Source organism: Trichocoleus sp. ST-U1 (assembly GCF_039961835.1).
GTDB lineage: Bacteria > Cyanobacteriota > Cyanobacteriia > Cyanobacteriales > FACHB-T130 > FACHB-T130.
The window spans coordinates 1-57,671 of sequence record NZ_JAMPJZ010000013.1 but is presented as its reverse complement, the minus strand read 5'-3'; the positions used below and the strand labels follow the sequence as shown (position 1 = coordinate 57,671).

General features: G+C 47.1%; 46 protein-coding genes, 1 tRNA gene and 1 pseudogene (1 of these 48 running past the window's edge). 24 read left to right on the top strand and 24 right to left on the bottom strand.

Annotated features, from left to right (window positions below; all coding sequences use genetic code 11):
* Positions 1 to 455, bottom strand: the beginning of a protein-coding gene (locus NDA06_RS07580) for an HhoA/HhoB/HtrA family serine endopeptidase (protein ID WP_190413012.1). 814 nt of this gene lie to the left of the window's left edge; only the first 455 of its 1,269 coding nucleotides appear in the window; its start codon is at positions 453 to 455; its stop codon lies off the left edge, out of view.
* A gap of 375 nt (positions 456 to 830) precedes the next feature.
* Here NDA06_RS07580 and NDA06_RS07575 point away from each other — a divergent pair, with 375 nt between their 5' ends.
* From NDA06_RS07575 to NDA06_RS07565, 3 genes are all read left to right on the top strand, one after another.
* On the top strand, positions 831 to 1,292 hold the full coding sequence (locus tag NDA06_RS07575) for a DUF2127 domain-containing protein (RefSeq protein ID WP_347275882.1): 462 nt from the start codon (positions 831 to 833) through the stop codon (positions 1,290 to 1,292).
* Positions 1,293 to 1,511: 219 nt separating this feature from the next.
* Complete coding sequence (locus NDA06_RS07570; RefSeq protein ID WP_190429733.1) at positions 1,512 to 2,249, top strand: hypothetical protein; 738 nt, start codon at positions 1,512 to 1,514, stop codon at positions 2,247 to 2,249.
* Positions 2,250 to 2,609: 360 nt separating this feature from the next.
* Complete coding sequence (locus tag NDA06_RS07565) at positions 2,610 to 4,808, top strand: fused MFS/spermidine synthase (protein WP_242037659.1); 2,199 nt, start codon at positions 2,610 to 2,612, stop codon at positions 4,806 to 4,808.
* Positions 4,809 to 4,844: 36 nt separating this feature from the next.
* Here the strand turns inward: NDA06_RS07565 and NDA06_RS07560 are convergent, their stop codons facing one another.
* Positions 4,845 to 5,105: a hypothetical protein gene (locus NDA06_RS07560; protein WP_190413006.1), complete on the bottom strand. Its 261-nt coding sequence runs from the start codon at positions 5,103 to 5,105 to the stop codon at positions 4,845 to 4,847.
* A gap of 105 nt (positions 5,106 to 5,210) precedes the next feature.
* Here NDA06_RS07560 and NDA06_RS07555 point away from each other — a divergent pair, with 105 nt between their 5' ends.
* Positions 5,211 to 5,360, top strand: coding sequence for a hypothetical protein (locus NDA06_RS07555; RefSeq protein WP_190413005.1), 150 nt, complete (start codon positions 5,211 to 5,213; stop codon positions 5,358 to 5,360).
* A gap of 94 nt (positions 5,361 to 5,454) precedes the next feature.
* Here NDA06_RS07555 and NDA06_RS07550 read toward each other — a convergent pair whose 3' ends face one another.
* The 4 genes from NDA06_RS07550 to acpP form a co-directional block, all read right to left on the bottom strand.
* Positions 5,455 to 5,586: a hypothetical protein gene (locus NDA06_RS07550; protein WP_277877581.1), complete on the bottom strand. Its 132-nt coding sequence runs from the start codon at positions 5,584 to 5,586 to the stop codon at positions 5,455 to 5,457.
* 81 nt (positions 5,587 to 5,667) lie between these two features.
* Positions 5,668 to 7,680 carry a transketolase gene (tkt, locus tag NDA06_RS07545; RefSeq protein WP_190413004.1) on the bottom strand — a complete coding sequence of 671 codons (2,013 nt, stop codon included), beginning with the start codon at positions 7,678 to 7,680 and terminating at the stop codon, positions 5,668 to 5,670.
* Positions 7,681 to 7,967: 287 nt separating this feature from the next.
* On the bottom strand, positions 7,968 to 9,221 hold the full coding sequence (gene fabF, locus NDA06_RS07540) for a beta-ketoacyl-ACP synthase II (RefSeq protein ID WP_190413003.1): 1,254 nt from the start codon (positions 9,219 to 9,221) through the stop codon (positions 7,968 to 7,970).
* Positions 9,222 to 9,426: 205 nt separating this feature from the next.
* Entirely contained in the window at positions 9,427 to 9,678 is a 252-nt protein-coding gene (gene acpP / locus NDA06_RS07535; RefSeq protein WP_190413002.1) for an acyl carrier protein, read from the bottom strand.
* 380 nt (positions 9,679 to 10,058) lie between these two features.
* On the opposite strand from acpP, the gene NDA06_RS07530 reads away from it, so the two are divergent.
* From NDA06_RS07530 to NDA06_RS07510, 5 genes are all read left to right on the top strand, one after another.
* Positions 10,059 to 10,964 carry a CoB--CoM heterodisulfide reductase iron-sulfur subunit B family protein gene (locus tag NDA06_RS07530; RefSeq protein WP_190413001.1) on the top strand — a complete coding sequence of 302 codons (906 nt, stop codon included), beginning with the start codon at positions 10,059 to 10,061 and terminating at the stop codon, positions 10,962 to 10,964.
* 220 nt (positions 10,965 to 11,184) lie between these two features.
* Positions 11,185 to 11,670, top strand: a complete 486-nt coding sequence (locus NDA06_RS07525) for a hypothetical protein (protein ID WP_190413000.1) — start codon at positions 11,185 to 11,187, stop codon at positions 11,668 to 11,670.
* A gap of 547 nt (positions 11,671 to 12,217) precedes the next feature.
* A complete protein-coding gene (locus tag NDA06_RS07520) occupies positions 12,218 to 12,925 on the top strand; it encodes a response regulator transcription factor (protein ID WP_190412999.1) in 708 nt (235 codons plus the stop codon).
* Position 12,926: 1 nt separating this feature from the next.
* Complete coding sequence (locus tag NDA06_RS07515) at positions 12,927 to 14,024, top strand: HAMP domain-containing sensor histidine kinase (RefSeq protein ID WP_190530070.1); 1,098 nt, start codon at positions 12,927 to 12,929, stop codon at positions 14,022 to 14,024.
* 406 nt (positions 14,025 to 14,430) lie between these two features.
* Entirely contained in the window at positions 14,431 to 14,631 is a 201-nt protein-coding gene (locus NDA06_RS07510; RefSeq protein ID WP_190412997.1) for a hypothetical protein, read from the top strand.
* 209 nt (positions 14,632 to 14,840) lie between these two features.
* Here the strand turns inward: NDA06_RS07510 and NDA06_RS07505 are convergent.
* Positions 14,841 to 14,949, bottom strand: a pseudogene (locus tag NDA06_RS07505) (WYL domain-containing protein); the annotation flags it as partial.
* Between the two features lie 177 nt (positions 14,950 to 15,126).
* Positions 15,127 to 15,199 (bottom strand) — tRNA-Phe (locus NDA06_RS07500).
* 222 nt (positions 15,200 to 15,421) lie between these two features.
* Between NDA06_RS07500 and NDA06_RS07495 the strand changes: the two genes are divergently transcribed.
* Positions 15,422 to 15,586, top strand: coding sequence for a metallothionein (locus NDA06_RS07495; RefSeq protein ID WP_190413885.1), 165 nt, complete (start codon positions 15,422 to 15,424; stop codon positions 15,584 to 15,586).
* Between the two features lie 114 nt (positions 15,587 to 15,700).
* On the opposite strand, the gene NDA06_RS07490 is transcribed toward NDA06_RS07495, so the two are convergent.
* Positions 15,701 to 16,579, bottom strand: coding sequence for a metal ABC transporter permease (locus NDA06_RS07490; RefSeq protein ID WP_190413887.1), 879 nt, complete (start codon positions 16,577 to 16,579; stop codon positions 15,701 to 15,703).
* A gap of 61 nt (positions 16,580 to 16,640) precedes the next feature.
* On the opposite strand from NDA06_RS07490, the gene NDA06_RS07485 reads away from it, so the two are divergent.
* On the top strand, positions 16,641 to 17,051 hold the full coding sequence (locus NDA06_RS07485) for a metalloregulator ArsR/SmtB family transcription factor (protein ID WP_190413889.1): 411 nt from the start codon (positions 16,641 to 16,643) through the stop codon (positions 17,049 to 17,051).
* A gap of 31 nt (positions 17,052 to 17,082) precedes the next feature.
* On the opposite strand, the gene NDA06_RS07480 is transcribed toward NDA06_RS07485, so the two are convergent.
* Positions 17,083 to 17,865 carry an ATP-binding cassette domain-containing protein gene (locus tag NDA06_RS07480; protein ID WP_190438714.1) on the bottom strand — a complete coding sequence of 261 codons (783 nt, stop codon included), beginning with the start codon at positions 17,863 to 17,865 and terminating at the stop codon, positions 17,083 to 17,085.
* A gap of 23 nt (positions 17,866 to 17,888) precedes the next feature.
* Positions 17,889 to 18,923, bottom strand: a complete 1,035-nt coding sequence (locus tag NDA06_RS07475; protein WP_190985207.1) for a zinc ABC transporter substrate-binding protein — start codon at positions 18,921 to 18,923, stop codon at positions 17,889 to 17,891.
* A gap of 334 nt (positions 18,924 to 19,257) precedes the next feature.
* Here NDA06_RS07475 and NDA06_RS07470 point away from each other — a divergent pair, with 334 nt between their 5' ends.
* A complete protein-coding gene (locus NDA06_RS07470; protein WP_190438512.1) occupies positions 19,258 to 21,282 on the top strand; it encodes an iron uptake porin in 2,025 nt (674 codons plus the stop codon).
* Between the two features lie 357 nt (positions 21,283 to 21,639).
* On the opposite strand, the gene NDA06_RS07465 is transcribed toward NDA06_RS07470, so the two are convergent.
* Together NDA06_RS07465 and NDA06_RS07460 are read right to left on the bottom strand one after the other, a co-directional pair.
* A complete protein-coding gene (locus NDA06_RS07465; protein ID WP_190985206.1) occupies positions 21,640 to 23,460 on the bottom strand; it encodes an NFACT RNA binding domain-containing protein in 1,821 nt (606 codons plus the stop codon).
* A gap of 152 nt (positions 23,461 to 23,612) precedes the next feature.
* The gene (locus NDA06_RS07460) at positions 23,613 to 24,419 is read right to left on the bottom strand and encodes a PEP-CTERM sorting domain-containing protein (RefSeq protein ID WP_190985205.1); all 807 of its coding nucleotides are present in this window, start codon (positions 24,417 to 24,419) and stop codon (positions 23,613 to 23,615) included.
* A 725-nt stretch (positions 24,420 to 25,144) separates the two neighbouring features.
* Here NDA06_RS07460 and NDA06_RS07455 point away from each other — a divergent pair.
* From NDA06_RS07455 to NDA06_RS07445, 3 genes are all read left to right on the top strand, one after another.
* Entirely contained in the window at positions 25,145 to 25,411 is a 267-nt protein-coding gene (locus NDA06_RS07455; RefSeq protein ID WP_190413898.1) for a DUF370 domain-containing protein, read from the top strand.
* A gap of 31 nt (positions 25,412 to 25,442) precedes the next feature.
* Complete coding sequence (gmk, locus tag NDA06_RS07450; protein ID WP_190985223.1) at positions 25,443 to 26,006, top strand: guanylate kinase; 564 nt, start codon at positions 25,443 to 25,445, stop codon at positions 26,004 to 26,006.
* Between the two features lie 255 nt (positions 26,007 to 26,261).
* Positions 26,262 to 26,957, top strand: a complete 696-nt coding sequence (locus NDA06_RS07445; RefSeq protein ID WP_190985204.1) for an SH3 domain-containing protein — start codon at positions 26,262 to 26,264, stop codon at positions 26,955 to 26,957.
* A 99-nt stretch (positions 26,958 to 27,056) separates the two neighbouring features.
* On the opposite strand, the gene NDA06_RS07440 is transcribed toward NDA06_RS07445, so the two are convergent.
* Positions 27,057 to 27,428 (bottom strand): hypothetical protein, encoded by a 372-nt coding sequence (locus NDA06_RS07440; protein ID WP_190413901.1) that lies wholly within the window; start codon positions 27,426 to 27,428, stop codon positions 27,057 to 27,059.
* 240 nt (positions 27,429 to 27,668) lie between these two features.
* The gene (locus tag NDA06_RS07435; protein WP_190413903.1) at positions 27,669 to 29,378 is read right to left on the bottom strand and encodes an AarF/UbiB family protein; all 1,710 of its coding nucleotides are present in this window, start codon (positions 29,376 to 29,378) and stop codon (positions 27,669 to 27,671) included.
* A gap of 656 nt (positions 29,379 to 30,034) precedes the next feature.
* On the opposite strand from NDA06_RS07435, the gene NDA06_RS07430 reads away from it, so the two are divergent.
* Positions 30,035 to 31,291 (top strand): Na/Pi symporter, encoded by a 1,257-nt coding sequence (locus NDA06_RS07430; RefSeq protein WP_190668275.1) that lies wholly within the window; start codon positions 30,035 to 30,037, stop codon positions 31,289 to 31,291.
* A gap of 115 nt (positions 31,292 to 31,406) precedes the next feature.
* Here NDA06_RS07430 and NDA06_RS07425 read toward each other — a convergent pair whose 3' ends face one another.
* Positions 31,407 to 34,067, bottom strand: coding sequence for a M1 family metallopeptidase (locus NDA06_RS07425; protein WP_190985203.1), 2,661 nt, complete (start codon positions 34,065 to 34,067; stop codon positions 31,407 to 31,409).
* Positions 34,068 to 34,544: 477 nt separating this feature from the next.
* Here NDA06_RS07425 and NDA06_RS07420 point away from each other — a divergent pair, with 477 nt between their 5' ends.
* Complete coding sequence (locus NDA06_RS07420) at positions 34,545 to 35,780, top strand: glycerophosphodiester phosphodiesterase (protein WP_190985222.1); 1,236 nt, start codon at positions 34,545 to 34,547, stop codon at positions 35,778 to 35,780.
* 459 nt (positions 35,781 to 36,239) lie between these two features.
* Complete coding sequence (locus NDA06_RS07415) at positions 36,240 to 39,131, top strand: tetratricopeptide repeat protein (RefSeq protein WP_348251700.1); 2,892 nt, start codon at positions 36,240 to 36,242, stop codon at positions 39,129 to 39,131.
* A gap of 124 nt (positions 39,132 to 39,255) precedes the next feature.
* On the opposite strand, the gene NDA06_RS07410 is transcribed toward NDA06_RS07415, so the two are convergent.
* From NDA06_RS07410 to NDA06_RS07400, 3 genes are all read right to left on the bottom strand, one after another.
* Positions 39,256 to 40,179 (bottom strand): class I SAM-dependent methyltransferase, encoded by a 924-nt coding sequence (locus tag NDA06_RS07410; RefSeq protein WP_190688226.1) that lies wholly within the window; start codon positions 40,177 to 40,179, stop codon positions 39,256 to 39,258.
* A gap of 188 nt (positions 40,180 to 40,367) precedes the next feature.
* The gene (locus tag NDA06_RS07405; protein ID WP_190985201.1) at positions 40,368 to 42,035 is read right to left on the bottom strand and encodes a DUF3352 domain-containing protein; all 1,668 of its coding nucleotides are present in this window, start codon (positions 42,033 to 42,035) and stop codon (positions 40,368 to 40,370) included.
* A 156-nt stretch (positions 42,036 to 42,191) separates the two neighbouring features.
* On the bottom strand, positions 42,192 to 42,374 hold the full coding sequence (locus NDA06_RS07400) for a hypothetical protein (protein WP_190985200.1): 183 nt from the start codon (positions 42,372 to 42,374) through the stop codon (positions 42,192 to 42,194).
* Between the two features lie 189 nt (positions 42,375 to 42,563).
* Between NDA06_RS07400 and ligA the strand changes: the two genes are divergently transcribed.
* Both ligA and NDA06_RS07390 read left to right on the top strand, forming a co-directional pair.
* Positions 42,564 to 44,609: an NAD-dependent DNA ligase LigA gene (gene ligA, locus NDA06_RS07395; RefSeq protein ID WP_190985199.1), complete on the top strand. Its 2,046-nt coding sequence runs from the start codon at positions 42,564 to 42,566 to the stop codon at positions 44,607 to 44,609.
* Between the two features lie 89 nt (positions 44,610 to 44,698).
* Complete coding sequence (locus NDA06_RS07390; RefSeq protein ID WP_190985198.1) at positions 44,699 to 45,622, top strand: DMT family transporter; 924 nt, start codon at positions 44,699 to 44,701, stop codon at positions 45,620 to 45,622.
* Positions 45,623 to 45,690: 68 nt separating this feature from the next.
* Here NDA06_RS07390 and NDA06_RS07385 read toward each other — a convergent pair whose 3' ends face one another.
* The 3 genes from NDA06_RS07385 to NDA06_RS07375 all read right to left on the bottom strand — a co-directional run bounded on the left by NDA06_RS07385 (position 45,691) and on the right by NDA06_RS07375 (position 49,741).
* Positions 45,691 to 47,451 (bottom strand): serine/threonine-protein kinase, encoded by a 1,761-nt coding sequence (locus tag NDA06_RS07385; protein ID WP_190985197.1) that lies wholly within the window; start codon positions 47,449 to 47,451, stop codon positions 45,691 to 45,693.
* Positions 47,452 to 47,541: 90 nt separating this feature from the next.
* On the bottom strand, positions 47,542 to 48,600 hold the full coding sequence (gene dusB, locus NDA06_RS07380) for a tRNA dihydrouridine synthase DusB (RefSeq protein WP_190985196.1): 1,059 nt from the start codon (positions 48,598 to 48,600) through the stop codon (positions 47,542 to 47,544).
* 103 nt (positions 48,601 to 48,703) lie between these two features.
* Positions 48,704 to 49,741, bottom strand: coding sequence for an ADP-ribosylglycohydrolase family protein (locus NDA06_RS07375; protein WP_190985195.1), 1,038 nt, complete (start codon positions 49,739 to 49,741; stop codon positions 48,704 to 48,706).
* A gap of 96 nt (positions 49,742 to 49,837) precedes the next feature.
* Here NDA06_RS07375 and NDA06_RS07370 point away from each other — a divergent pair, with 96 nt between their 5' ends.
* A complete protein-coding gene (locus NDA06_RS07370; RefSeq protein WP_190985194.1) occupies positions 49,838 to 49,975 on the top strand; it encodes a hypothetical protein in 138 nt (45 codons plus the stop codon).
* 257 nt (positions 49,976 to 50,232) lie between these two features.
* Positions 50,233 to 52,158, top strand: coding sequence for a molecular chaperone DnaK (gene dnaK, locus NDA06_RS07365; protein ID WP_190414776.1), 1,926 nt, complete (start codon positions 50,233 to 50,235; stop codon positions 52,156 to 52,158).
* 266 nt (positions 52,159 to 52,424) lie between these two features.
* On the opposite strand, the gene NDA06_RS07360 is transcribed toward dnaK, so the two are convergent.
* Together NDA06_RS07360 and NDA06_RS07355 are read right to left on the bottom strand one after the other, a co-directional pair.
* Entirely contained in the window at positions 52,425 to 53,618 is a 1,194-nt protein-coding gene (locus tag NDA06_RS07360) for an HhoA/HhoB/HtrA family serine endopeptidase (protein WP_190414777.1), read from the bottom strand.
* Between the two features lie 86 nt (positions 53,619 to 53,704).
* A complete protein-coding gene (locus tag NDA06_RS07355) occupies positions 53,705 to 53,896 on the bottom strand; it encodes a hypothetical protein (RefSeq protein WP_190414778.1) in 192 nt (63 codons plus the stop codon).
* On the opposite strand from NDA06_RS07355, the gene NDA06_RS07350 reads away from it, so the two are divergent.
* Positions 53,895 to 55,214: a CHAT domain-containing protein gene (locus NDA06_RS07350; RefSeq protein ID WP_190985193.1), complete on the top strand. Its 1,320-nt coding sequence runs from the start codon at positions 53,895 to 53,897 to the stop codon at positions 55,212 to 55,214. The genes NDA06_RS07355 and NDA06_RS07350 overlap by 2 nt on opposite strands.
* A gap of 67 nt (positions 55,215 to 55,281) precedes the next feature.
* On the top strand, positions 55,282 to 57,504 hold the full coding sequence (locus tag NDA06_RS07345) for a CHAT domain-containing tetratricopeptide repeat protein (RefSeq protein WP_348251699.1): 2,223 nt from the start codon (positions 55,282 to 55,284) through the stop codon (positions 57,502 to 57,504).
* Positions 57,505 to 57,671 lie beyond the last annotated feature (167 nt).

Genomic DNA, 57,671 nt, shown 5'->3' with positions numbered 1-57,671 from the left:
TGACCATCCGTATTGATAATAAAGCCCGATCCCGTACCCCGTTCCACTCGCTCTTGTGGGCCAGTCGGCAACTCAGCGCCAAAGAACCTGCGGAAGAGGGGGTCATTGAAAGCGTCAGGGAGTTGTTGTGTCACCGTGCGGGAAGAATTAATCCGCACCACTGCTGGTCCCACCTTGTCCACAACTTCTGTAACAAAGTTAGTGTCTGTGCTAAGTGGTAGTTGTGCCTGAGCAACCGCAACTCCTGGGGTTAGAGACACTTTAGAAGTAGACTCCTTGGAGGACAGCAGGGTATTTGACCCCAGATAGCCGCCTGAGAAGGTGACACCAGCTCCCAGCAGCACCAGCGATACATAGGTGGCTGCCTTTTGCCAGGGTTTAGGTGCCGAAGCGTCAAATCCTTTCTGGTTGGGTTGCCTGGAATTATAATCGCTATCTTGCTGTTTGCTTTTCATTGTTGACACCTGCGACAAGGAAGTTAAAATTCTGTACGCTTGGCTCTGGTGAAGACAGCTCTGTTATCCGCTGGTTTACCAAGTGCGTCCGCGTGAAAACGCTATGTAAATTTGCCTGTATAGATGCTTTGTTTAACATCTCTACATCTCTTAATTTAGACATCTCATGTGACGTGCTTGTGACGTTGATGTTGCACTCTAATGAAAATTCTTGGGGCTGGAGAGGAGATATCTACTTTTTGGAATACCTCTCAAAGGAGCAGCTTTGCCCCACTCGCCCGCATACGATCAAACGTAAGCGAGTGCCTAATTGTTCGGGCGTCCCAGAAGCGGCTGACTCATTCACCAAAATCACGGGTAATTCATGTGAAAAATATTACTAAGCGCCCACCGGGTTTAGTGGCAATCGTTATTTACAAAATCTTCAGTGCTTTACTGCTTGCGGTGATTGCGATCGCTTTAGGATTAACAGTCAAAGAACATCAGCTTTTGGTTGATTTTTCAGAATCTTGTGCTTTAGAAGGTAAATTAGACATTATTAAATGGACTTTGGACAAGATTTTAAATTTTAACCCTAAAACTTTGCAGTTTACCAGCATAGCTGTTGGACTCTACGCGATTTTAACTGCGATTGAGGGAATCGGTCTTTGGTATCAAAAAGGTTGGGCAAAAATATTAGTTTTGGTACTGGTAGGGATTAGTATTCCACCTGAAATTTTTGAGCTATTCCGCAGAATATCGCTACTAAAGCTAGCAGTTTTTTTGGTAAATTTAGCTGTGTTTTGGTATTTGTTGCGTCATTCACTCTCTACCCGCGATGATGGGCAATCGCAGTAAAAATTGAAACCCGGCTTGAGCAGACAGCGATCGCTAACTTTAAAATCCCAGATTGGATATTTTTGATTAAAAGTTACTTGACTTAATTTAGCTGACCCCTGTTCTGACAGCTTTAGGAAGCGTTTACATGGTAGCCAGCCTTTTTAGACCCTACTCAGAAATTGGACTGTTATGATGGACTGACAATCCAGCAGTTTATATTGGCTATTTTCTGACTCTATGAACCGTTTAAAAGCTGAAGTTGTCCCTAAACCAAAAATCCAAACGTACCTAATCCGCTTGATGTATGACTTATATACCCAGTATTACGATGGCAGCAGTTGGGAAATTTTTCAACAGGATTTGAGTAACAAAGATTATGTAATCCTGCTGTGGAATGAAGAGGAAAAACTTCAAGGTTTTTCCACACTGGCGATTCTTTCGTTTGAATTTGAAGGAAAGCCGAAACGTGCTATTTTCTCCGGCGATACGATTATCCATCATCAATATTGGGGAGAACAAACCCTGCCATTGGCGTGGTGTCGTCTGGCTGGGAAGATTAAAGGCGAAGCAATGGAGCAACCTTTATATTGGTTTCTAATTGTTAAGGGATACCGGACGTATCGCTACTTGTCGGTATTTGCCCAACGTTTTTATCCGACTTGGCGATATCCAACGCCAGTAAATTATCAGGCGTTGATGGATTACCTAGCTCAGACAAAATTTGGAGATGACTACGATCCTGCGAGTGGGTTAATTCGCTTTCCCTCGTCGCTAGGGCATTTGCGAGGAAGCTGGGCAGAGATTAAAGAAGGATTTCAGCATAAACCAGATGTGCGCTACTTTTTAGAACGGAATCCAGAATATTACAAAGGACATGAATTGGTGTGCTTGATGGAGTTGAGCGAGGAGAATATGCGATCGCACGCTCAACGCGGCTTCCTAGAAGGCTTGAGGGATGCGCGGAGTGAGGGATGAAGGGATACGCGATCGCTAGTTGAACCGACGCGCCAAGACGATATCTGCATCAGTTATGAGTTGGTGCAAAATCACAACGAATTGACTGATTTTACCTTTGAGAAAAAGTGGGAAATCGGCCAAAAATGGAAGCTGAATTTGACATAAGTATACATTAAAAAAAATAAGCCAAGATTAAACGAATTAATAGAATAAAAACTGGATTTTTTTAATTAGCTATACAAACTGAATTGCATTGTGGGCTGTTGCAAATATAATTAATGTAAGCCTCAGCTATCTACCAAAGGAGCAGTGCTTTTGATTATTCTTTTTTCTTTCACCCTTTTTGTTAGTGCTTTCCTCCTTTTCTGGGTACAATTGATGGTTGCCAAGATGATTCTGCCTTTATTAGGCGGATCTCCATCAGTATGGAACACTTGCCTATTCTTTTTCCAAGCAATTTTATTACTAGGTTATGGCTATTCCCACATCACAACGAGTTGGTTTGGGGTTCGCCACCAAGCTGTTATTCACACTATTTTTCTGCTATTACCAATAGCCTTTTTACCCGTTACTCCTGCTAAGAATTGGATTCCTCCTCATGATGCCAATCCTATCCCTTGGCTGTTATTTTTGCTGCTTTTTTGTGTCGGATTTCCCTTTTTTGTGGTTGCTACCAGTGCGCCTTTAGTGCAAAAGTGGTTTGCTGAGACAGGACACCCAGCGAGTTCCGATCCTTATTTCCTCTATACTGCGAGTAACCTGGGCAGTATGTTAGGGGTTCTCAGCTACCCCATCTTAATTGAACCAAATTTTTCGCTGACACACCAAAGTTGGCTATGGACAATCGGTTACGGATTATTGGTTTTGCTCACTCTAGGATGTGCAGTATGCCTATGGCGATCGCCTGAAAAATTCAACAGTTTACAAGCGGGTAACGCCGGGTTTATTCAAAATGCTTCTGGGGACGCCAATGTAGGCAACAAATCCGCGCTTACAGAAGAAACTCCCACGATTCGACAGAAAGCACAATGGGTATTACTATCATTTTTACCCTCTAGTTTACTTCTAGGAGTTACCACTTATCTAACGACAGACATTGCAGCAATTCCGCTTTTGTGGGCAATTCCTTTAGCGATTTATCTATTAACATTTATTTTAACTTTTGCCCGTAAACCACTTTTGCCTCATAAAGTTTTAGTGGCAATTTTACCTTTATGGTTGACTATACTAATAATTTTATTTTTAATTCAGGTGATGCAGCCAATATGGGTATTATTTCCCTTACATTTGGCAGGATTTTTTGTGGCGGCTTGTGTTTTTCATGGAAAATTAGCTCGAAGTCGTCCCAGTACGCAGTATCTCACTAATTTTTATCTGTGGATTTCTGTCGGGGGTGTCCTCGGCGGATTATTTAATGCAATCGCGGCTCCGCTTTTATTTCAATCTGTCCTGGAGTATCCTCTGATTATGGTACTTTGTCTCCTCCTTATGCAAACTTCTAAGGAGGCAGACGATCCCCTATCTAACCTACAGCGACGTTTAACTTTTCCCATCAGTTTAGGTCTTTTAATCGGCACTTTGCTGGTTGGTTTTACTGGCAAGAATTTTACGAATAACCTGATAGGCGACCTTATCGGTTTTAGCATCCTAGCTGGCATTTTTTACGCCTTCAATCTACATCCAATCCGGTTTGGTTTAGGCTTAGTTTTGGTTGTTTTAATTAGCCAGTTTTCGATAGGAACTCTCGGTGGTATTCTCGATACCGAACGCAGCTTTTTTGGCGTCTATCGGGTTTTAGATGATAGGCGCGGCAGCTATCATAGTCTTTTGCATGGAACGATCCTGCATGGGAAACAAAGTCTCGACCCAAAACGGCACAATGAACCTTTAACTTATTTTTATCCTACTGGTCCCATTGGGCAATTATTTAGCTCTTTGAATCAAACAAAACCTCCAAAAAATGTTGCGGTGCTAGGGTTGGGAATTGGGACGCTAGCTGCGTACTCAGAATTGGGGCAACAATGGACTTTTTATGAAATCGATCCGACTATTGAAAGGTTAGCTCGTGACACTCGTTACTTCACCTTTTTACAGAATTCAAAAGCGCCATTATCTGTAGTTTTAGGGGATGCTCGGTTGCGATTTACTGAAGTTCCAGATAATCGCTATGACCTGATTTTCATGGATGCTTTCAGCTCGGATTCAGTCCCCATCCACCTAATAACGAAGGAAGCCATTCAGCTTTACTTGAGTAAGTTAGCTAAAGAAGGGTTAATTGTCATTAACATTTCTAATCGATTCCTGAATCTTGAGCCGGTTTTGGGCGCTTTAGCTCAGGATTTAGGATTGTCTACACTGAGGCAGAGAGAAGCAGATATTTCTGAATCTGAGCGGGAAATCGGGAAATCTCCTTCTCACTGGGTGCTATTTGCTCGTAATCAAAAAGATTTGGGCAATCTCGTCAGTGACTCGCGCTGGCAACCCATTCCGGAAACAAAATCAGCGCCTCTGTGGACAGATGATTTTTCTAATATCTTCCGAGTATTACGTGCCTTTGCAGCTAGAAAAGCCGGGTGAATGACAGATGCGATGCGATCGCACGCCGTATACAATCTACCGTAGCTGCCGTAATACTTTGATTTGTGAGGTGTTGAGTGTGGATGAGTTGGCAAAAGCATCGAGATAAGGAGGCTGATTCAAATAAATTGATTGAGGCGCTGTCTCGGTAGCCATTCTCTTGGCTTTTTCTTTAATTGATTTGAGTACCAGACGAACGACCCATGAAGAGAGTTGTGGATTTTCATCTATTTCGGTCATCAGAGCATCTAAATCGTTAACAATCGCCATCATTGGGTAGTTCAGGTCTTTTTGCATGACTTTCGCTCTTTATTTTCAATATTTGCTCGATTTACGCCTAAATCGCTCAGATTGAGCGATCAGCGTGTTCTTGTTGCGGTACTTACTTAAAATAAGAAACTTTTGCATAGCCCACAATCGTTGTTGTGTCACTCTCTTAGCCGACTTTCTACCCTGATGCTATTTCTGTGTTCTTTTTTAGCCGATGTAGTTGGCTACTCCTTGCTGTATCAACACTTGCGGCTTGGGGAAAAACGAGCGATCGCGCTTTGAAGTCCAAACAACTACTGCCTCTAGCAGTAGACAATTCTTCAACCGGCACACACAATCAAATTGAAATTTTTTTTCCTGAAGTAGAAGATGGGAATCAATCGAAGTGACAATGCCATGTTAAATCCGCCTGATTCCCCGCCATTAAGCGCAACCCTACCCTGATAGAGCCTGCGGCTCCAGCTTTCCTTGCCAAGAGCAGGTAGGGATTAGGGTGAGGTTCTGGCATTGCCCACCCCTACTTAACTCAGATGTGAATAAAAAAGGGGGGACTTTTCAGCCCACCCTACAAGAGACTATTTCCTAGCTATTAGCCCAACAGAGCCTTCGCCTTCGCGACTACGTTATCAACATTGAAGCCGAACTTCTCTAGAGCAACTGGCCCTGGAGCAGAAACGCCAAAGCGGTCAATGCTAATCATCGCGCCTTCATTTCCGAGGTAACGGCACCAGCCGAAACTAGAAGCGGCTTCTACAGCTAGGCGCTTAGTGACAGCCTTGGGTAATACAGATTCCCGGTAAGCTTCATCCTGCTCGTCGAACAACTCCCAGCTGGGCAGGGAAACGACACGGACTTTCTTCCCTTCACCGCGCAACTGGTCTGCTGCCTTGGCGCAAAGTTGCAGTTCGCTTCCGTTGCCAATCAAGATAATCTCAGGCGTGCCATCGCTATCGGAAAGGATGTAACCACCCTTAGTGGTGCCTTCAATCGAAGTGCCAGCCAAGTTGGGCTGTGCTAAACGAGACAGCGCCAGAAGGGTCGGACGATGCTGGTTAGCTGCCTCAATCGCCACTTTATAACAACCAGAGGTTTCGTTTCCATCAGCAGGACGCATTACCGTTAGCTGGGGAATAGCCCGCAGGGAGGCAATCGTTTCCACAGGTTGGTGAGTAGGGCCATCTTCACCTAACTGGATTGAGTCGTGGGTCATTACCCAGATCACGCCCGCATGAGAGAGCGCTGAGAGACGAATCGCTGCCCGCATATAGTCAGCAAAGACTAAGAAGGTTGCCCCATAGGGAATCAAACCTGTGCCGTGCAGAGCAATGCCATTACAAATCGCTCCCATACCGTGTTCGCGGACGCCAAAGCGCAGGTTGCGATTTTCGTAGTGACCTTTGAGGAAGTCCCCAGAACTCTTGATTAAGGTCATGCAGGAACCAGCCAAGTCAGCTGAACCACCCAAGAGTTCGGGTAAAATTCCAGCTAGAGAATTCAAGCATTTTCCAGAGTGATTGCGGGTAGCATCTGCTTTGTCTTCTGGGGTGTAGGTGGGGAGAACTTTGTCCCAACCTTCTGGCAGTTTGTTGCTAATTAGCCGTTCTAATTCAGCCGCTTCCTCTTCATATTTGGCTTTGTAATTTTCCCAGTTTTTATTCCACTCTTCCTCATACTTAGCACCGCGCTCGATTGCCTTGCGCCAATGGTTGAGGGCATCTTCTGGAACTTCAAAAGGCTCGTATTCCCAACCCAGATGCTCGCGAGTTGCTTTCACTTCATCCCCACCCAAGGCAGAACCATGTACGCCGTGGGTGTTGGCTTTATTGGGAGAACCGTAACCAATGGTAGTGGCAACTTTAATTAATGAAGGCTTATCAGTAACAGCTTTAGCGGCTTCAATTGCTTTGTGAATTGCCTCTAGGTCGGTGTTGCCGTCTTCTACGGTTAGGACGTGCCAGCCGTAGGCTTCATAGCGCTTGCCGACATCTTCGGTGAACGATAAATCGGTGTGACCGTCGATGGTGATTTTGTTGTCATCGTACAGGGCAATCAGTTTGCCCAGCCCCAGGTGTCCGGCTAGGGAACAAGCTTCGGCAGAGACGCCTTCTTGGTTGCAACCATCACCCAAAATTACATAAGTGTAGTGGTCTACGATCGTATGATCGGGCTTGTTAAATTTAGCTGCTAGATGAGCTTCAGCCATTGCTAAGCCTACAGCGTTAGAAATTCCTTGACCGAGGGGACCTGTAGTGACTTCTACGCCTCGAGTCATGAAGTTTTCCGGGTGACCGGGAGTTTTCGATTCCCACTGCCGGAACTGCTTGAGGTCTTCAATCGTTAAATCTTCGTAACCAGTTAAATACAGTAAGGCGTACTGTAACATGGAGCCGTGACCGGCAGAGAGGACGAAGCGATCGCGATTGAACCATTTGGGATTTTTTGGGTTATACCGCATAAAGCGGTCCCAAAGCACAAATGCCATTGGAGCCGCGCCCATCGGTAGCCCTGGATGCCCTGATTTTGCCTTCTCTACGGCGTCAATCGCCAGAAAGCGGACGGAGTTAATACAAAGTTCTTCGAGTGATTGGGTTGCAACGGCCATAATCTCTTCTACTTAACGACGGTTTAGCACGCTAATTGGCTGAGCGGGAAGTTGAATGCTCTGGATCGCCCTAAGCACCCATTAACCGATCATCCCATTAGCCGGATGGATGGGCAAGTCGTGGGCAGTATTAAGGGATCGCCATTCCATCGAAATAGGTGGTCTTGCTTACCCCATGTCGATTCGGAATGGGAGATCCCATACTTTGTGAGAAACAGGATAAATTATAAAGGGTGAAGGATTAAATTTTTTTCCCCTCACCCGACCCGCTGATATTTTTATCGCCCCTATCTGTACTTTTTAAATGCGAGTGTCACGTTGTGACCGCCAAACCCGAAAGAGTTCGACAGCGCCACCTCGACGGTTTGAGAGCGACTTTTATTGGGTACATAATCCAGGTCACAACCCGGATCGGGGTTTTCCAGGTTGATCGTGGGAGGAATCTGGTCTTGGGCGATCGCCATCACCGTAGCAACTGCTTCAATCCCGCCAGAACCCCCTAGCAGGTGCCCCGTCATCGATTTGGTGGAGCTAACCGCCACTTTGTAGGCAACACTCTCACCTAAAGCCTTTTTGATCGCTGCTGTCTCAGTCACATCGTTGGCTGGTGTGCTGGTTCCATGAGCATTGACGTAGCTAACTCGATCGGGAGCCAATCCTGCATCTTTCAAAGCTAGCTGCATGGCTCTACTAGCTCCTTCACCACCTGGAACGGGTGCAGTCATATGGTAGGCATCACAAGTCATGCCGTAGCCAACAATTTCTGCATAAATCCGAGCGCCACGGCTCAAGGCGTGTTCCAGTTCTTCCAACACTAAAATGCCAGCGCCTTCACCCATGACAAAGCCATCGCGATCGCGATCGAAAGGACGACAAGCATGAGCCGAGTCGTCATTGCGCGTCGAAAGTGCCCGTGCTGAAGAAAATCCAGCCAACGATAAAGGTGTCACGGCGGCTTCGCTGCCACCACAAATCATCGCTTGGGCATATCCCCCTTGAATCAGGCGAAAGGCATCTCCCACCGCGTTAGAGCCAGAGGCACAGGCTGTCACTGGGCAAGAGTTTGGCCCTTTGGCACCCGTGTGGATTGCCGTTAAACCCGCTGCCATGTTGGCAATCATCATGGGAATCATAAACGGGCTACAGCGGTCGGGACCACGACTCAAGTAGATTTCTTGCTGGTCTTCCAACACTTTAAGACCGCCCACCCCGCTGCCAATGATGACGCCGACTTGTTCTGCGTTCAGCTCATTAATGACAAATTGAGAGTCTGCGATCGCCTGCTTGCTCGCAGCTACCGCAAATTGAGCAAAGCGATCCATCCGCTTTGCTTCCTTACGCTCCAGGTATGTGTGGGGGTCAAATCCCTTGACTTCACCAGCGATGCGACAATCATGCCGGGAAGGATCGAACAATGTAATCGGACCAATGCCATTTGTGCCGCTCAACAACCCTGACCAATAATCTGTCAAAGTGTTGCCTATCGGTGTAATCGCGCCGAGACCTGTTACAACAACGCGCTTCCGTTCAAAATTTGTCATTATGCCAGTAATAGATGGGTTTTGCACCCAAAACGCAAAACAGTAATAGGACCGAGGAAAGAAGACTTAGAACTAAGTATCTATTGTTATTTTCAACTTAGGACTTCCCTGTGGGCGAGTTTTGCACCGAGTTTTAATTAGTTTTAATTAACGCGCCCGAAGAAAATTCTTCTTTACCCGCCCCTACAGCATTCAGCACGATTATTTATGCCGAAGCCGCCACTTTGCCACTGATGTAGTCCACAACGGCTTGAACGGTGGCAATTTGCTCAGCTGCCTCGTCTGGAATTTCGATATCAAACTCTTCTTCCAATGCCATTACGAGTTCAACCGTATCGAGGGAATCCGCTCCCAGATCGTTAGCAAAGTTAGCTTGTGGCGTGACTTCGTCGGGTGCAACCTCCAGTTGTTCCGCCACAATCTTCTTGACTCTTGCAAAAATTTCCTCTTGGCTCATATTGATCCTCTACCCATTCCCTCAAGCTATGTTCTTAGGGTTATACGGTTCTAAGCATCTCTTCATCTTATCTGAAAGAGGGGACAACAAAAGCGATAGATAGTCGCTTCTCCAAGTGGCACTCTTCTATTGAAACTTAAACGAATGTCACCAGTTGCCCCCAGTATGGGATGGACAAGCGATGATAGGGGTAAAGGGAGTGCTGAGAACTGTTAGCGTAGAGGCGTGAAAGTGCGGACTGAGGGAAAAAAAGAAAAAAGTAATTTTTTGCTCCTCCTGATTCCTGACATTCCTCTGCTCAGTCCGAGCTAACGCCCCGCTACGCTAACAGTCCTGAAATTCTCAGTCCTTCTGAATTGCCTTTGGTCTTTCGTCAAAATATGGCATCCCCGACTCTTAAATATGCTTACTTTCCCGGCTGCGTTGCTCAAGGCGCTTGCCGGGAGCTTTACCAGTCTACAGCAGCCCTCACCCAAGCCCTGGGCATCGAACTGATTGAGCTAAAAAAAGCTGCTTGTTGTGGTTCTGGTACCTACAAAGAAGATTCTCAACTGCTAGAAGATACGGTAAACGCTCGCAATATTGCTCTAGCAGAAGAACTGAATCTGCCGTTGTTAACCCATTGCAGTACCTGCCAGGGCGTAATTGGTCATGTGGATGAGCGTTTGAAGGACTCCCAACAATCAAACCCGGCTTATATAGAACAGGTGAATGGCTTACTGAAGAAAGAAGGCTGTTCTCCTTATCAAGGCAATACAGAAGTCAAACATCTGCTTTGGGCATTAGTCGCCGATTATGGACTAGAGGAGTTGCAAAATCGAGTTAGCCGCAAACTAGCTGGCTTGAAGTGTGCGGCATTTTATGGCTGCTATTTGCTCCGCGCCCAAACTCATATCCCCTATGACGACCCTCTCCAACCCGAATCGATGGAAAATGTGTTTCGGGCAGTAGGGGCGACGCCAGTTTACTACCGAGGACGCACCCAGTGTTGTGGATGGCCTCTTTCCAGCTATGCCACCACGCAATCTTTCAAGATGGCTGGGTCGCACATTCAAGAAGCCCTCGATGCGGGTGCTGATTGTATGGTGACGCCTTGTCCCCTATGCCATCTAAATCTCGACTCTCGTCAACCGGAGGTTGAAAAAACGATCGGGCATAAGTTAGGTTTGCCAGTGCTGCATTTACCCCAGTTAATTTCTCTGGCGCTGGGGATTAGCCCGAAGCAGCTCGGTTTGGATAGACACATTGTCTCAACTCATCCGGTGTTGGAAAAATTGGGCTTTTAGAGGGTAGGGTGGGCTACTTTAGTCCTAGCATCGCTGTCGTCTAAGTTTAGAAAATTCACCACTTTGATTGTTTCCTAGAAACTGTCTCGGCGGCTTGGCAGCGCGAGGCAGTTTCTACAAAATCTGACAAATTTGATGTGACATGACAAAGGCTTTCAGGTTAAAAGAATGTTAGGCGTCGGCATAAGTTTATAATTCCGATTAGGGATTGAAATAAGCGATGGATTTTGAACCAGAAGTTACTGCAACCTCAATGCCCGAAGCAACTGAATTTGCTGAACCACCAGAGCGAAGCGCCTTCGGAGCTGCGACGCTAACACCTTTGGAGTTTCTGCGAGACACCGAAGGGTTGCTGCGACGCAAAACCTTAGCAACTCTGTCGCCGGTGTTGCCGCCGCCAGTGGCAATCAGTTTGCAAGATGCTTCCGAGGTGGCTGATGAATCTCTCAACCAACTGGCAGAGATTGACTTGGATGAAATCAGCGATGAGGAATTGAAACCAGCTCGTATTCTAATTGGTTTGACTTTTTCGGGATTTGGGGCGCTTTTTCTGGTTTTGTTGCTGCTTTATCTGTATCTCTTGCATCCAGAACTTAGCCCTGTTGAGCAGGTGCGGGAATATTGGTATCAGTATATTTGGTTTGTCTGTTTGGGCGTTGCCGGAATGATGATGCTAGGTCGAGAGGCAATGCGTCCAAAAGATTAAAAATTAAATTCCTTAATTCTTAATTATCAGGGTTCTGAAAGTAACCATTGTGGCTAAACCAAATATTCAAAAAGTAACCGCTATAGCTAAAGCAAATATTAAACTTATCCAAGTAGCTTAGCTCAATATTACAAGCTTCTCAACTCCCGGAAGCCTTGTCTTTGATTGCCCAACGCTGGGGCTATGTTAACGTTCGGTAGCGCGTTTTCACCATTTGCACTACAGCGGCTTGAACTCTAGCGAGTTACAAAATGATAGGCTAAAATCCTTGCTGAGTCTGAGTTTGGTGTATTCGCACGAGAAAGAAGCGCGATCGATTGGAGCCTATCAAAGCCCCGAATTACCATTAGAACTATCGAAGTATTGAGAATCTCAGAAGGAACTGGTTTAACATTACTTAGCTTAGGATTGAGTAAGTTAAGGTTTCATAGTTTATCATCACTGAATCCAATCCTTGCAGAATTATTTGCTGGTTCTGCACCAGATGGATGAATTTAAAATGACATAGAAAGAATTTTTTTTTATCTTTATATGTTTCTTGAGCAATATGGATATTTTGATTGTTGAGGATGAACCGGAAATTGCTAAACTCATCCAAATAACTTTAGAAAAAGAGGGGTTTTCCTGTCATCTGAGTCGCGATGGTCTGAGAGCGCTACAAGTTTTTCAGGAGCAACAACCAGATTTAATCATTCTCGACTTGATGTTACCGGGTTTGGATGGGCTGGAAGTGTGTGCCAGAATACGGCAGAAACCGGGAGCCAAAGATCCCTATATTTTGATGCTAACGGCTAGAGGGGAAGAAATTGACCGGGTAATCGGTCTTTCTACGGGTGCGGATGATTACCTTGTCAAGCCGTTCAGCCCTAGAGAACTGGTTGCCAGAGTTCGGGCGTTACTGCGGCGTAGCCTGCGTCAGGGCGGACAACATCAGGTTTATCGCACTCAGCATTTCACGGTTGATGTAGAGCAGCACTCTGCCTCTCGTCAACTGAGTCCCCATCCTTGGGAAGCACTTGATTTGACTACCTTAGAATTTAATCTCTTAACAACGTTTATCAGTCATCCCAGTCGCGTCTGGAACCGAACGCAACTCATTGAGAAGCTTTGGGGGAACGATTTTTTTGGCGATGAACGGGTGGTGGATACTCATGTGGCTCGGTTGCGGAAAAAAATTGAACCAGACCCAGCGAATCCTACCTTTATTAAGACAGTAGTTGGTGTGGGCTATAAGTTTGAAGATTCACCTCTATAAAATGCCCCGGAATAAAATGGGACTGCGATCGCGCTTGTTTCTTTCCCATCTCTTAGTAATGATGGTAGGAGTGGGTAGTCTACTCGTTATCAGTAAACTGTCTTCTCCCCGCTTCTTTATCGTCCAACTCGAACAAATCGAGGTCAGCGGCATACAGGTACGCTATGCTCGCAGGCAGCTGGTGAGAGGGTTTGAAACAGCCTGGAGTCGCAGCACGTTCTTGTCATTTATCGCGGGTGCTACAGCTGCTGGTGGCTTGAGTTACTGGGTATCTCGCCGAATTACCCAGCCTTTGACCCAGATGGAACAAATTACCCGCAAGTTTGCTGCTGGGCATCTAGATGAGCGACTACCAAAAAGTGAAATTCCCGAACTCAACCGCCTGGGTTCTAGTTTTAACCGCATGGCGTCTAGTCTTGAAGGTGTGGAACAGCGGCGGCGAGAACTGATTAGCGACCTGACCCATGAACTCCGAACGCCCCTAACTGTAATTCGCGGATACCTGGAGGAGATGGCTGATAGCAGGATTGAACCATCGCCAGAGATTTACCAGCGCTTGGTGAGGGAAACAATCCGGCTAGAACGGTTAGTCAACGATTTGCAGGAACTCTCTAAGGCAGAGGCAGGGTATTTACCAATTAATCTCCAGCCAGTTAATCTACGACCTTTATTAGAGTCCCTGTTGGAAAAATTTTCTGACCAGGTGCTGGAAGATGGCCCGGTGCTGCGCTTAGATTGTCCGCCCCAGATGCCCCCGGTCTTAGCTGATATTGACCGTGTGGAGCAGGTTCTGGTCAATTTGTTGGGAAATGCGCTGCTATATACCAGTGCTGGTTCGATTACGGTCAAAGCTTGGACTGAGCCAAAACGCCTCTGGATTGCGGTAGTAGATACGGGTCAAGGAATTGCACCAGAAGATTTGCCCCATATCTTTGAGCGATTTTGGCGGGCTGAACAGTCTCGAAGCCAAAATTCTAGAGGAACCGGTATCGGTTTAGCGATTTCCTCCCGGTTGCTCGAATTGCAAGGCGGTCAGATTGAAGTAGAAAGTGAACTGGGAAAGGGTAGTACGTTTCGTTTTTTCTTACCTTTAGCTTAACGGTTGTACTTGAGCTAATGGCTGTACGGGGCTTTTGTTGAAGCGCTCAATTTTTATAGATTTCCGGACTAACGCACTGTTGCTTGTTGCGCTTTCTATTTCCTACGGTTGGAGGGAACGTGTGTAATCTCCGAATTGCTTGCGTAAATGGCAAAGCAAGCGTTGATAAGTAATAGAGCGACCTAGCAAAGCAAAAATTAACTTTAGCAACAACCTTGATGGTTCGTTACTAGATCCTTGAATTATAAATTTTCGACATAACTTGCTCCTGTTGTTGGCATAACAGGCTTTGCCTCTGAGAAGGGGAGAAAATGCCTTATTGCTAAGTTTTGTTAAGCAATAAAAATTCTCGATCTCTGGTATGGGAATGCTCAATAGAGAGAGATAAAGGACTCCGGATAAACTTATGATCTGTATAGAAGTGATTTACCTGTTGATAGCTGCTACTTTGTTTACCCTCTGGCTAGAATTGTTTAAGCGCGATCGCAGTTGGAATACGGAAGAAAGATTTTCCTCTTTTATCACTTTGACGGTCGCAACAGTTTTCTGGCCTGTGGTTCTTCCCATCGCTTACATAGAAGTCTTAAAAACTAAACAGAAATTATAATATTGCGCTGTCGTAACAAGTGCGAGTGAAATTTGCCTAAATCCACTTGCGCGGGTTTCAAAAGTTCGCGTAAATTAATCGGGCTTGCCAAAACCAAGTGGTTTTGGCAAGCCCGATTGCGTGGATATTAGAGTTAAGCCAACTCTAACCAAGAGGCGCTGCTTTCACGCGCTCTTGGAGAGCCACTAATCCCGGATTTCCAGATTGTACTACTGGCAGAGGGATTTTATTTTGTCTGTTAAGCGCGATCGCACGCTCTCCGGCAATATCACTACGCAATCCGGTACGTACTGCATAGACCTCTCGAATAAACCAGAAAGAGCAGAACAAAGCCAATCCAGCAGAAAAGCGGGTTGCCGTGAATCTAAATTCCTTAATTTATCGCTATATAGCTATTTATTATTAATCAGGATTTATGTAGACTCTACATAATCCCGATAAGAATGTAGCAGTGACAATCAGCTAAAATTTGTGCTGAATCTATGTTTTAGAAAATGCCAGGACGGAGATTTGAACTCCGGACACGAGGATTTTCAGTCCTCTGCTCTACCAACTGAGCTATCCCGGCGCACTTTTTTTGGTGCTTTATTAAATTAACAAAGTTAGACAGTGTTGACAAGCCCCTAGTGGCAGATTCGGTAATATTTTTGTTTTTTGTCAGAGATCGCAGTTCCAGCAAGGGCGATCGCTATCTCTGTATCGCTATCTCTATGACGATTCCTGAAAAGGACGGATATCTGAATATCTGTTCAGATGTTATAGTAAGTGAAGAGTTGACTAGGACAAAGTGATGACTACCGTAACTTCGATGAAATGTGCCTGTGAATCTTGCCTGTGCGTTGTTTCCATCAGCGAAGCGGTGGAAAAAGGTGGTAAATACTACTGCGGCGAAGCTTGTGCCAATGGTCACGAATCTGGACAAGGCTGCTCCCATCACGGCTGTAACTGCGGCTAACTGAAGGTTGAAAGCTTACAAGAGTTGAAGGTTGAAGGTTTACAGCAGTGGAAAGTTCTCATAAACTGGCTAACCTTCAACCGGCTAATCCACAACCCGCTAACCTTACTTGTCTCAGCTAGTTTGCAGATTCAGCTTTGCCCAGCCAAGAACGGCTAGAAACAGCAAAAACTGGACGAGAACAATACTAGGGCCAGAAGCAAAGTTAAAAAGACCGGATACAATCATTCCAGCAACGCTACTCATCGCTCCCAAGAAAACGGAGAGCCAGAGAAAGTAGATAAATTGGTGACTCAACAACTTGGCAGTAGAAGCGGGAATCACTAGAAAGGCATTTACGAGTAAGATGCCTACGGCTTTGATAGAAACGGCAACTGCCAGGGACAGCAGTACAACAAATAAGTAGCGATAGAGCTGAACTGGAACACCCTGAACCTTTGCTACATCGGGGTTAAGCGTCAATAAGATTTGCTCTCGCAGCGTTGACAGTAAGAAGATACCGCTGCCCACAAGCAATAGAAAAACCAGCACCAAGTCGGTGTTATTAATTGCGAGAATATCCCCAAATAGAGCGCCTAAGAGGTTGCCTCGGTATCCCTGGATAAAACTGCTGAGGATGACGCCAATTGCCAAGGCACCGGATAGCACAATGCTGAGGATGTTGTCGCTGGCGAGATTGGTTTGATCAATCAAGTAGAGAACCGCTAGACCAAAAATTACCGTAAAGGGTAGTAGCATCCAGGTGGGATTTAGCTGCAATAAGACTCCCATCACCAGCCCGACTAAAGCCGCGTGACCAACGGCGTGGCTGAAAAAAGACAATTGGCGCAAAGTGACAAAACTGCCAAGAAATCCGCCGAGAAGTCCCATCAGGACGCCACCTGCGATCGCTCGTTGCATGAAGGGAAACTGCAACAAGGTGATTAAGTTAGCGCTATCCGCGATCGCTAGCCAGTGAAAATGAAATGAGATCGACCAATCTAGGAGAGTCATGAGCTTTCCATCCACGTCAGCGAATCAGTTACGATAAGAGTATCTACCTATAGCTTGAGAAATGTCAGTGCAACTTTCATCTGATGAAGCTGTAAATAGCGACCTTCAGAAGACAGAAACTTTAAATTGTAATCCGCCACATCCGGTTGACATAGATAACGTTCACCAATTGCAAAGTCAGATTCTCAGCACCGAGAAGTCCCAGCGAATGGCGGAGTTCTTTAGTCTCTTAGGAGACGCCAATCGCCTGCGGATTCTATCAGTTTTGGCACTCAAAGAACTGTGTGTGTGTGACTTGGCAGGAGCGCTGGCAATGAGCGAATCAGCGGTTTCCCATCAGTTGAGAGCCTTACGTGCCCTGCGACTGGTTAGCTACCGCAAGCGTGGGCGCAAGGTCTTCTATAGCCTTCAAGATAATCACGTTTTAGACCTCTATCGCTCTGTTGCAGAACATTTGGATGAAGCCAATTAAATATTAAAAACTCCTAGCATTTTGATTCTTTTTAGTGGTGATGATGATAGCGACTGAAACTTGGGCCATAAGTGGCTAGCAGGTTTTGAGGGGAAAGGGCAATTTCCGGGGTGCCAGTGCAGACTACCGTTTGATTGAGGCAGAGAACGCGATCGCAGTGGTGACTTACCATGTCAATATCGTGGGAAACTTGCAACACCGTCCAATTTTGCTCGCGTTTGAGTTCATTGAGCAAAGCATAAAAATCTGCTGCACCTTGCACATCCACACCGGCAAACGCTTCATCCAGGACTAGAAGTTGACGAGGCATGACTAGACAATAAGCCAACAAAACACGCTTGAGTTGCCCACCACTCAGAGTACCGATAGATTGACGGCGCAGGTGATAAGCGTCTACCCGTTTCAAGGCAAATGCGATCGCTTCTGATTTCTTTTCATCTTTCCGCCAGAATGACAAAAAGTTTTGAGCCGTGAGTTTTCCTGACTCCTGATTTTTCTTCGCCCATCCCAACCCCACCATTTCGGCGACAGAAATTGGAAAACTCCGGTCAAAGATAAAATTTTGCGGCATATAGCCTAACCAGTGACACCAATGCCCCAAACGTTCAACTGGACGGTCAAAAATTTCTACTTTTCCGGCACTTCGCGGAATTAATCCCAGAATTGCTTGCACCAGCGTACTTTTACCCGCACCATTCGGGCCAACTACTGCTGTATCAGTTCCGGGTAGCAATTCAAAAGAGACATCCCGAAGCGCCAGATAGCTGCCTAGATATACAGTTAAGCCGTCAACTTTCAGAATTGGCGATGGGATAGGGGCGTCGGAATTTCTCACGTCTACTTGCAGGCAGCTTCCAGGGTTTGCAGATTTTGCTTCATCGCGGTGAAATAATGCTCCGGAGTCAGGGGGCCGTTTTCCAGAGGATCGATGGTTCTCAGGGTTAATTTCAAGTCAGTGGAGAGACTTTCAAGCAATTTATTGTCAGTTCCTGGTTCGCCAAGTAGGGCTTTAACATTGTACTTTTTCACTGCCCCAACCGCCTTTTGAATGTCAGCAGGCGAAAGGTTATCTTCGGGAATCTGAACCACTGCAACTTGCTGAAGCTGGTAGCGCTGAGCAATGTAAGGATAGGCATCGTGGAAAGTGACATAAGTACAACCGCGATAGGGTTGCAGACGCTGCTGAAATTCTTTGTCTAGCGCCTCCAGTTGCTGAATGTAGGCGGTGGCGTTTGCTTGATAAGTCGCTTTGTTCTCAGGATTGGCTGCAATTAAACCATCCCGAATATTCTCTACTTGCTGTTTTGCTCGGACTGGATCGAGCCAAACGTGAGGATTACCTTCTGCATGGTCGTGTTCTTCTGTCTTTGCACCGGCTTCTCCCTCGTGGTTGTGGTCTTCGTGGCTAGCTGCTTGACCATTCACCACGGGTGAGGCGTCTTCTAAGGCGTTAATGCTTTTACTACTATCAATTTCTTTAATCTGAGCGTTTCCAGAATTTTTGATAGTTTCTTGAAGAAATTCTTCCAAGCCGAAGCCATTTTTTACCAGCACATCTGCTTGGGCGATCGCTTGCACGTTTGCGGGTGTCGCTTGATACTCATGCACTTCCGATCCGGGTGGCACTAAAATTTCTACCTGCGCTTTGTCACCCGCAACTGCCTTGGTAAACCAATACATCGGCAAGAATGTTGCCACCACCCGTGGAGACTTCGGATTCTGCGCTGCTACTGGCGACTGCGGTGAAGCACTCTGCTGTGGGGATGGGACAGAAGTATTTGATGAGGTGCACCCAGCAGCAGCGAACACTGGCAGGAGCAATAAAGACAGGGCAAATTTGCGCGGATAATGTCGGATTCTAGGGCGCGTCACGGTTTATCTCCTGATTGACGGTGGAAGTGTCAATCTCTTTTTTTGAGAATGAGTCTTGTTGTAATGTTATGAGAATAATTCTCATTTTAGTATGATATTGCTGCCGATAGTTGAGTTTTGACTGGTAAATGCCATCAGGGGGGATTGTAAAAGTTGGAGAAATCTTGTCTCTTAAGTGTTTAAAAGCAAAATTTCTCAGCAGCAACGGATGCTTTTCATTGGAAAAAGGCAATTTATAAGCAAAATTCAGCAAAATTGTCAATAAATTGTCTTTAGCAAACTGTAGAGCAGTCAGTCGCTGCGGAGAATCTTGAAAGGGTGTCAGGAGTGAGAAATGAAATTTAAAAACCTGTGGAATGCGCTGCTGGTAAGCCCAGCAGTGTTCGGTGCAATGTTGTTAACGGATGCGGGGGCATTCGCAACGGAAACCCCGGCGGTGATGGAAGTTAAGGAGAACGCAATCGAGGATGCGATCGCTCCGACTCTCCCAATCAAGGAGGATCAAGAGGAATCTCAAGCGTTACATCAAAAAAATGAAGAATTGGTATCAAACTCGGTAGCCGTGGCAGCTGCCCCAATTACCACTTCTGAGATGAAGCTGGACGAGACATCTGCTGTCAAGGTAGAAACACCCGCATCAGCGGCGATCGCGCCGAATCAGTCAACAGTGGCGGATTTAGCCCAAATCCCAGCTACCACCCCGACATCAGTAACGGCTGATGCCGACGTTTTAGAACAAATCGATGTTTATACCAATCCAGAGGACACGGATAGTTCTCTGGATAGTTCTCTAGAACAAGTCACGAATGTTTCCCAACTGCAAGACGTAGAACCGACAGATTGGGCGTATGAAGCACTGCGATCGCTTGTCGAACGTTACGGTTGTATTGCAGGATATCCCGATGGCACCTTTCGCGGCAACCGGGCACTCAGCCGGTATGAATTTGCCGCCGGTTTGAATGCTTGTCTGCAACAAATCGAGAAATTGATTGCCGCCAGTTCGGCAGATTTCGTCACCAAAGCGGATTTAACTACATTACAGCGACTGATTGATGAATTTGGCGCGGAATTGGCGACATTGCGGACGCGCGTTGATAATTTAGAAGGTCGCACCGCTTTTCTGGAAAGCCATCAATTTTCCACCACCACCAAACTACAGGGAGAAGCGATCTTTGCGCTGGCAGGGATTTTCAAGGGAGAAGATGCGACTGGCGATGAGATCGACGATGTAGCGATTTTTGGTCATCGTACCCGTCTGAATTTTGAAACCAGCTTCACCGGGAAAGATGTGCTGAGAACGCGACTGCAAGCGGAAGGACTGGGTTCTCTTACCGAACGCACTTTGACACCAGAAGGCAACCTGTTTTTCTCAGGTGATACCGACAGTAATGTTTTCGTGGATGCGTTTCTTTACGCTTTCCCCATCGGTGAGAGAACAGAAGTGGTGGTTGCGGCAAATGCAGGTGCGGCGGATGACTTTACCGATACCGTCAACTTCCTCGACGGTGATGGTACAACTGGGGCACTCTCTACCTTTGGAACGCGCCCGCCGATTTATTACCTAGCAGAAGGTGCTGGAGTTGGACTAAGGCAGCAGTTGGGCGATCGCTTTGAACTCAGCTTAGGCTATTTAGCAGGGGACGCCGCTAACCCGGAAGAAGATGGTGGTTTGTTCAATGGCCCTTATGGTGCCTTGGCACAGCTATTGATCAAGCCAAGCGATCGCTTGAAGCTGGGCTTGACGTACATTCATTCCTACAACAACAATGACACCGGCACTGGTAGCAATCTCGCTAATTTCCAGGGCGGACTTGCCCGCTTCTTCGATACCGATATTGACGGTAGTTCGGTCGGCGGGGGTTTAACTAACTTAGGGTTCAGCACCAATCTCCCCGTGATCAGCAATTCTTATGGGGTAGAGTTATCTTGGCAACTGAGCGATCGCTTTGTTTTGGGTGGCTGGGTTGGCTACACCAACACGCGCAACCTCTCCACTTTAGGCGGACTCATTGAGCGCGGCAAAGTTGACATCTGGAACTGGGCTGTCACCTTAGCCTTCCCAGATTTGGGTAAACAAGGCAACTTGGCTGGCATTATCGTTGGGATGGAGCCGAAAGTCACTAACTCAACCATCGATATCAATCCCGGCGCAGTCGCCGCATTAACCGCAGCAGGCATCCCCACCCCGCCAGTGGGAGACAATGACGATACTTCACTGCACATTGAAGCGTTCTATCAGTATCAATTAACGGACAATATCGCCATCACGCCTGGGGTTATCTGGCTTACTGCCCCTGACCACAATAATCGTAACGATGATATTGTGATCGGTACTATCCGCACCACGTTTACATTCTAGTTAAGAGTCAACCGTCATTGGTCGTTTCTTAATTGTGGATACAACCAGATCTGAGATAGCACTCCTAAAGGATTCGTGAAGACGAGATCCCCGACTTCTTTAAGAAGTCGGGGATCTAAACCCTGGCAGCTCACAACTCTGAAGCGGATTGCGATATGACTAATGACCACTTACCACTGAAAAAAAACCAGCTGATGTGACAGCTGGTTGAACAAAATCTTTATTTTTGTTGTCGTTAATCCGAGGAAATCCAGAGCTGCGCGTTCCCATCCGCCAGCCGTAAGATTTCTTTAATATTTACTGTAACAGGAAATACACATTTTTTGAAAGAAATATTTACATTTTTTTGTAAACTTCTTACCTTAGATAGTTGATTCCTGTTTGAGGACTCCCCCAGATAATGCGCTCCTGCTTATAAATAGCGATCCCCGGTTTAGCGCCCTTGGGTTTGTAGACGTGTTTGGGTTCCGTGTAGACAACTGGCACGCGATCGCTTTGTCTGGCGCGGCTGTAATAGGAAATTAAATCGGCAGCAAATTGCAAATCGGCTTCTTCCGGGACAGAACCCGGAGCGACGCGCAGCAACCCATGACTTCCAGGAATCTCCTGGGTGTGAAACCAGAGGTCGTAGTCTCCAGCCATCCGAAAGGTTAGCTGGTCGTTCTGGCGGTTATTGCGCCCAATCAATAACTCAAAGCCGCTGGGCGTCTGGTAACGATAAGGGTGACTTCCCTCCTCGTCTCTACGATTACGGTTGTCCGGGTCTTCTAGATACCGCTGCTGTATCAGCTCATCGCGGATTTCTAAGAGCGTTTGTAAATCTTCTGGGTCATCGTAAGAATCGAGCTGAGTTAGGGTGGCTTCCACTTGCTCCAAGTAGTCTATTTCCGTTTGCACCTCGTTAAGTAACGGTTCAACGGCTGAGCGAGCGCGTTTCAGCTTCTGATGCCGCTTGTAGAGGGATTGGGCATTTTGGACGGCATTTTTTTCAGGGTCGAGGGGAATTGTGACAGGTTTGTCGGTGTCAAAATCATTGAGGTCAATTGACTTCATCCCTGGTTCCCAGTTCTGAAGGTAAGCCATCAGCAAATCTGCCTGTTGCCGATATTGGTCTGCTTGATCGGATTGCTGCAAGCGTTCCGTAAAAGTAGACGCCTTCAAGCGTAATTTTTCCAGAACGTTGTTGAGTTTCTGGCTCAACTGATGATGAATCTGGTTAAATTCTTGTTGATTGAGCCGATCGGTGTAGTAGCGGTTGAGTAATTCTTGGATTGATTCAGCAGGCTTAACAATGCCCCAGCCCAAGACGTTGTATCCTTCAGGTGTCCAGCCGGGATGAAAAACTGCCCCAGTCTCCTTATGCGTCACGAGTGTCGTAGGCGAGGGGATAGAAGACTGAGAGGATTGGCTTTTCAGAATTGCTTGCAGCCATTCTTGCCATCGGAGAAATAATGCGTCCCAGTCAGATTGTGTGAGGGTATCGGTCGATTGCTCTGGATCTAGACCAGCGGCTTGTACCATTGAGACAACCAGCGCTGGACTCAAACCCCGGTAATTTTTCAGCATCTGACGCCGCAGTGCTGCGGGAATTAAACTCAGCCGTTCTTGCCAGCGTTCTTGAGATTCGCTTAAAGTCGGGATGGTTGCAGTGAGGGCGGGTGGAGATTCGTAGGGCTGTCCGGTCAGGATGGTACGGACGCTAGATTGTTGGGCGTTGACTTGATGGGCGGCGGTGACAATCAGGTTGTCTGCACCTGTAAGGATGACGTTACTGTATTTGCCCATGATTTCAACGTACAAGTGCCAGATAGCCGGATCTCCTGGGCGTTTGGCAAATTGTAAATCGATCACTCGTTCCCAAGGCGCGATCGCTGAAGGTGTATTCGCGTCAGCGCTACTCGCTTCTATCGCCACCAAAGCAAAGCCCCCCAACTGATGCCGCAACTGGTCGCTGAAGGTAAATGTATCTGGCGTGCGGGGGGGTGGATCGCCAATGCAAACACGCGCTGCTTGCGGATGCCAAGAAACGGTTAGCCAACTCCGCCGCTTCAGGGTTCGCAGGGCGATGGAAATTGTAAAGCGATCGCGCTGATAAACTTGTTCCAGCCGCGCCGGTATCCACTCAGCACGCAGCTCAGAACAAGCGGCAGTTAAGGTAGTAAAGTCAACGAGTTGCACGCGCGATCGGTATTTTTTGTAAAGATTTCGAGGAGCGGTCTCTTTCTATCCTCTCAGTTTCAGGCTACTTCCGACAAAAAAACGCACAAAGCTATTTTAAAGGAGCTTTGTGCGTTAATGAGTATCACCCGTTTCTGTTGAGACACATTGGCTTAGACAGATTGGCGACGGCGACGAGTTTTTAAGCCGAGTGCGATCGCGCCCAAGGTCAATCCTAGCGTCGCGCTGGGTTCTGGAACGCTCTGTTGGTTTTTCCAGTCATCGGTCGTCCCAACTTTGATTTGGTAGGCGAGATTGGATTGGGTAGGGATTTTTCCCGTCCAACTCATAATTGAATTCCCTGTAAGGCTGAAACTCCCCGATACATCGCCGATCCGAAGATATTGCACTCCCCCCTTCACATCCTCAAAAATATTGCCATTGGCATCCTTGTACCAGGTTGTGCAATTAGGACTCAAGGTACATGAAACACTAGAAGTTTCAGCGATGGACTTCGTACCCGACGCATCTTTCAGCAATAAGTCTTTGACCGTTATGCTGCTATTCGTGTTATTTGCTCTAGTGCGGACAAAGATATCTGTGACGCCTTGAGTAAATTTCGACGTGTAATCGTAGGCTAAAGTTTTATTTCCGACTTTGTAGGTAACAATCTTTGTGAGTGCGTCGTAAGCCAGAGTGAAAGCATCCACTCTTCCGCTTTGCCAATAATTTGAACTTGTTAATTCCTGTTGTTGCTGCACTGCAAAATTTGTGCTTCCCGTATCATCGTGAAGGTCGAGTTCGTAAGTCGTACTTCCTCCAATCCGACCCTCGGCGACAAATAACAAATCTACATTTAAATCCTTAAACGCTTGGTCGGTTTCTAAATAACTTAAAGAAATTGCTTTTGCGTGGGTGGGAGCCGATAATATCCCTAAAGTGGCAATGAATAATCCGATAAGGGTTTTACGAGTATCCATTTTTTATTCCCTGGTTTTGGCGAGGTGAAGCACGGTATGTCTAGATTAATCTTTACTTTCACCGCTTGCCGTGCTTTGGTTAGCGTTACTTTTTTAAGATAAATTACTCGTGGCAATAACCGCTACTACAACCAGCCTGATTTACGAAATCTTTATCGCCGCAGGTTATATTTTGAATTTAGATAAAAACCCTAAACAAAACTATTTACTTTTGATACTTTAAAAAAATAGCTACTAAATTATCTCCATAAGAATACGGTTATTAATTCCTTAAAAATGCCAAACAAGCAGATTAATTGTAAGTCTACGGATAAGCGATCTATGTAAAATCTCGTAAATAATTGCAACCATCCATCCTCTGGTAGAATTTGATTTTTATGGGCATACAAAGAAATACTTCCCACCCTGTGAACGAAGAGTGATTCCACGGACAATCGTGAAGCGATCGCGTCCCTCAAGCTGTTCCAGTCATGCTGCATATCTATTTCACAACCAGCGCCAAGAGAAATGAATTAAGTTGAATTTGTGCAGTTGAATGTTAACGCAACTGTCAAACCTGCCTCTGCCTTTCGGAATAGATAATAGAGGTAAAAGGGAAAAAAAAGCAGCGATCCCTTAAAAACGCGAGTTTTTGTGGATTTTAGGCTTGTAAGTCAAAAATTTTGTAGATAACATGGGAACTAGACTTAAATAAGCTTTTTAGGCGGTTATGCCGCTAGTTTTTTATGGACATTCAGTTAATCAATATCGGTTTTGGTAACATCGTGTCTGCAAACCGAGTGGTTGCCATTGTCAGTCCAGAATCTGCGCCCATTAAACGGATTATCACCGACGCCAGAGATAGAGGGCAGTTGATTGATGCAACCTATGGGCGTCGCACTCGCGCGGTAATTATTACCGATTCCAGCCACATCATTCTCTCCGCCATTCAGCCTGAAACCGTTGCTCATCGCTTTGTGATTGGCAAAGACGTGAATGCCAGCAACAATTAAGGCAATAGGCATTTTCACGGGTGACAGGAGCATGAAAACTGGCAGGCTGATTGTTTTGACTGGGCCGAGTGGCGTAGGCAAAGGTACTTTGCTGCGATCGCTCTTGCAGCGTCATCCGGAACTGTATTATTCTGTATCCGCGACGACTCGCGCCCCTCGTCCCGGCGAAATTGAAGGAAAACACTATTATTTTGTTAGCCGCAACCAGTTTGAGCAAATGCTGGAAGCTGGTGAATTACTGGAGTGGGCTGAGTTTGCTGGTAACTGTTATGGCACCCTACGACGACAAGTGGGGGAGCAAATCCAGCAGGGTCAGTGGGTGATATTAGAAATTGAACTAGAAGGGGCGCGGCAGATCAGACAAAATTTCCCAAGTGCCCTACAGATTTTTATCCTACCGCCTTCCGTCAGCGAACTAGAAAATCGAATCCGAGGACGCGGGCAAGATTCAGAGGTGGCGATCGCGCGACGGCTTAACCGTGCCGAAGCCGAAATTGCTGCGGCGAGTGAATTCGATATTCAAATCATGAACGACGATCTGGAAAAAGCCCTGAATCGTATCGAAGCCGCTATCTTCACACCGGCAAGCTGTTGAATTTTTTCCCGCTTTAAATCACAAAGGCGATCGCTTTCAGTTGTAAAAGCGATCGCCTTTTTCTATAGCCGGAAAGTTGGAATAAAGATAGAAATTAGAATCAAAAAGTTCCTAACAAACTTCTAAATCCACCTTTAGATGGATATGTAATTCTCGATTCTAGGCAAGTCCGAAAAATCAGTTTGCATCATTGTGTTTAATAACATGCGGAAGGAAAACGACCTTCACAGACTGATTTAAAGGAAAAGAACTACTATGCGCCTTGGATCTCTTAAAGTAATTGGTGGATGTGCCACAACGGTTACGCTACTAGCCCTTGCAGTAGGTTTGTCCGTCCCCAAAAATTTAGCTGAACCTTCTCAAGATGGTAACAAATTTGCTCCCAGAACTGTCGCACCAGAACAAGCGGGAGGTGTTACGGAAGCTCAGACAGCCCGCGAAGCGATAAAAGCTAGGGTTGGTACGGCAAATGCTCTCGGTGCAGGTATCGCTGGCACAGCGACGGATGATGGTCGGGTTTATAACGTCCTGAGTACCGTGAACATTCGCTCTTGTCCCAGTACCAGCTGCCGTATCCTCCGGGTCGCTAGACCCGGAGCTGATGTTCTCAACGATCCTAGCGGAGGTACTCAGCAAGGCAATGGTTATACTTGGATTCGCGTAACTTACGGATTTAATTCTACAAATGCTTGTGATAGCAATCGTGCTCAAGGATGGATGATTATTAATCCTCTCGCTCCTGGAAAGGTTCGCGTAACAAAAGGGCCGTTAAATGTTCGGTCATCGCCATGTTCGGGTCGCATTATTAAAACTTTACCCACTGGCACAACTCTAGACTTCCATCCAGACCAAAATCAATGGAGCAACAAGTGGTATAAAGTTGTTGTTCCTGGGGCGACGCCAGGGCCTTTGGGCTATGTTGATGGTTGGGACTTCGCGGATGTCTACTAATATCGGTTCCAAATAATCATTGCTATTTAATCTAAAAGAAAGAGGGTAAGCAGTTGCTTACCCTCTTTCTTTTAAATAGCAAAGCGAATCGCTAATCGCTTATTCCCAAGCATCTAAATCAAGTGCGCGAGAGCCACCGCGTTCTAGCTGACCTAAAAGGCTTTTGAGTTGCGACCAAACTAACATGCCAATAAATAGAGTGAGTGGCATCGAAGTCCCAAAAGACAGCCATCCAGGAAAGCCAAAAATCTCTAATCCAGCTACTAGAAACAGACAGATTCCGCCACAAATTCCCAAGAATGGCAACTGTAATTGTATCCCTTGCATCTGAGCCAAAGTCCGGGTAGAGCGGTTCTTCGACCATTCCCGCACTTGCTGTTTGAGGGTGGCTTCAAAAGCAAGACCACAGGTTATTCCAGCAAACAAACCGAAAACAAGTAAAAAATACGGCGGATCTGGGAAATAGTACACTAAAAACTCCTAATAGGTAACGGGTAAATGGGCAACGGGGAATCGGTAATGGAATTACCAATTACCGCTATGTGCAACTTTTTCTCAGCCTCTAATTTATCAGGGGTTGGGGCGATCGAAATGTCAAGCAAATTTTGTCAGCTCCCCCAATCCCCCCATGAGATGGAGGGAGAAATACAGAAAGTTGCACACTGCGCCAATTACCAATTACTCATTACCGAGTCCCTAAGACCCAACACTTTATTCTCTCTCCTGCAAGGCAGCAAGTGTGGCAAAAGAAGGTAATAGTGCGGCGACTCCTTCAGTGGAGAGTTCCGTCAAGGCTCCGAGGGCTACATTAAACAACCGTGACGGCTTCAGGTCATCTTTCACTAGATTCCATAGACGTCGCACTTCTTCGGTATGAAGTCGGTCATCTTCTGTCAAAGCGATTAGCACTTGGCGTCGCAGAAATTGTCCTTCTTCAGAGAGGAGAAACTGTAATCCTAGTTGAGCCGTAGGCAATAGATCGAAGTTATCATCTGAGCGAGCGATCGCAATCATGTTCTCTAACCGCTGCCATTGGAATTTGCCGTCTTTGAACAAGACTTCAATTAAACGTCGCCGCATTTCTGGAGATTCGCCAGTCAGCAAACGCCGCGCTACGTAGGGATAGGCAACTTCGACAATTTTGAAATTGGGATTTAAGCTGAGAGCCAATCCCTCTTGTGTCACCAAGGAACGAATAATTAAGGCAAATTTCGCCGGAATTCGGAACGGATAGTCGTACATCAGTTCCGAGAACTTGTCTGTAATTGTCTTAAAGTTAAAGTCTTGTACACTTTCGCCGATGACATCTCCCAGTACGCTTTCTAGGGCTGGAATGATCGGAACAATATCCGTTTCTGGCGTCAAAAAGCCCAACTTAACAAAGTCTTTGGCTAACTCAATATAGTCTTTGTTAATTAGGTGAACGACGGCACTGACGAGGGTTTCTTTGGTATCCTCCTCCATCTGATCCATCATGCCAAAGTCTATATAAGCCATACGACCATCTGGCAGGGCAAACAGGTTACCTGGATGGGGATCAGCATGGAAAAAGCCGTATTCCAATAGCTGTCGTAGACCAGCGGTGACGCCAATCTCGATCAAAGTATCAGTTTCCAAATCGGCTGCTTTAATGCGCTCGGTATCGTTCAGTTTGAAGCCGTCAATCCACTCTAGAGTCAGGACGCGAGTGTTGGTGTAGCGCCAGTAGATGGCTGGGACTTTAACGCTGGGGTCGTCGCGGAAATTAGTGGCAAACTTTTCGGCGTTTCGTCCTTCGTTGAGGTAGTCAATTTCTTCAAATAACTTGTAACCGAATTCATCGACGATCAGAGTCAGGTTATGCCCTAAATTTAGGGGAAGCCAAGGACTCAACCAAGCCGCCATCCATCGCATCAAGTAAAGATCGAGGGTGATGGTTGGTAGCAAGTTGGGGCGTTGTACCTTGACAGCGACTTCTTCGCCGGTGTGAAGACGCGCTCGATAAACTTGACCCAGACTGGCAGCGGCAAGTGGTTCTGGGGATATTTCTCTATATATCTCTTCTACTGAGCGTTCTAGCTCAGTTTCAATGATATTGAATGCGATCGCATTATCAAATGGCGGCAGTTGGTCTTGTAATTTGATGAGTTCTTCTAAAAAGTCTTTCCGCACTAAGTCGGGTCTTGTGGAGAGAGCTTGACCGACTTTAATAAAGGTTGGACCCAGGCGAGTGAGGATTTCCCGCAGTTGAGTGGCGCGTTTCTCTCGATTCTTCCAGTCCTGGTTCAGCCAATCGTCCCACTTTAAGCCAAGAACAAACCCTGCAAATAACCAGATAATTTTGATGGCTCGCCAGAGAACTCGCCAGGGACGATAGCGGAAGTACTGGGCGATCGCTTCGGGATCGTAGCGCCGAGACTGGATGAGGGAGTACCGATTCACGCTTGTGCTTGCCTCTTTTAACCTAACTTAATTCGCCATTAGCGGCTTCTGGGAGTATTCAAGCCACTATTTAACCTAATCAATCGAATAACATTAATTTCCAGGGATTTCGACCGCATTCTTTCGTAACTTTACTCATTGATTTTTACCAGGTTTTTAACGTTTTATTAACTATAGTATACAAAACTACAGACACTTGCGGGGATCGCCCATCTGCTTTAAGAGAGCAAACAGTTCCCTCACCTGCTATTTTTTCTCTGTCAAGGTTCCATGACAAAACTGCTAAAGTCTCCTACCAGCAAAACCAGCAGCGACTAATTATTCTTAAGGAAGAAATTAAAATAATCTTAAGTATATTTTAAATTACGAATAAATAGTGTAATAGAGCCGTGAATCTCCCTCTGAGGAGGTAAGCACAGTAGGGGAGAGACATCGAAAATCTTTAGTGTCTGCCCAGTAGCTCGAAAATGCTGTTTCGAGTCTAGACGCTGGGCAAGGTAGTCAAAGCGCAGCGCCAGTCCGATAGAGAGTTTTATCAGTATCAATTTGGTTTAGGTCAGCATGACGAGTGCTATGGCTTTGCTTTGCCATGAGCGTTTACTGCGCCCGTAGCTGGGATTAAGAACCTATATTGCCGTTATTTTGCGGGGTCATTCATGTTGTTTTCAAAAAATTCAAAGAAAAAAATACTCAAGTTGTTGGGTTTGAGCCTTGTAGTTACAGCTTTGATTGTTAGTCCTTCCCTATCAGGAAATAATTTCCACTTATTTAACGCACCGGCGTTAGAAGTCAGTGTCAACGCTCAGCCTCCGGCTGGAACTGATGCGGCACAGCAGAATCCTGCTTCCCCTGAAGGCGAAGAAAAGGGAAAAAGTGACAAGGCTGAGAGTGCCTCGTCTGAAGGAGAAACGAAAGGAAAGATCGATATTTTCAAAATTGTCATGGGTGTGCTGGCGGGTCTGGTGCTGTTTTTATATGGTGTGACCCGGCTTGCTGAGGGACTCGAAGCGATCGCCGGCGATCGCGCAAAAAATCTCATCGACAAGTTCACCAGCAATCGCTTTGCCGCAGTGGCAACTGGCACGGTGGCAACAACCATATTAGATTCATCGTCGGTCACGATCATCATGACGATCGCGATGGTGAGTGCTGGGTTGTTGACGTTCGTCCAGTCTCTCGGCGTGGTTCTAGGTTCCAACATCGGAACGACCATCGGCGCTGAACTGATCGCTTTTAAGATTAACGAATATGCACCGATAGCCTTGTTCCTTGGTTTCTTGTTGCATTTTTTGGGCAAGACAGACCGCTGGAAGAACATCGGTTTAATTTTATTGGGGATAGGCTTGCTCTTCTTCGGTCTAGACACGATTGACGAGGCGATGAAACCGTTCCGGGACTACCAACCCTTTATTGATTGGATGAAAACCTTAGGGGAAAATCCGCTGCTGGGTGCCTTAGTTGGGGCGCTGTTTACCGTCTTGATTCAATCCTCTTCCGCCACAGTAGCCATTGTCATTACGCTGGCAGCTTCTGGCTTGATCTCATTGCCCGCAGGCATCGCCTTGATGCTGGGTGCGGAAGTTGGCACCTGTGCTGACACGTTGGTAGCGACGATTGGGCGATCGCGCGAAGCTGTGCGGACGGGTGTCTTTCATGTGATTTTCAATGTGATAACCGCAGTCGTGGGGATCTTATTTGCGGCTCAATTAGCAAGCCTTGCCCAGTGGATTTCTGGGGGGGCTGATGTTGCCCGCCAAATTGCCAATGCTCAGGTGATATTCAACGTATTGGGCGTAGTGTTGGTTATCGGGTTTCTACCGTTAATCGCCCGTGGATTGGAAATGCTAATTCCCGGCGGTAAATCGAACCGGCAACTCGCAGGGGAGCCTCAAAGGGAACAAACTAAAGTGTAGAGAGGCAATACTTATCGGTTCTCTCCCCCAACTCCACTGTGACAGGGAAAGGAGATCCTTGTTTTCCGGTTAGGGGAGATTGGGGGAGAGGTCGGGTTGATGCGATCGCAATTGCTTAGGTACCTGAGGTGCTGGACTTAGCTTCTAGGTTTTCCAAGCGGCTTTTGAGTTCCTGGTTTTGCTTCTTGATCAGGTCGAGTTCGTCTCGCAGTTGCTTGATCGCTTGATCCGATCCAACATTTTTTTGCACCCGCTCAACCGCTTCCTCAGCGATGCGACGGACTCGTCCATCGGGGGTTTGGTCGGCAAGACTTCGCAAAATCCCAATCGCTTTGGGAGTCTCCATTTGCCCTAGTGCGATCGCGACTGATACTTGGGTTAAGAAAAATGTCTCTTTGGAGAGTTCTGCAAGTTGTTCGAGAATTCGTTCCAAGTTGACATTATTCTGACCCGTTGAAATGGTTCCCAAAGCGCGAATGGCAGCTAGACGCAACGCTTGGGGAACGCCTTGGGCGGTGTATTCCAGAATCAGATCCAGCGCTTGGGGCGAAGTTTTGAGTTGAGACAAACCAGCGATCGCGCCAGTTCTCACAACCTCATTCCAACCCGCCTTTTCTTTGAGTACTGTTTGCAGCAGCTTCAGCACTTTCTCTTCTTTGGGCTTTTCGTCCAGATTTGCCGCCCCAATTCCGCCAATCGCATTCACGGCTGCGGACTCCACATAGTAGCTAGCGTCGCCGTCTTCTACGAATGGTTTCAGTGCTTTGTAGCTGTCGTGGGTTTTGATCGTTCCCAATGCTTGCACCACTGCACGACGCACTAAGGCTTCTTTATCTTTTAGACCCGCAACTAGACCGTCAAACGCTTGATCGAGTTTAACTTCTGCCAACTGTTTAGCAACTTCCGCCCGAACGCCCCAGAAAGAATCGTTCTTGAGGGCAAAAGAAAGCGCTTTTACGACCTCCAATCCGCCTTTTTTCGCCAACGCCTCAGCCGCGTAGATGCGAGAGACGGGATCGGGATCGGATTGCAGTTGGGCTTTGAGTTCCTGAACTGGATACTCTAAGGACACCGTTTTTAGGAAATTATTCCCGATGTCAAAGCTAATAAAATCTGGTTTCTCTTCAAGGGGGAAGTAAAAGCTTTGTTCCCGTTCGTGAACCCTGACTGCGAAAGTCTTGAAATTGACGGTGGAGGATTGTTCAGACGAGGAATCTCGCGTCTCTACATTATTCTCGCTGGGGGAATTTCCTGGGACATAGCCAAAGGCGATGGGAATTTTTAGGTCAAATAAATCGCTACGGCTGCCATTTGTATCGCTGGTGGCTTGAGTTTGAGTAACGGTAACTTTAGCCAACTTGCTATCAGTATCCCAGGAATAAGCAACTTTGAAATCTGGATGACCGCCGCGATAAACGTACTGATCAAATAAAAATAGGAGGTTGCGACCCGTCGCTTTTTCAATTGCCCGTAGCAGGTCAACAGTTTCAACTGTTTTATGGGCGTTGTCCTGAACAAAGGTGTGGATGGCTTTAAAAAATAGCTCGTCTCCCAACTCCGCCCGAATCATGTGATAGACACAAGCACCTTTTTCATAGAGGTGGCGGTCATACAGTTCAATCGCCTCGCGGTAGACGTGAGTGACAATCGGGCGACGGTAACGGCTGCTGTCTTCTACAAGGTAGCTACGAGCTTCATTGAGCAGGTAATAGGCTGCGTCTTGCGAACCGTACTCTTGTTGCGTCCATAGCACTTCTGAGTAAGAAGCCATCCCTTCTTTAATCCAAGCATGAGACCAGTGCTTGATGACGACTAAATCTCCAAACCACTGGTGGGCGAGTTCGTGAGCGACTAAGCTTTCTGTGGTGCGATTATCTAAAGATGCCCGTTTATCCAGCAAGCAGCGGTCGGTTAGCAGCGTGGTGGAGGTGTTCTCCATTCCACCGAAGATGAAGTCATCGACGCACACTTGGGCGTATTTGGGATAGGGGTAGGGATAACCAAATTTTTCACTGAAAAATTCAATCATTTCCGGCGTTTTGCCCATACTACGGCGGGCATCTTCTTCTCTGCCCTTCTCCACATAGTAGGTGACAGGCTTGTCGTTCCATTCATCTTGAATTTCGGCAAAGTCACCCACTGCGAGCGTCATCAGGTAGGTGGGATGAACTTGCTCTTGCAACCAGTGATAAGTTTTGTAGTGGTTATCTTCCTCGGTTTTGATGAGCAATCCGTTGGAGATGGCGACTAGGAGTTTGGGAACTTTGACCCGAATTTCTGAAGTGGCTAACTGTCCGGGATAGTCAAAGCAGGGGAACCAGAAGCGGGAATCCTCATCTTCTCCCTGCGTCCAAACTTGAACGGGTTTATCGGGATAGTGTTTGTTGGGGGAAATAAAGTAGATACCGCGCTGGGGTTTCTCCACCGAGTAGGCGATCGCTATCTCGATCGTTTTTCCCACCTGAGTGGGTGTCTGCATCTGGATGTGCAGTTGTTCGCCATCATAGTCAAAGCTTTGCGGTATTTCGTCAACCTGCACTGACTGAATATTTAGGTTGACGGCATCTAAGGTTAAACGGTCAATCCCACTCCGCACCGGCAGTAAGGTAATGGCGCAAGTACCTCCGACGGTTTGATTAGGAATATCCAGGGCTAAATCCAGGAAAATATGCTCGACTTGTCCGGGTCGATCTGGGTTGTAGTGGGGACGGGCACCGGGCAGTTCAAAGGATTTGTGACCGTTATTTTCTGAATCGAAATAAGTCTGCAACTTCATGGTGAGATTGACCTGTAAGACTCCGAAGTATAGCCGAGAATCAGGGCTAAGGAGGTTATTTCTTTAGGTTAACGCCTTCAGACTGCGTGGACTTCTCTTCTAAGCACGGCGACGCGCGGGGTATCCAAATTTGTAGCGAACACCCAGATGCTTTGTTACTTCAGCCGCGATGATTTTCAAGCTTCACTTAGCGTTGTGTCTACTTGCGCTCTCAAAAAAGTGCTGGCTTGAAGGGCGTGTTTATGCCCATTGGTGTCAACTTGAGAAAAAGCAGAGCGAGAAAGGGTGGGATCGCAGATTCTATCCAAGCGCAAATGCTATATCTCTGCTCTTTTAATCAATCTTTAAATGGTATTTATACTTAGCTTTACCCAGCCTAATGCTCAAGCTTAATCTCGGCACCGTACATTTACTTAAGTACATTTACTGATGAATTTCATATCAACCAAGCTTGAGCCGATTGGTGAGGAAAGCAATATGTGGCGCGTTTTTAAGCTAGCTTTATTAACAACAGCAGCTTTGGCAGTTTTTCCAGTGGGTGAAGCAGCAGCAGCAACTTTGACGGGTGCCCCTCCAATTGTGATTGGACATCGGGGCGCTAGCGGCTACCGTCCCGAACATACGTTAGCAGCCTATGAACTGGCAATTGAGATGGGCGCTGATTTTATTGAACCTGACTTAGTTTCGACAAAAGACGGCGTTCTAATTGCTCGCCATGAAAATGAAATTTCTGGAACGACAGACGTTGCAAATCGCCTAGAATTTGCTAACCGCAAGACAACCAAAACAATTGATGGAAAACCAGTCACCGGATGGTTTACCGAAGATTTTACCTTGGCTGAAATCAAGACTCTCCGGGCGAAAGAGCGTATCCCTGAATTGCGCCCCGGATCGGTTAAATATGATGGTTTGTATGAAATTCCGACTTTGCAAGAAGTTATCGACCTAGCCAAGAAAAAGAGTGCCGAAAAAGGTCGCACGATTGGTATTTATCCGGAAACGAAGCATCCGACCTACTTTGATTCCATCGGATTATCGTTAGAGGAACCTTTGGTAAAAATCCTCAGCGAGAACGGTTACACCGATGCGGATGATGCGGTTTTCATTCAATCCTTTGAAGTTGCAAACTTGAAATTTCTCAAAACACTGACGAATTTGCCGCTGGTTCAGTTGTTTGATGCAAGTACCGCCAAGCCGTATGATTTTGTTGTCAGTGGTGATTCTCGCACCTATGGCGATCTCATAACTTCTTCAGGATTGAATGCGATCGCGCAATATGCAAGCGGAATTGGCCCTTGGAAACGCCTGATTATTCCATCTGAGACGGTCGATAAAAATGGCGATGGTCAACCTGACGATCTCAATGGAGATGGGGTGATTAGCGATGCTGACAAGCCATTGTTACAACCCACATCCCTAATTAGTGACGCCCATGCGGCAGGTTTGCTGGTTCATGCCTACACTTTCCGCAGTGAAGACTTCTTCCTCGCTCCAGACTACAACGGTAACCCAGAGCTGGAGTACGAACAATTCTTTAAATTAGGGATTGATGGCGTCTTTAGCGACTTCCCAGATACCGCTGTTGCAGTTCGCAACCGGATTGCTGGCGATCCCAGCAAAGACGTTCCCGAACCCACAACCTTACTGGCGTTTGGTATTCTCCCAATCGCAGAAATTTTGCGCCGTCGCCAAAATAAATTCAAAAAGGCTTGATTGAGTAGCCGTCTTACACTCGCGCTACTCAGATCACTTTCCTCTATTAGCTTTCCTCTGTAGATGCTGAGCTAAACATCGCCGAACGCATCTATCCGAACACATCTATCCGAACGCACCGATAAAGTCCGCTTCAGCGGGCTTTTTTTATGGCTATTGAGTAATTAGACGGTAAACCCTAGTCACAAGGATCGCGAGATACTTTTGAGTTTCACCAGCAGCATTTAGCGATCGCGTAATTACTCAAGACGCAAGCCATTATCGGACAAGTTACTGGATAATCTTAACGGGAATGTGTACCGAGAGCGATCGCGTTTTCTTTCCCCTGCACCACTGGACACTCCCTATCAGTCTGGGCTAAGACTGTAAGCTGCACTCAATCAACATCTTCTTTCAGCTATGCGCCCTCAACTCGGAATCTTTGCGCTTATCGCTTTCCTAGCTACCATTTCAGCGCCTTTGAACGCGCCTTCCATAACACAGGTGTTAGCACAAACTTCAGAATCCCGCAAAGTAGAAGCTGAACGCCTTTTAGAGCAAGGTATTCAGCAGATTGATAACCGTCAACTTGACAAAGCCTTACAGTCGATACAACAGGCATTGACAATTTATCGAGAACTCAAAGATCGTCAGGGAGAGGGAACCGCTCTAGCAAACCTGGCAAGTATTTACTATTGGGTGCAACAGTACTCTCAATCAATTGATTTCCAACAGCAAAGTTTAGCGATCGCGCGAGAGATTGCAGATCGTCCCTTAGAAGCGAAGAATCTAAGACAATTGGGAAGTACGTACTCGGCGCTGGGACAACATCCCCAAGCAATCGAGTATCTGCAACAAAGTTTAACTCTTGCACGGGGAATTAAAAATCCTAAAAGTGAAGCAGCCGCTCTTGGTATGCTGGCTCTTGCTTATCAACAAATAGGAGACTATCAGAAAGCGATCGATTCTTGGCAACAAGCACTCCCTATTTTTCAGCAACTCAAAGAACGTAGGGCTGAAGGAGCTGCTCTTACATCTATCGGAAGTTACTATCAGTTGCTGGACAACTACCCTGAAGCTCGAAAGTTCTTCCAACAAGGTTTAGTCATTGCCCAAGAACTGAAAGATCGCTCTAGCCAACAGGTAATTCTTGCACTTCTGGGTCATGTTCATGAATCCCTCGCTGAATACTCCCAATCTATTGATAAATATCAACAAAGTTTAGTTATGGCGCGGGAAATGGGGGAATCGGCAATTGAAGTAGAAATTTTGAATAATTTGGGCGGGATTTATGCCAATCTATCAAGATATCAGGAAGCAATTGAATATTATCAGCAAAGCTTAACTATTGCCAAAAAAATTAACGCTCGTCAATCAGAAGCGGGTATTCTGTCTAATTTAGGCACTGTATATAAAAATTTGAACGATTCTCCCCAAGCAATTCGCTATTATCAGCAGAGTTTAGCAATTACCGATGAACCCAATAATCAACAAAGTGCCTTAGAAGTTCGAGAAAAACGGAAATTATATGCCCAAACAATCCTAAACTTAGGAAACATTTATCAAGAAAGTGGCACAACAGATAAAGCAAAAGAATTTTATCAGCAAAGCTTGAAAATAGCCCAAGAAATCAACGATCGGGATTTGCAAGCAGATATCTTAAATTTTTGGGGAATTCTCTCCTATCAAAATCTGGGAGACTACCGGCAAGCCAGTGAATATTATCAACAAAGCTTAGCCTTAGCCAAACAAAATAATAATAAACGCGGGGAAGCAAAAGCGATAGGCAATTTGGGACTCGTTTATAATTCTATGGGCGAGTACGATAAAGCGATTAATTACTTTCAGCAGGATCTCGCAATTTCTCGTGAAATTAAAAATAAACGAGGGGAAGCTATCGCCTTAAACAATTTAGGGCTAACTTTTATGCGTGCGGGTAAGCTATCGGAAGCCGAAACATATTTAAAAAATGGAATCGAAGTATTAGAATCCGTCCGAACCGGATTAGGTAGAAATGATGCTAATAAAGTATCGCTTTTTGAAGATCAAGTCAGCACTTATCGCAATTTGCAACAAGTTTTACTTGCTCAAAATAAAATAGAAGCTGCATTGGAAATTGCTGAACGGGGGAGAGCAAGAGCCTTTGTTGAGCTATTAGCTTCGCGGTTATCTGAAGCATCCGTTCAAGCTACGCTTACCTCACCGAATATCAACAAAATCAAAGAGATTGCCAAGCTTCAGAACGCTACCTTGGTTGAATATTCTATTGTCTACGAAGACATAGATGCCATAGGAAAAAGCTCGCAATCCCAAACATCTGAAATTTATATTTGGGTAGTTAAACCAACCGGCGAAATTGCCTTTCGTAAAGTCAACCTTAAGTCTTTGCGACAGCAAAAAAAGAGTTCTTTGGAAGAGCTTGTTGTCAGCAGCCGCGAATCGATTGGTGTTAGAGGCCGTGGTTTAGGTGTAGAGGCTAAAGTTCCTGGAAGTCAAGCAAAACAAGGTTTTAAGGAACTTCACGAACTACTCATTAAACCCATTGCTGACCTGCTCCCAAAAGACCCAAATGCTCGTGTTATCTTTATTCCACAAAGCGAACTGTTTCTAGTTCCTTTCCCAGCATTGCAAGATGCTTCTGGCAAATACTTAATCGAACAACATACTATCCTCACGGCACCTTCAATTCAGGTACTGGATTTAACAAATCAGCAACAACAGCTTGTAGGAACGCGAAGTTCTACTTCTGTACCAAATCAAGATGTATTGATAGTTGGAAATCCCACAATGCCAAGTGTTCCTGAAAAAATTGGCGATCCGCCAACTCAGTTACCAAGCTTACCGGGTGCAGAACGAGAAGCTTTAGCGATCGCGCCTCTGTTTAAGACTAAAGCTTTCACCGGCTCTGAGGCAACGAAAGCAGCGATTCTGCAACAAATACCTACAGCACGAATCATTCATCTCGCAACGCATGGCTTACTAGATGATATTCGAGGGTTGGGAAGTGCGATCGCGTTGGCTCCATCTGGCAACGATAACGGCTTACTCACCGCTGAAGAAATTCTAGACTTGAGATTCAATGCCGAATTAGTTGTCCTGAGTGCTTGCGACACAGGTAGAGGCAGAATCACTGGTGATGGTGTGATCGGCTTATCTCGCAGCTTAATGAGTGCGGGTGTACCCAGTGTAATTGTGTCCCTCTGGCAAGTGCCAGACGCTCCTACAGCCTCATTGATGACAGAATTTTATCAAAATCTTCAAAAAACGCCCGATAAAGCCGCCGCCCTGCGAAGCGCTATGCTAAGCACCATGAAGCAACATCCAAATCCTAAAGACTGGGGGGCATTCACTTTAATTGGAGAAGCAGAATAATTAAAAATTGAAGAATTTCCAGAAGTTGCACATTGGACGGATGATAGTGTCGCGCAAAGACGCTAAGAAAAACTTTGCATCTTTGCGCGAAACGAAAAAGAAAATCTTTCTTAATGTTGAATTTTTAATTCTGCTTCACCTTGGCAATTACCGTGCGGTGACGATGAGTATTGCGGCTGATTGTCGGCGTAGTGAAACCGGAATCTACTAGCGCTTGTTCAATATTTAACGCAAAATACTCATCTAAATAAGGCTCGGTACTCTTGAGCAATGTCAAGATGTAGGGCGGCATTTTGGTATAAATCTCAGATTGAGGATTCATATCCATAATTGCCAAACAGCCACCGGGACGCAGTACGCGCCGCACTTCTCGGAAAATCTGCATAGTTGCTGACTGAGGCAACTCGTGGCACATCAAAAAGATAGAAACCAAATCGAACGAGGCATCTGGCAAACCTGTAGATTCAGCAGCAGCATGAACCCAGGAAATCGGTTTTTGGCGCTGTTGGGATTGGTACTGGGCAACTGCTAGAAAATAGGGCGACAGATCCAAACCCGTCAGCTTTGCTTGGGGATAAACATCTTGGAGGGCAAACGTACTCATTCCCACACTGCACCCCAAATCTAAAATATCTTGTGGTTGAGTAGCGATTTCGTTTTTGAGAATATCAAGATAACTCTGGCGCAGTCGGGCATCTCCTTGCGCCCCCGCATCAGGCCAAATTCCAGCGTGAACGGCATAAGCCGCAACTTCTACTTCCCAAGCGGCTTCCCAGCTTAAGTTACCACTTTCGTAAGCATGGAACGATCGCAGGTAATATTCTGGGTAAGTCAGTTGGGGGTTTTGTACTTGAGCCAGATGACTTTCCCAGTCGTATTGTGAAAACGTCTGTACTTGCTTTCTCCAAGGCACTCCAATCTTCTCGGCGCGTTTGATCATCATAGAACGCGCTTGCTGCTTGGCTAGATTGGCTAATGGCTTAATCGCTAGCAATCCGTTTACCAAGCGTGAAGATAATCCGAGTTCAGTATTTACTGTGGCAGTCATAAAGTAATAAGTAATGGGTAATGGGTAATAGGTAATGGGTAATAGTAAGTAACAAATGACCTTATGACCAATTACCAATCCTGAATAAAGATGTCTCAGTAGGATGAGCTTTTATCCCACCAAAACTTGAAGGGTGGGCAATGCCCACCCTTCAAGAATATTACCAATTACTCATTCCCCGCGACTTCCTATTTGCCCGTTTTAGGCTTGAGTGCAAGTAACACCTCAACTTGACCCGTTGATGCGTCTGGTTGAGTCACGGTCAAACCAATACCATGCATGGAATTCAGAATTGCAGTGGTTTCAGGCGTGATGGAACTCTTTTGGGCTGGAGGTAGCTGGCGATTCACCAAAGACATGGTTTTGTCCATGTCAAGGTAAAAATAGCCTGCGTTTGGCTTCTGCAAAGACCCCGTGACCGTTTTAAAAGATGTGCTATTGTCCAAAGGCTGGCTGGGCTTGTTTGCCATGACATCGGCGATGGGGCCACCAATCGCCACATACATCGTGTTTTCATCTATCCAACCATGCCCTAAGAAAGCGCCTTGTTGCGGGATTTGCCATTCTGTGACGGTTTTACCCTGAATTTTTCTAGGCGCTACGGCGATTGAATTTCCCTTAGCGATCGCATCCAGTTTGTTGAAGGTGGCTTCAGCCGTTTTGCGATCGCTGGTTTGAAATACCAAAGCTCCACCAAATCCAACGGGTGCTAAGATTCCCTTGGTCGATGGAATCGCCGCGAAAGCAAATTCCCCATCCATCCATCCGAAGATATCTTTATCTAGGTCAAGATTGACGAGTCTGAGTTGCTGTCTTGCCATGTCAAACCCCTGCTGGGCTTGGGGATCGGCTTTGGATTGTTCGACAACCGTTGCCCAAGTTTGGCTGATTCCATTTCCAGCGATGAGGGCAATTGTCTCAGCCGGAAGTTGAGACGCGACTTTGCCAGGAGAAGCCTTGTACTGAACTTTCATTACCGAGGGATCTACCTTTGCGATCGCCTTCATCCTCACACCGGCATTATCAATCCCAACACCCATCACCACCGACTGCACAGCCTTTAACTGCTTTAGGGTTTCTGGAGGAAGCGGGGGCGTATTCGGATTATTTGCCAGTGCTTGCTGCACCGTCCCCGCATAATCGGGGATATAGAATTGAGCGATGGAGTTTTGTACGTCTACACCCTTAGTCAGAAGGCTGGCTGCACCTGCTTTGCTAGCAAATGAAGGTTGTCCTTTAAAGGTATCAATGGCGAGTTGCACTGCTTCTTTTTCATCGGACATCACTAAATGACTGTCTAACAAAGCCGTGTAGGTTTTGCCACTTTTATCTGTGGTTTCCTCTATTTTGATGCCTTTGTAATCTATTTGTTTGGTTCCAGCTTTCTTGGCTTTCAGCTTATTTGCAAAACTTAAAGCACTTACTTTGTCTTTGACGCCAACCACCATCAACATCCGGACTTCCGGTGACGATTTTGGGGGTGTCGCTTGTGCCGGTTTTACAGTCGGTGATGGCAGAACAGCAAACATCACGCTACCCAGCCAAGGCTTAACATCTTTTTCATAATTGATGTTGGATTCAGTCAACATCTCTTTGTTGAAATCCTTCAGCCCTTTATCAACCAATTTTTGGGCTTCCGGAGTCCCAAACTGTTGCAATTGCGCCCAGTTTTTCGGATCGGTGGAGACAAAACCCGCCATTAATGCTTCATCCGGCACCACTTTGGCACTTGCAAGAGGGCTGGTCGCATCGCTAAAAGAACCCTTCAAGTAAAGATAAGTACCGATGCCTCCGGCTACTACAACGGCAGTGCCAACAATAATAGGAACTATACGATTTGGTCTTCTTTCAGACATTTAAATTTTTCCTTAGATTATTACTGCTTGTGATTGTTATCGATACATCCACAAATGGCATTGTGGATTTTGCGGATTTAGCGGGAATCGCTGTAAGGAAAATTCGTAATTTTGCTTAGTCACGATTCCTACTAAAAGGATTGTTATTGGAATACTTCAACCTGATTTGGCTAAACTCCGCAAACCAGAAATATGAAGTTTAAATACAAAAATTGCCTGCTGGTACGAGGTGAGAGGTTTCGGGTCAGATAAGGCTAAGCGATCGCGCTTTAAAACTCTTTCAACAATAAATTGCCCAGGAAAATCAAGATCCTCCCCTCTTTCACTGAGTAGGGGCATAAACACGCCCCTACTAAATGTCGCAATGCCTCGATATTTTCTTTGACTGTATGAAACCCCCCTGGCTCTCGAAAAGCGGAGAGGGAGCTGGGGGCGAGGTTCCGGTTGTGTTGAAATCCATTGAGAGCCGTTCTATATCTGGTGATGGCAGTTAGACTAAAAGCGGAAACGATAGAGTTTTAAGTAGGGATGGATGCCGTGGAAGTGACACAGGCAGTCAAGCAGCGGGTACAGGAACTGCGACAGTTGTTGGACAAAGCCAGTTATGCCTACTATGTCCAGGATGCTCCCATCATGGAGGATGCCATCTATGACCGGCTGTATCGGGAACTGCAAGACTTAGAAGCCCAGTATCCAGAACTGGTAACACCGGACAGCATCACTCAGCGCGTGGGTGAGAAACCGGCAACTCAGTTTTCCTCGGTGCGGCACAATATCCCTCTCTATAGTTTGGAAAATGCCTTTAATATTCAGGAATTTGCCAAATGGCAGGAACGCTGGCGGCGACAAGTTCCCGAACTCAATACTTTTGAATATGTCGCGGAGTTGAAAATTGACGGTTCTGCGATCGCTCTCACCTATGAAAATGGCATCTTGGTGAGAGGGACGACGCGGGGGGATGGCATCGCGGGGGAAGATATTACTCAGAATGTGCGGACAATTCGCGCTATTCCCTTGCGATTGAATTTAGAAAGCCCTCCCACTCACGTAGAAGTTCGCGGCGAGGCGTTTTTAGGCTTAGATGTGTTTAAGCAAATTAATCAGGAACGGCAGCAAGCTGGCGAGCAGTTATTTGCCAATCCTCGCAATGCAGCGGCGGGAACCTTGCGGCAATTAGACTCTCGGATTGTGGCAAAGCGGCGGCTAGATTTCTTTGCCTATACGTTGCAAATTCCTGGGAAGCATGATGCCGAGGTTGCCCGAACTCAGTGGGAATCGTTGGAATTGCTGCAACAAATGGGATTTAAGGTGAATCCCAATCGCAAGCTTTGCCAGTCTTTAGAAGATGTTCGGGATTATTATGACGAGTGGAATACGGGGCGATTAAATCTACCCTATATGACCGATGGGGTCGTCGTGAAGCTAAATTCGATTCCGCTTCAGGAACAGTTGGGATTTACGCAAAAGTTTCCCCGCTGGGCAGTCGCGCTGAAATATGCAGCAGAAGAGGCACCCACCCGTGTTGAAAATATTTCTATCAATGTCGGGCGAACGGGGGCGCTGACGCCGTTGGCAGAGTTGCAGCCAGTGCAATTAGCTGGGACAACCGTACAAAGAGCCACATTGCACAATATTGATTATGTGCGATCGCTCGATATTCGGATTGGCGATACGGTGATTATCCACAAAGCCGGGGAAATCATTCCCGAAGTGGTGCGCGTACTGCCAGAACTCCGCCCAGAGGGGACTCAATCCTTCCAAATGCCCACCTGTTGCCCGGTGTGCAATCAGCCAGTGGTAAAGCCCGTTGATGAGGCGGTGACGCGCTGCGTGAATGCTTCTTGTCCCGCCATCCTCAAAGGGGCGCTGGTTCACTGGGCAAGCCGTAATGCACTGGATATTAACGGCATGGGCGAAAAATTAATGCACCAGTTGGTGGATAAAGGAGTGGTGAATTCGGTTGCAGATTTATACGATTTAACCGCTGATAGGTTGGGAACTTTGGAACGGATGGGTAAGAAGTTAGCCCAGAAATTGGTGGATGCGATCGCGCACTCAAAAACTCAGCCTTGGTCGCGGGTATTATACGGTTTGGGGATTCGTCACGTCGGCAGCGTCAATGCCCAAACCTTAACTCAAAAATTCACCACCGTTGAGCAACTAGCTGGCGCATCCGCAGCGAATATTGAAGCAGTGTACGGTATTGGCCCAGAAATTGCCCACGCTGTTTATGATTGGTTCCAAGTTCCGGCGAATCAGGCGTTAATTGACAGACTGAAAGCCGCGGGTTTGCAACTCGCCGCTGAGATAGAAACCCCATCCGTAGAAAGTAGAAGCGTTCCCTCGCCCCTACAAGGCAAAACCTTTGTAATTACTGGCACGCTGCCGACTCTGAAGCGCGACGAGGCGAAAGCGTTGATTGAGAAAGCTGGTGGTAAAGTTACGGGTTCCATCAGCACCAAAACCGACTACTTACTGGTTGGGGAAGATGCCGGTTCCAAGTTAGAAAAGGCTGAAGCGTTGGGAATCACCCAACTGAGTGAAGCCGAACTGCTGGAAATCGTCGAAGATTAGATGTCAACAGCAAACACACAAAGGAAAGATTGTAGGAGCGTGCGGCACAAAACGTATCGCTCCTTTTCCCTTTTTATCAGAATATACCAATGCCACTTCACGCTAGTTCCGGTAGATGGCGATTAGGGCTAGCCTTATCGCTTGTGACTGTATTTTTGTGGGGAATTCTGCCCATTGCCCTGACGGTAACGCTACAGGTACTCGATGTTTACACCGTCACTTGGTTTCGCTTTTTAGTATCGTTTGGATTGTTAGCCATTTATTTAGCCGCACGACGGCAACTTCCACCTGTCGAAAAATTGCGTTCAACGCCACTTGGATTGTTAGCGATCGCTATTATATTCTTGGCAATTAACTATATCCTTTTCCTACAAGGTTTACACCAAACTTCACCCGCTAACGCCCAAGTTCTCATTCAACTCGCTCCAGTTTTAATGGGTTTAGGAGGATTGGTTGTTTTCAAAGAAAGTTATACTCTGCGGCAATGGATAGGTTTAAGCGTACTCACTCTAGGATTTGCCCTATTCTTTCACGAACAATTAACTAATTTAATTACAGCACAAGGTAAATATTTAATCGGATGCGGGCTAATTTTTTTTGCAGCAGTAACCTGGGCAATTTATGCTTTAGCACAAAAGCAACTTCTACAAAGATTACCCTCTTCAAATATCATGCTGCTGATCTATGGTGGCTGTGCTATTTTGTTTAGCCCTTTTGCGGCACCTCAACCCATTTTGACGCTGAATCCTTTACATTTAGGAATGCTGCTTTTCTGTGCTTTAAATACCATCATCGCTTACGGTGCTTTTGCGGAATCTTTGGAACATTGGGAAGCATCGCGAGTAAGTGCAGTCTTAGCAACAACTCCCATTGTCACCTTAATCTCTGTATCAGCGGTGTCAATGTTTCTGCCCACCCTCATTGCACCGGAACGCCTGACTGTTTTAGGAGTGGTAGGGGCGATTTTTGTAATATCTGGCTCTATTGCGATCGCTTTAGGAAAAGCTCGTTGAATACATAATCAAGCGAAATAAAAAGAGCGATCGCCCTTTTTATTTCGCTCTTTCCCTCAATATCTCTGCTATGGCTTAATCAAACGCCTAGTTTGTGTTGCATGGCGATAGTTAGCCATCAGTTTTTCTCGCTGTTGATATGGATAATACATGATGGCAGCTAAGGATAAACTGGTTCCCAGTAAGGATAAAAACAGAAAGAAATTGAAGAATCCGACATTGAATCCTGTCCCTAAGCTCATGCCGAAACCTGTTATTAAAAGTGCGCTGCCAATGGCAATCTTTTCAGGAAATCCCCTTTCTTTATAATTTTTAATGACTGCCCCATTTAGGAAGCCAATTACTAGACCTGCCAAGGTTCCCAAGGCAGTAATCGCCGCCGGTAAGAACCCTGATGACAACAAAACAACTAACATTGTCACAGTGGTCAACCAAGCTGCAATCTTTATGCCTAGCACAGTTCTGATGCCAACTGCTGCCAGTAGAGTTCCGGCGCTAAACCAAGCCAAAAATACCGCGATTACTCCAACTTCAAAAATTGCTACAGATGTCCAAGAGGTAAATTTGAATAGAATTGCTACCATCCAAGCGATCGCACCTGTCCAAAATCCAGTCATTGCTAAAGCAATTCCTAATAGCAAAGCCATTGAAATATAAGGCGGCTTTGGAGTTTCAAGCAGAGTTGTGCGAACTGTAATCGTGAGCGGGTAAGTTTCTGGGGAAGAATTGGTGTGTAATAAAATCTGACGACTATAGGTTTTATCTGCCATCAACTTATTCGTATTTACGGTAATTTTGCAATCAGCATGATTACCCTTAAATGTGGCTGGTTCAAAGGAAATCCAAGCATGAGAATTGGAATAGCGCGGATCGCTGTCGTGGGGGGCTACTTCCCAAGTCCCTTCTAGCAAAGTGTCCGGAACGGAATTATTAACACTAACGGTTTGAGTTAATTTTTCGCCTAGTTGTGTTGTTTTTAATTCCAGAGCCAGTTGGCTAAATTTAACTTCCGGTAAGCGATTAACATAAATCGGCTTGAGAGCTTCCAAAGCAGCCGTAGCATTGGGGAAACGGTCTTTTGCTTTGGGTTCGACCATTTTTGAGAGCCAATCCACAAAACGCAGGCTCAGCTTGGGAAGCAGCGGCTTGAAATTAAGCCGACCATCTTCATCAAATAAGGTGTCAATTGCTGTTGAGTTTGTCCCAGTTAACAAGCAAATGAGTGTTGCGCCTAAACCATATAAATCGGTTGCTTCGTTTAGCTGGCGGTTGTATATCTGTTCGGGTGCCATAAACCCAAATGTCCCGGCGGCGACGCTGCTCATTGCCATTTCCCCACTGCCAATTCGAGCTAAGCCAAAATCCACCAAATAAACATTTAGTTGTTCGTCTACGAGGATATTTTCAGGTTTAACATCCCGATGAATTACAGATGGAATGCGATTTTGTAAATAAACAAGAATCTCTAGGACAGAAACAGCAATTTTCTGGATGTCATCCGGGTCAAAACTGCGCGGAGAGGATAAAGGCAGGGCGTCTTTATGCTCCTGCACCATACAAAAGCCAGATGGGGTTTCAAAAGAATCGAGATAACGGGGAATTCCCGGATGATCGAGTCCTCGCAAGACTTGAATCTCGCGCTCGTAAGCTTTAAAACCCGACCATTCAGACCCAACTTGGGCAAATAGAAATCGCTTCAGGATGACTGACTGTTCTGTGACGTTATCCTTTGCCAGATAAGTGATGCGACCCCCGGCGCGATTGCGCCCAAGTTCTCGAATGGTCTGATAGCGGGGACGAGGAGTAGAAGCGTGTGAGGAGTTGCTCATGACAGCAAACAATGCAGGTAGATGGCGTCTATTCTAGGCGATCGCTTTCCTTCCCTTGTTCTCCTTCGCGCCTTCTGCGCCTAGAACGGTTCAAACCTCCACTAACGCTAACTCCTCTTCTTCAACCTCGTGCCATGTGGAATTCGCCAGTCGTTCAATTGCCCGATCGATCGTCTCCAACCCCTGCTCAAGGTTTTCGATCACCGCTAGATGTCCGCGCAACTCCGCAGCACCAGCAAAACCCTTGGCATACCAAGTCATGTGCTTGCGAGCTTGCCGAATTCCGCGATCGCCTTTATATTCCCACAAAGCTTGCAAATGTTCTTTGGCACATTCCAACCGTTGTATCGGCGTTGGCGGCGTCTTTTCTTGCCCAGTTTTCAAGAAATAGTCAATTTCTCCCACTAAAAAGGGATAACCCAGAGTTCCCCGCGAACACATCACCCCATCCGCGCCGGTTTGCTCCAAACACTTCACTGCCGCCTCCACGGAAAACATATCGCCATTGGCAATCACTGGAATTGACAGAATTTCCTTGACTTTACCAATCCACTCCCACTTGGCAGGGCCGGTGTAACCTTGGGAACGAGTGCGACCGTGGACTGTAATCATTTGCGCCCCCGCATCTTCCATGCGCTTGGCAAAGTCCAGAATATTGATTTCCTTATCTGTCCAACCGATGCGGGTTTTCACCGTTACCGGCACATTCACCGCCTTCACGACCGCTCGGACAATTGCCTCAGCGACTTCTGGTTGCCGCAATAACGAAGAACCGCCACCATTTTTGGTAATTTTGTTGACCGGGCATCCCATGTTGATATCAACCGTATCAGCGCCCTCTTTCACAGCCATTACAGCCGCTTCTGCCAAGAAATCGGGGCGACAGTCAAACAACTGAATGCTAATCGGTCTTTCGTTCGGATCTACCTCCATAATCTTGGGGAGTTCCTTCACGTAATGGAGTCCCGTCGCGTTCACCATCTCGGTGTACATCATCGAGTCAGGTGCATGGCGACGCACCAAGCGACGAAACACCATATCGGTAACGCCAGAAAGGGGCGATTGTAAAACCCGGCTTTTGACTTCAAAAGAGCCAATTTTCAGAGGTGTCGAGAGTCGGGATTGCAGAGTAGGAGAAAGAGTAACCATAGGTTCTATCGCGGTCAACCGGGCTTTTTCATTTTACGAGCGATCGCTGTTGAACCATTTGATTATGGCGATCGCCCCGATCTCTATTGTGAATTGCGATCGCTTACGATAAGGGCACCTGAGCGCCACTGGCATCTGAAGTTGCTTCCTCATCCCATCGGTTGCCCAGTGTTTCTAAGCGATCGCGGTACTCGATGCGGCTGACCCATTCTTCGGGCCATGCTGCCATTCCTAAATAGGCTCCGGCGAAAGCACCCGTGAGGCAGGCAATAGAGTCCGAATCGCCTACGGTGAGTGCCGCACGCCGGAGCGCCGCCACTGGCTCTTCAGGAAACAGTAGAAAGCACAGTAGACCTGTGGCAAAGGCTTCTTCTGCGATCCATCCTTCCCCCGTCGCCAAACAGGGGTCTGCATCCCGGTTCGGGTTTGCCAAGGCGGCATCCAGACGGTCAAGGATGGACAAACATTCATCCCACCCACGGGTAATAAATTCCTCTGGTGTATTGATAGAGGGACGTTCCCAGAGCAACCCCAACCAGTCGGCGTGGTAGATCGAGCGTTGCTCCTCAGCATAGGCGCGAAGTCGCGAAGGCAACCCTTCGGGATTGGCACCCGCAACCAGGTCAGCGATCGCTCTTGCCGTTAAATCCGAGGCGGCAAGAGCGGTGGGATGCCCGTGGGTCAAAGCTGCCTGGAACTGAGCGATCGCAGCGCGGGTCGTTTCGTTCAAATTCTTGACGAGTCCCACGGGTGCTACCCGCATATTGGCTCCACAACCCTTTGAGTTTGCCACCGTTGCCTGCTGCCACGGCAGGTCAGTCGCCAAGTTAGCGCAGGCATTCAGACAAGTTCTTCCGGGTGCCCGGTTATTGTCAGGACTGTCCCACCAGTCGATGAAGGCGCGGCGTAGCAGCGGCTCTAGGCTCTCAGCACCCAAAGGCGGTATTACTTCCAAAAGTGCCTCTCCAACCGCTAAAGTCATCTGCGTGTCATCTGTAACGCGACCCGGATTGCCCATTGGTTGCTGCGGCCCTTGGGGTGGGAAGCGGCGCAGGATCTCCTCAACATTGAGAAACTCAGTTACAGCACCGAGCGCGTCACCAAAAGCTAAGCCAAACAGGCATCCAGAAGCACGGCGCATAGATAGTACAACTCTTCTTTTTTATGAATTCCGAACGATGGATCGAAAATCGCATCCTTTGTAATACATATAATACAAACTTTTAGAACGAACAGGATGATGAATGATTTAAGCGGTGTTTCTAGAGACTCCAACGAGCCAAACGCGATCGCCTTGACCTCCTCTAGACGGCAAATACACCTATTTAATTACGGCTTGCCCCCATACCTAAAGCCCCTGATTTCCTTACAGTAGACACAGTGAAAGCAATCAGCAGATGTTAAGTGATTGAGCCAAAGGGGATGCCTCCTGAAGGTTAACCGTCCTTCCTCAGGTTCGGAAAACCCCACAACACCAGAGTGGCTAATCCCGCACACTATATAGATCGGTACGCACGCACCAATGGTTATTAAATCTGGAAAGAGCTGCTGATTTAACCCGGTTGGTTCAATTTGTAGTTCCGTATCCGCCCTCAAAAGTTTTTGTAGTTATTAGGAAGCCGAAATACCCCTATGGCAAAAGTAGTTGGAATTGACTTAGGTACGACAAACTCCTGCGTAGCAGTGATGGAAGGTGGTAAACCCACCGTGATCGCCAACGCAGAAGGTTTTCGGACAACCCCCTCTGTCGTAGCATTTGCCAAGAATGGCGATCGCTTAGTGGGTCAAATCGCCAAGCGTCAATCGGTGATGAACCCCGAAAACACCTTCTATTCGGTCAAGCGTTTTATCGGACGCAAATTTGAAGAAATCACCCACGAAGCCACCGAAGTTTCTTACAAAGTGCTGCGCGACAGCAACGGCAACGTTAAGCTAGACTGCCCCGCTCAGAGCAAGCAGTTTGCACCAGAAGAAATTTCTGCCCAAGTGCTTCGCAAGCTGGTGGATGATGCCAGCAAGTACCTTGGAGAGACCGTTACCCAAGCTGTAATCACCGTTCCCGCTTACTTCAACGACTCCCAGCGCCAAGCTACCAAAGATGCTGGTAAGATTGCCGGGATTGATGTAATGCGGATTATCAACGAGCCGACCGCCGCTTCCTTGGCGTACGGACTCGAAAGAAAGGCCAACGAAACCATTCTGGTATTTGACCTGGGTGGCGGTACCTTCGACGTATCCATCCTGGAAATGGGCGATGGCGTGTTTGAAGTGTTAGCGACCTCTGGTGACACTCACCTGGGTGGTGACGACTTCGACAAGAAAATCGTTGACTACTTAGCCGAAGAATTCAGAAAATCTGAAGGCATTGACCTCCGTAAAGACCGTCAAGCCCTCCAGCGCCTCACCGAAGCCGCTGAAAAAGCCAAGATTGAGTTATCTAGCGTTACCCAAGCGGAAATCAACCTGCCATTTATCACCGCTACCCAGGATGGTCCAAAGCACCTGGATATGACCCTGACTCGCGCTCAGTTTGAAGGACTCTGCGCTGACTTGATCGATCGCTGCCGCATTCCTGTAGAGAACGCCCTGCGCGACGCCAAGCAAGACAAGAGTGCAATTAATGAAGTCGTGCTGGTCGGTGGTTCTACCCGGATTCCTGCCGTACAAGAACTGGTGAAGCGGGTTTTGGGCAAAGAACCCAATCAAACCGTCAACCCGGATGAAGTGGTAGCTATCGGTGCCGCAATTCAAGCCGGTGTCCTCACAGGTGAAGCTGGAACTGAAGGACTGTTGCTACTCGACGTTACCCCGCTGTCTTTGGGTGTGGAAACCCTTGGCGGCGTGATGACCAAGATTATCCCCCGCAACACCACGATTCCTACCAAGAAGTCTGAGGTCTTCTCTACTGCTGTAGATAATCAGACCAACGTAGAAATCAAGATTCTGCAAGGCGAACGGGAGATGGCGGCGAACAACAAAGAGTTGGGGATCTTCCGTCTGGATGGGATTCCTCTGGCTCCTCGTGGAATGCCACAAATTGAAGTTACCTTCGATATTGACGCCAACGGTATCCTGAACGTCACAGCTAAGGATCGCGGTACTGGTAAAGAGCAATCAATCAGCATCACGGGTGCTTCCACCCTGCCCCAAAACGAAGTGGAGCGGATGGTTAAGGAAGCCGAACAAAATGCCTCCACTGACCGGGAGCGTCGTGAGAAGATTGACCGCAAGAACCAAGCTGACTCCCTCGTTTACCAAGCTGAGAAGCAAATGGCTGACTTGGGTGACAAGGTTCCCGCTGCTGACAAGAGCAAGGTCGATGGATTGGTCAAAGACCTGCGCGATGCGATCGCTAAGGAAGACGATGAGCGCATCAAGACGCTCACCACAGAGCTACAGCAGGCTCTCTACACCATCGGCACGAACATCTATCAACAAGCAGGCGGCGCAGGTGCAGCTCCTGGCGATGGCACCGGCACCCCTGGTGGTGGTGGTTCCAGTCAGTCCACTGGTACTGGGGATGATGTAATTGATGCTGATTTTACGGAAAGCAAGTAATTAGCTAAGTGCTAAGTGCTAAGTGCTAATTGCTAATAAGGGTTGATGAATTGCTTTTGGGCGCTCATCAGCCCTTTTTTTGACAAAAAGACGCAGGGTTACTTTCTGCTTGTGTCAAAAAGACCCGCTTCTGCGGAGCGGGTCTAGTCTAAGATGCTAGGTTTCGTGTCTCAACCCAGCCTACTACTGCTTTGCGTCAACTTTTGCGTTAGCGAAGCGGCGCGACAGCGCTACCTTTGCGTTTAAAACAGATAAAATTATCTGTACTATTCCACGGGGAAGGCACCAGGTTGTACTTGGACAGTTTCAGTCCGACCGCTACGGTTGACCTCTACTTCTAATCTGGAGCCGACGCTACTTGCTTCTACCCGTTCTTGCACTTGATCGGCACTTGCGACCGCTTGACCGCCAACTTTCTGGATCACATCTCCTGCACGCAAGCCAGCGCGTTCTGCGGGAGAGTTTTTGACCACCCGAACGATGACAACGCCTTTATCCTGCGTAACTTTGAAGCCTGCCTCATTGTCTTTGTTAATGTCGTCTTTTAGTTCCGGCGTCAGCGTTACCATTTGAATTCCCATGTAGGGATGCTCGACGCGACCTTTGCTAAATAGCTGATTGGCGACTCGTTCGGCGGTTTCAATCGGGATGGCAAAACCGAGTCCCTGAGCATTTGCCCGAATGGCTGTATTAATCCCAATCACTTCACCCCTGGCATTTAGCAAGGGACCTCCGGAATTACCGGGGTTGATAGCGGCATCGGTTTGGATAAATCTGACTCGCTTATCCGGGACACCTACCTGCGAACTGGAACGACCCGTCGCGCTGACGATACCCACCGTCACCGTGTTATCTAGACCGAGGGGATTGCCAATTGCGATCGCCCACTGTCCCGGTATTAAGTTATTCGAGTCTCCCAAGCGTACCGTCGGCAACTTTGTCGCATCAATTTTGACAACTGCCACATCCGTAACCGGATCGGCTCCCACAACTTGACCCTCCATCGTCCGACCATCTTTGAGCGTCACCTTGACCTTATCTGACCCCGCGACAACGTGGGCATTTGTCATTAAGCGACCATCAGCACTGAGAATGAAGCCAGATCCGGTACCTCGTTCCACCCGTTCTTCCGGAACCGGCGTTTCATTCCCAAAAAATCGTCGGAAAAACGGGCTTCTGAAAGTATCTGGAATGTCCTGCGATACGGTACGAGCCGCATCAATTCGCACGACAGCAGGGCCAACTTTTTCGGCTGCTTCGGCAATAAAATTCAGGTTCTCTTGGGGAGCGCGATTCTGGGGCGGGGAGATTTGCTGTAGCGCGGCTGGAATCGCTGATGGGATTCTGCCTTCGACACTGGGGTTGTCTGCTGCGAAATGGCGACTGGCATATATTCCTGCACCACCGCCGATAGCCAGCAAAGCTAGATAAGTGGTCAGCTGTTTGACAAGTAAACTCATGGTCTTTGGGCTGAAGGACAGCAATACAGGTAATAATTCCACTCTAATCAAAAAATGCTGTGGATGAGCAGCATTTGGGTAGAGTTTTAACTGGGTTTCAAGATATTGGGGTGCCCAAGAGGAGGCACAAACAGCGCATCAGAGTGCATACGCGATCGCTTGGTTTGTCGCGTTGGCGTCACCACTACCCCAGGATACAGCCAACACTGGACACGCCCGATTCCCTGGGCTAAGACAGTGTAAACACTGTCCGTACATCTACTTACCTTGTCAGCCATGCAACTCCAGAAAATCAGCCTTACCGGGGTGCAAAATCTTGTACCCTTACTGATTACTTTTGTGGCAACTGTCTTAACCCCTTTCCCAGGGAAGACGGCTGAAATTTTCCCTGGCTCTCAGGTGTTGGCACAAACTCCAGAGGCTCCAGCGACCGTCAATCCAATCAATATCGAACAAATTCGACAAGTTGCTAAGGAACACAACGCTACACTCGTTGAATACTCAATTAATTACGAGACGTTCCCCGTTCAAGGAAAAGAACAAACCCAGGAATCAGAACTGCTGATTTGGGTGGTTCAACCCACAGGTGAAATCACCTTACGACGGGTTGACCTGAGACCGTTGTGGCAGAAGCAAAATACCTCTCTCTCAGAGTTGGTGAGTAGTAGTCGTGCGGCGATGGGGATTGGGAGTGCTGCAAATAAGAGTGGCATCTTCGTAACGACAAAACAGGACAATCGCCCAAGCAAGCAGTTACAGCAACTTCATCAGCTGCTCGTTGAGCCGATTGCCGAATTGTTGCCAAAAGCTCCGAACGCTCGTGTCGCCTTTATCCCGCAAAAATCTCTGTTTCTGCTTCCCTTCGCAGCGCTGCAAGATAAACAAGGCAAATACCTGATCGAGCGACACGCAATTTTTACCGCTCCCTCAATTCAGGCGCTGGCTTTACTTTACAAGCATCGACAGCGAATCCAAGGGATTGCCAAGGATGTGCTGGTGGTGGGGAATCCGACGATGCCCCGCGTTCCTCCCAAGATAGGACAAAAGCCGGTGTTGTTACAGCAACTGCCCGGAGCGGAACAGGAAGCAAACGCGATCGCGAATCTCTTCAATACCCAAGCGCTTACCGGCGACGCAGCAACTGAGACCGCGATTGTGCAGCAAATGCCCCAAGCGCGAATTATTCATCTCGCAACGACTGGGTTAATCGATGAGGAGGAGGCATTGAGAAATGCGATCGCTTTGGCTCCCTCTAACACCGATGATGGGTTGCTGACAGCAGAAGAAATCCTGAATTTGAAGCTAAACGCTGAGTTAGTTGTCCTGAGCGCCTGTGATGCGGGTTTGGGTCGCATTACCGAAGATGGCGTGATTGGGCTAACGCGCTCTTTTCTAGCAGCGGGAGTTCCCAGCGCGATCGCTCCCCTAGGGTTGATATCGGATGAGCCGACTGCCTTTCTAATGACCGAGTTTTATAAAAATCTGCAATCGAATCCCGATAAAGCAGTTGCACTGCAAAACGCCATGCTAGCGACGATGAAACAGCACCCCAACCCAATAAACTGGGCGGCTTTCATCCTCATCGGCGAACCGTAGAGACAGCGCCTCTGTGCCTATCTTCATCCCAGCTATTTGACAACTCAGTTCATTTACCTAGCCAACTATGCATTCTCGTAGAATCAGTCTAATCGCCTTCATCGCCTTTGTTGCCTCCGTCTCGGCACCTTTAGCTGCCAATTTTCCAGCACCTTTAAGAGCGCCACGGGTGTTAGCTCAAACCCAAGCTGACCGGAAAGCGAAAGCCGACCGACTGCTAGATCAAGGGATTCACCAGTATCAGATCGGTCAATTTGAGGCAGCATTACAGTCTTGGCAACAGGCACTGATTATCTATCGAGAAATTAAAGACCGCGAGGGTGAGGGAGCAGCACTGGGAAATCTAGGAGTTGCTTACGATTCCCTGGGGGACTATGCCAAGGCCATTGAGTACCAACAGCAGCATTTGGCGATCGCGCGGGAGATTAAAGACCGCCAAAGTGAGGGAGCAGCTCTGGGAAATCTGGGAGTTGCTTACCTTAACCTGGGGGACTATGCCAAGGCGATTGAGTACCAACAACAGCATTTGGCGAGCGCACGGGAGATTAAAGACCGCCAAATTGAGGGGACAGCACTGGGAAATCTGGGAGTTGCTTACCGTTCCCTGGGGGACTATGCCAAGGCCATTGAGTACCAACAGCAGCATTTGGCGATCGCGCGGGAGATTAAAGACCGCCAGGGTGAGGGGAAAGCTCTGGGAAATCTGGGACTTGCTTACCTTGACCTGAGGGACTATGCCAAGGCGATTGAGTACTCCCAGCAGGTGTTGGCGATCGCACGGGAGATTAAAGACCGCCAAAGTGAGGGGACAGCTCTGGAAAATCTGGGAGTTGCTCTCTACAAATCTGGCAATCTTGCGGCAGCAGAGAAAACTCTAATCGATGGAATGGAGGTTAGGGAATCTCTCCGAGAAAGATTAGGCAGCGACGATGCCAATAAAGTTTCAATTTTCGAGCAGCAAGTTCGCACCTATCGCACTTTACAACAAGTCCTGATTGCTCAGAATAAGACCGATGCAGCACTGGAAATTGCCGAACGGGGTCGGGCACGGGCGTTTGTGGAGTTGCTGTCGAGGCGATTATCCCCGAACTCTGTAGAGACGTTACCGGCAAAGTATCTACAGCCGACAATTTCACAGATTCAACAAATTGCCAAAACTCAAAATGCCACCCTCGTTCAATATTCGATTATTTACAATGAGTTCAAAGTTCAAGGTAAACAACAAACCAAGGAATCAGAACTTTTTATTTGGATTATCAAACCCACAGGTGAAGTGACATTTGGTCGCAGTGACCTCAAACCCTTGTGGCAAAAAGAGAATTCTTCTCTACAAAACCTTGTTACCAACACCCGTCAATCAATGGGCGTAAGGGGACGTGGTGGCATTGAAGTAGCGCTAATAGAGGAAGAAAGGCCAACTAAAAGATTACAGCATCTGCATCAATTACTGATAGAACCGATTGCCAAAGAGCTGCCAACCGATCCGAATGCTCGTGTAATTTTTATCCCTCAAACAGAACTATTCCTAGTCCCCTTCCCAGCTCTCCAAGATGCTTCTGGCAAATACCTGATTGAAAAACATACGATTCTCACGGCTCCTTCAATTCAAGTGCTGGATTTAACTCATCAGCAAAGGCAACGTGTAGAGAAGCAATCAATCGCATCTCTACAAGGGGCATTGGTAGTGGGCAATCCGACAATGCCCAAAGTGGTGCTGAACCCTGGAGAATCAGCGCAACCGTTATCTAATTTGCCGTGGGCGGAACAGGAAGCCAAAGATATTGCTAAATTACTCAAAACTCAAGCAATTACTGGTAGCCAAGCCACCAAAGTCGCGATCGCGCAAGCATTGCCTAAAGCGCGAATCATTCATCTAGCTACTCATGGCTTACTAGATGATTACCGGGGATTGGGAAGTGCGATCGCTCTCACTCCATCTAACAACGACGACGGGTTGCTCACTGCTGAAGAAATCCTTAATCTAAAATTGAATGCTGAATTAGTGGTTCTCAGTGCTTGCGACACCGGACGAGGACGCATCACTGGGGATGGTGTCATCGGTTTATCTCGTTCTTTAATTTCCGCTGGGGTGCCTAGCGTAGTGGTCTCCCTGTGGCAAGTCCCGGATAATTCGACTGCTTTTTTGATGACGGAGTTTTATAAAAATCTTCAGCAAAAGGCTGATAAAGCTACGGCATTGCGAAATGCGATGCTGACAACCATGAAACAGCAACAATATTCAGATCCCTTGCAGTGGGCGGCATTTACTTTGATTGGCGAAGCTGAATAAGGCAATATTCATCTGAGCGCTTGACAAAAATTTGTTAGAGAATTTATTTCTAACTAACGTGAGTTCGGGATAAGGAGGGGTGGAACAGATACAGTTGAAAGTACCTAATTCTCAACGCATCTCACCACCCCATGCTTAGTTTAGAATCCTTGTTTTGTCATGTCGAT

Bases quoted from the DNA above. Each gene is read 5' to 3' on its own strand.
- NDA06_RS07570 (WP_190429733.1), top strand. From the start codon at position 1,512: ATGAACCGTTTAAAAGCTGAAGTTGTCCCTAAACCAAAAATCCAAACG.
- NDA06_RS07565 (WP_242037659.1), top strand. From the start codon at position 2,610: ATGGTTGCCAAGATGATTCTGCCTTTATTAGGCGGATCTCCATCAGTA.
- NDA06_RS07560 (WP_190413006.1), bottom strand. From the start codon at position 5,105: ATGCAAAAAGACCTGAACTACCCAATGATGGCGATTGTTAACGATTTA.
- NDA06_RS07550 (WP_277877581.1), bottom strand. From the start codon at position 5,586: ATGCCAGAACCTCACCCTAATCCCTACCTGCTCTTGGCAAGGAAAGCT.
- tkt (WP_190413004.1), bottom strand. From the start codon at position 7,680: ATGGCCGTTGCAACCCAATCACTCGAAGAACTTTGTATTAACTCCGTC.
- fabF (WP_190413003.1), bottom strand. From the start codon at position 9,221: ATGACAAATTTTGAACGGAAGCGCGTTGTTGTAACAGGTCTCGGCGCG.
- acpP (WP_190413002.1), bottom strand. From the start codon at position 9,678: ATGAGCCAAGAGGAAATTTTTGCAAGAGTCAAGAAGATTGTGGCGGAA.
- NDA06_RS07530 (WP_190413001.1), top strand. From the start codon at position 10,059: ATGGCATCCCCGACTCTTAAATATGCTTACTTTCCCGGCTGCGTTGCT.
- NDA06_RS07525 (WP_190413000.1), top strand. From the start codon at position 11,185: ATGGATTTTGAACCAGAAGTTACTGCAACCTCAATGCCCGAAGCAACT.
- NDA06_RS07520 (WP_190412999.1), top strand. From the start codon at position 12,218: ATGGATATTTTGATTGTTGAGGATGAACCGGAAATTGCTAAACTCATC.
- NDA06_RS07515 (WP_190530070.1), top strand. From the start codon at position 12,927: ATGCCCCGGAATAAAATGGGACTGCGATCGCGCTTGTTTCTTTCCCAT.
- NDA06_RS07510 (WP_190412997.1), top strand. From the start codon at position 14,431: ATGATCTGTATAGAAGTGATTTACCTGTTGATAGCTGCTACTTTGTTT.
- NDA06_RS07495 (WP_190413885.1), top strand. From the start codon at position 15,422: ATGACTACCGTAACTTCGATGAAATGTGCCTGTGAATCTTGCCTGTGC.
- NDA06_RS07490 (WP_190413887.1), bottom strand. From the start codon at position 16,579: ATGACTCTCCTAGATTGGTCGATCTCATTTCATTTTCACTGGCTAGCG.
- NDA06_RS07485 (WP_190413889.1), top strand. From the start codon at position 16,641: ATGTCAGTGCAACTTTCATCTGATGAAGCTGTAAATAGCGACCTTCAG.
- NDA06_RS07470 (WP_190438512.1), top strand. From the start codon at position 19,258: ATGAAATTTAAAAACCTGTGGAATGCGCTGCTGGTAAGCCCAGCAGTG.
- NDA06_RS07460 (WP_190985205.1), bottom strand. From the start codon at position 24,419: ATGGATACTCGTAAAACCCTTATCGGATTATTCATTGCCACTTTAGGG.
- NDA06_RS07455 (WP_190413898.1), top strand. From the start codon at position 25,145: ATGGACATTCAGTTAATCAATATCGGTTTTGGTAACATCGTGTCTGCA.
- gmk (WP_190985223.1), top strand. From the start codon at position 25,443: ATGAAAACTGGCAGGCTGATTGTTTTGACTGGGCCGAGTGGCGTAGGC.
- NDA06_RS07445 (WP_190985204.1), top strand. From the start codon at position 26,262: ATGCGCCTTGGATCTCTTAAAGTAATTGGTGGATGTGCCACAACGGTT.
- NDA06_RS07430 (WP_190668275.1), top strand. From the start codon at position 30,035: ATGTTGTTTTCAAAAAATTCAAAGAAAAAAATACTCAAGTTGTTGGGT.
- NDA06_RS07425 (WP_190985203.1), bottom strand. From the start codon at position 34,067: ATGAAGTTGCAGACTTATTTCGATTCAGAAAATAACGGTCACAAATCC.
- NDA06_RS07420 (WP_190985222.1), top strand. From the start codon at position 34,545: ATGTGGCGCGTTTTTAAGCTAGCTTTATTAACAACAGCAGCTTTGGCA.
- NDA06_RS07410 (WP_190688226.1), bottom strand. From the start codon at position 40,179: ATGACTGCCACAGTAAATACTGAACTCGGATTATCTTCACGCTTGGTA.
- NDA06_RS07405 (WP_190985201.1), bottom strand. From the start codon at position 42,035: ATGTCTGAAAGAAGACCAAATCGTATAGTTCCTATTATTGTTGGCACT.
- NDA06_RS07400 (WP_190985200.1), bottom strand. From the start codon at position 42,374: ATGCCCCTACTCAGTGAAAGAGGGGAGGATCTTGATTTTCCTGGGCAA.
- ligA (WP_190985199.1), top strand. From the start codon at position 42,564: ATGGATGCCGTGGAAGTGACACAGGCAGTCAAGCAGCGGGTACAGGAA.
- NDA06_RS07390 (WP_190985198.1), top strand. From the start codon at position 44,699: ATGCCACTTCACGCTAGTTCCGGTAGATGGCGATTAGGGCTAGCCTTA.
- NDA06_RS07385 (WP_190985197.1), bottom strand. From the start codon at position 47,451: ATGAGCAACTCCTCACACGCTTCTACTCCTCGTCCCCGCTATCAGACC.
- dusB (WP_190985196.1), bottom strand. From the start codon at position 48,600: ATGGTTACTCTTTCTCCTACTCTGCAATCCCGACTCTCGACACCTCTG.
- NDA06_RS07375 (WP_190985195.1), bottom strand. From the start codon at position 49,741: ATGCGCCGTGCTTCTGGATGCCTGTTTGGCTTAGCTTTTGGTGACGCG.
- NDA06_RS07370 (WP_190985194.1), top strand. From the start codon at position 49,838: ATGATGAATGATTTAAGCGGTGTTTCTAGAGACTCCAACGAGCCAAAC.
- dnaK (WP_190414776.1), top strand. From the start codon at position 50,233: ATGGCAAAAGTAGTTGGAATTGACTTAGGTACGACAAACTCCTGCGTA.
- NDA06_RS07360 (WP_190414777.1), bottom strand. From the start codon at position 53,618: ATGAGTTTACTTGTCAAACAGCTGACCACTTATCTAGCTTTGCTGGCT.
- NDA06_RS07350 (WP_190985193.1), top strand. From the start codon at position 53,895: ATGCAACTCCAGAAAATCAGCCTTACCGGGGTGCAAAATCTTGTACCC.
- NDA06_RS07355 (WP_190414778.1), bottom strand. From the start codon at position 53,896: ATGGCTGACAAGGTAAGTAGATGTACGGACAGTGTTTACACTGTCTTA.
- NDA06_RS07345 (WP_348251699.1), top strand. From the start codon at position 55,282: ATGCATTCTCGTAGAATCAGTCTAATCGCCTTCATCGCCTTTGTTGCC.